Annotated in this window: 37 protein-coding genes; 13 read left to right on the plus strand and 24 right to left on the minus strand. The window is 46.3% G+C overall.

The genetic code is table 11. The features are described from left to right. The first annotated feature begins 268 nt into the window (after nucleotides 1-268). Genes IH879_00265 through IH879_00275 form a run of 3 tightly spaced genes read left to right on the plus strand, consistent with a single transcriptional unit; the run spans nucleotide 269 to nucleotide 2,434 of the window. Complete coding sequence (locus IH879_00265; protein ID MCH7673366.1) at nucleotides 269-787, plus strand: SRPBCC domain-containing protein; 519 nt, start codon at nucleotides 269-271, stop codon at nucleotides 785-787. A 21-nt stretch (nucleotides 788-808) separates the two neighbouring features. Next, complete coding sequence (locus IH879_00270; protein MCH7673367.1) at nucleotides 809-1,552, plus strand: methyltransferase domain-containing protein; 744 nt, start codon at nucleotides 809-811, stop codon at nucleotides 1,550-1,552. A 6-nt stretch (nucleotides 1,553-1,558) separates the two neighbouring features. Then, entirely contained in the window at nucleotides 1,559-2,434 is an 876-nt protein-coding gene (locus tag IH879_00275) for an alpha/beta hydrolase (protein ID MCH7673368.1), read from the plus strand. A 43-nt stretch (nucleotides 2,435-2,477) separates the two neighbouring features. On the opposite strand, the gene IH879_00280 is transcribed toward IH879_00275, so the two are convergent. From IH879_00280 to IH879_00295, 4 genes are all read right to left on the minus strand, one after another. Next, a complete protein-coding gene (locus IH879_00280; protein ID MCH7673369.1) occupies nucleotides 2,478-4,043 on the minus strand; it encodes a M20/M25/M40 family metallo-hydrolase in 1,566 nt (521 codons plus the stop codon). A gap of 369 nt (nucleotides 4,044-4,412) precedes the next feature. Then, on the minus strand, nucleotides 4,413-5,432 hold the full coding sequence (locus IH879_00285; protein MCH7673370.1) for an NAD-dependent epimerase/dehydratase family protein: 1,020 nt from the start codon (nucleotides 5,430-5,432) through the stop codon (nucleotides 4,413-4,415). Nucleotides 5,433-5,699: 267 nt separating this feature from the next. Then, nucleotides 5,700-7,142, minus strand: a complete 1,443-nt coding sequence (locus IH879_00290) for a TolC family protein (protein ID MCH7673371.1) — start codon at nucleotides 7,140-7,142, stop codon at nucleotides 5,700-5,702. Between the two features lie 383 nt (nucleotides 7,143-7,525). Next, nucleotides 7,526-7,870 carry a nuclear transport factor 2 family protein gene (locus tag IH879_00295; GenBank protein MCH7673372.1) on the minus strand — a complete coding sequence of 115 codons (345 nt, stop codon included), beginning with the start codon at nucleotides 7,868-7,870 and terminating at the stop codon, nucleotides 7,526-7,528. A gap of 164 nt (nucleotides 7,871-8,034) precedes the next feature. On the opposite strand from IH879_00295, the gene IH879_00300 reads away from it, so the two are divergent. Next, the gene (locus IH879_00300; GenBank protein ID MCH7673373.1) at nucleotides 8,035-9,351 is read left to right on the plus strand and encodes a transposase; all 1,317 of its coding nucleotides are present in this window, start codon (nucleotides 8,035-8,037) and stop codon (nucleotides 9,349-9,351) included. A 270-nt stretch (nucleotides 9,352-9,621) separates the two neighbouring features. On the opposite strand, the gene IH879_00305 is transcribed toward IH879_00300, so the two are convergent. Continuing rightward, entirely contained in the window at nucleotides 9,622-13,986 is a 4,365-nt protein-coding gene (locus tag IH879_00305) for an efflux RND transporter permease subunit (GenBank protein ID MCH7673374.1), read from the minus strand. Nucleotides 13,987-14,020: 34 nt separating this feature from the next. Here IH879_00305 and IH879_00310 point away from each other — a divergent pair, with 34 nt between their 5' ends. Beyond that, complete coding sequence (locus IH879_00310) at nucleotides 14,021-14,188, plus strand: hypothetical protein (GenBank protein ID MCH7673375.1); 168 nt, start codon at nucleotides 14,021-14,023, stop codon at nucleotides 14,186-14,188. A gap of 32 nt (nucleotides 14,189-14,220) precedes the next feature. On the opposite strand, the gene IH879_00315 is transcribed toward IH879_00310, so the two are convergent. The 18 genes from IH879_00315 to IH879_00400 all read right to left on the minus strand — a co-directional run bounded on the left by IH879_00315 (nucleotide 14,221) and on the right by IH879_00400 (nucleotide 38,990). Further along, the gene (locus IH879_00315) at nucleotides 14,221-16,038 is read right to left on the minus strand and encodes a metallophosphoesterase (GenBank protein MCH7673376.1); all 1,818 of its coding nucleotides are present in this window, start codon (nucleotides 16,036-16,038) and stop codon (nucleotides 14,221-14,223) included. A 532-nt stretch (nucleotides 16,039-16,570) separates the two neighbouring features. Beyond that, entirely contained in the window at nucleotides 16,571-18,220 is a 1,650-nt protein-coding gene (locus tag IH879_00320; protein MCH7673377.1) for an FAD-binding oxidoreductase, read from the minus strand. Between the two features lie 72 nt (nucleotides 18,221-18,292). Next, nucleotides 18,293-19,900, minus strand: a complete 1,608-nt coding sequence (locus tag IH879_00325; protein ID MCH7673378.1) for a bifunctional 3-(3-hydroxy-phenyl)propionate/3-hydroxycinnamic acid hydroxylase — start codon at nucleotides 19,898-19,900, stop codon at nucleotides 18,293-18,295. A gap of 22 nt (nucleotides 19,901-19,922) precedes the next feature. Then, nucleotides 19,923-21,494, minus strand: a complete 1,572-nt coding sequence (locus IH879_00330; protein MCH7673379.1) for a GMC family oxidoreductase — start codon at nucleotides 21,492-21,494, stop codon at nucleotides 19,923-19,925. After that, the gene (locus tag IH879_00335; GenBank protein ID MCH7673380.1) at nucleotides 21,491-24,913 is read right to left on the minus strand and encodes a GMC family oxidoreductase N-terminal domain-containing protein; all 3,423 of its coding nucleotides are present in this window, start codon (nucleotides 24,911-24,913) and stop codon (nucleotides 21,491-21,493) included. The genes IH879_00330 and IH879_00335 overlap by 4 nt, the downstream gene beginning before the upstream one ends. Before the next feature lie 11 nt (nucleotides 24,914-24,924). Next, the gene (locus IH879_00340) at nucleotides 24,925-27,549 is read right to left on the minus strand and encodes a protein kinase (GenBank protein ID MCH7673381.1); all 2,625 of its coding nucleotides are present in this window, start codon (nucleotides 27,547-27,549) and stop codon (nucleotides 24,925-24,927) included. 3 nt (nucleotides 27,550-27,552) lie between these two features. Beyond that, nucleotides 27,553-28,662 carry an ATP-binding protein gene (locus IH879_00345; protein ID MCH7673382.1) on the minus strand — a complete coding sequence of 370 codons (1,110 nt, stop codon included), beginning with the start codon at nucleotides 28,660-28,662 and terminating at the stop codon, nucleotides 27,553-27,555. Then, the gene (locus tag IH879_00350; GenBank protein MCH7673383.1) at nucleotides 28,662-29,972 is read right to left on the minus strand and encodes a transporter; all 1,311 of its coding nucleotides are present in this window, start codon (nucleotides 29,970-29,972) and stop codon (nucleotides 28,662-28,664) included. The genes IH879_00345 and IH879_00350 overlap by 1 nt, the downstream gene beginning before the upstream one ends. A 23-nt stretch (nucleotides 29,973-29,995) precedes the next feature. Continuing rightward, nucleotides 29,996-32,446: a hypothetical protein gene (locus IH879_00355; GenBank protein ID MCH7673384.1), complete on the minus strand. Its 2,451-nt coding sequence runs from the start codon at nucleotides 32,444-32,446 to the stop codon at nucleotides 29,996-29,998. Between the two features lie 301 nt (nucleotides 32,447-32,747). After that, complete coding sequence (locus IH879_00360; GenBank protein MCH7673385.1) at nucleotides 32,748-33,095, minus strand: hypothetical protein; 348 nt, start codon at nucleotides 33,093-33,095, stop codon at nucleotides 32,748-32,750. A 74-nt stretch (nucleotides 33,096-33,169) separates the two neighbouring features. Beyond that, a complete protein-coding gene (locus tag IH879_00365) occupies nucleotides 33,170-33,451 on the minus strand; it encodes a 4-phosphopantetheinyl transferase family protein (GenBank protein MCH7673386.1) in 282 nt (93 codons plus the stop codon). Beyond that, nucleotides 33,432-34,181, minus strand: coding sequence for a 1-acyl-sn-glycerol-3-phosphate acyltransferase (locus IH879_00370; protein MCH7673387.1), 750 nt, complete (start codon nucleotides 34,179-34,181; stop codon nucleotides 33,432-33,434). The genes IH879_00365 and IH879_00370 overlap by 20 nt, the downstream gene beginning before the upstream one ends. Nucleotides 34,182-34,197: 16 nt before the next feature. Continuing rightward, nucleotides 34,198-34,443 (minus strand): acyl carrier protein, encoded by a 246-nt coding sequence (locus IH879_00375; protein MCH7673388.1) that lies wholly within the window; start codon nucleotides 34,441-34,443, stop codon nucleotides 34,198-34,200. A 51-nt stretch (nucleotides 34,444-34,494) separates the two neighbouring features. After that, nucleotides 34,495-35,772 carry a beta-ketoacyl-[acyl-carrier-protein] synthase family protein gene (locus tag IH879_00380; GenBank protein ID MCH7673389.1) on the minus strand — a complete coding sequence of 426 codons (1,278 nt, stop codon included), beginning with the start codon at nucleotides 35,770-35,772 and terminating at the stop codon, nucleotides 34,495-34,497. Then, nucleotides 35,769-36,227: a beta-hydroxyacyl-ACP dehydratase gene (locus IH879_00385; protein ID MCH7673390.1), complete on the minus strand. Its 459-nt coding sequence runs from the start codon at nucleotides 36,225-36,227 to the stop codon at nucleotides 35,769-35,771. The genes IH879_00380 and IH879_00385 overlap by 4 nt, the downstream gene beginning before the upstream one ends. Nucleotides 36,228-36,324: 97 nt before the next feature. After that, nucleotides 36,325-36,918, minus strand: a complete 594-nt coding sequence (gene fabA / locus IH879_00390) for a bifunctional 3-hydroxydecanoyl-ACP dehydratase/trans-2-decenoyl-ACP isomerase (GenBank protein ID MCH7673391.1) — start codon at nucleotides 36,916-36,918, stop codon at nucleotides 36,325-36,327. Nucleotides 36,919-36,999: 81 nt separating this feature from the next. Further along, complete coding sequence (locus tag IH879_00395; protein ID MCH7673392.1) at nucleotides 37,000-37,977, minus strand: ketoacyl-ACP synthase III; 978 nt, start codon at nucleotides 37,975-37,977, stop codon at nucleotides 37,000-37,002. A gap of 68 nt (nucleotides 37,978-38,045) precedes the next feature. Beyond that, nucleotides 38,046-38,990: an SDR family oxidoreductase gene (locus IH879_00400; GenBank protein ID MCH7673393.1), complete on the minus strand. Its 945-nt coding sequence runs from the start codon at nucleotides 38,988-38,990 to the stop codon at nucleotides 38,046-38,048. A gap of 473 nt (nucleotides 38,991-39,463) precedes the next feature. Here IH879_00400 and IH879_00405 point away from each other — a divergent pair, with 473 nt between their 5' ends. After that, a complete protein-coding gene (locus tag IH879_00405) occupies nucleotides 39,464-39,940 on the plus strand; it encodes a hypothetical protein (GenBank protein MCH7673394.1) in 477 nt (158 codons plus the stop codon). 66 nt (nucleotides 39,941-40,006) lie between these two features. After that, nucleotides 40,007-41,932, plus strand: coding sequence for a protein kinase (locus IH879_00410; protein ID MCH7673395.1), 1,926 nt, complete (start codon nucleotides 40,007-40,009; stop codon nucleotides 41,930-41,932). A gap of 25 nt (nucleotides 41,933-41,957) precedes the next feature. Here the strand turns inward: IH879_00410 and IH879_00415 are convergent, their stop codons facing one another. Next, complete coding sequence (locus IH879_00415) at nucleotides 41,958-42,401, minus strand: MOSC domain-containing protein (GenBank protein MCH7673396.1); 444 nt, start codon at nucleotides 42,399-42,401, stop codon at nucleotides 41,958-41,960. Between the two features lie 475 nt (nucleotides 42,402-42,876). Here IH879_00415 and IH879_00420 point away from each other — a divergent pair, with 475 nt between their 5' ends. From IH879_00420 to IH879_00445, 6 genes are all read left to right on the plus strand, one after another. Further along, on the plus strand, nucleotides 42,877-43,785 hold the full coding sequence (locus IH879_00420; GenBank protein ID MCH7673397.1) for an ABC transporter ATP-binding protein: 909 nt from the start codon (nucleotides 42,877-42,879) through the stop codon (nucleotides 43,783-43,785). A gap of 26 nt (nucleotides 43,786-43,811) precedes the next feature. Beyond that, nucleotides 43,812-44,180, plus strand: coding sequence for an endonuclease domain-containing protein (locus IH879_00425; GenBank protein MCH7673398.1), 369 nt, complete (start codon nucleotides 43,812-43,814; stop codon nucleotides 44,178-44,180). Nucleotides 44,181-44,256: 76 nt separating this feature from the next. Next, nucleotides 44,257-47,553 carry a hypothetical protein gene (locus IH879_00430; GenBank protein MCH7673399.1) on the plus strand — a complete coding sequence of 1,099 codons (3,297 nt, stop codon included), beginning with the start codon at nucleotides 44,257-44,259 and terminating at the stop codon, nucleotides 47,551-47,553. A 90-nt stretch (nucleotides 47,554-47,643) separates the two neighbouring features. Next, on the plus strand, nucleotides 47,644-49,155 hold the full coding sequence (locus tag IH879_00435) for a TolC family protein (GenBank protein ID MCH7673400.1): 1,512 nt from the start codon (nucleotides 47,644-47,646) through the stop codon (nucleotides 49,153-49,155). Between the two features lie 112 nt (nucleotides 49,156-49,267). Continuing rightward, a complete protein-coding gene (locus tag IH879_00440) occupies nucleotides 49,268-50,326 on the plus strand; it encodes an efflux RND transporter periplasmic adaptor subunit (GenBank protein MCH7673401.1) in 1,059 nt (352 codons plus the stop codon). Nucleotides 50,327-50,586: 260 nt separating this feature from the next. After that, nucleotides 50,587-51,991 (plus strand): efflux RND transporter permease subunit (locus tag IH879_00445; GenBank protein MCH7673402.1); only part of this gene is annotated, 1,405 nt, incomplete at its 3' end.

Here is a 51,991-nt window from a genome sequence, read left to right on the forward strand (position 1 = left end):
CAGCTTCATCTGTTACTAATTCAGTTATTCTCCATTGGCAAAAAATAATTTTTCCACCAAAATACACCGCAAATCACTGAGGGTCACCGAACAAATTCTTAAAAATCTTCTTCTTTTAGAATTAGAAAAATTTTGAAAATCAAGCATTCCAGGCCTATTCTCAAGCCATACAGGTTGAATTCGGTGAATCTCGGTACCCTTCGGCGCTGCTCTCGCTGGAATGTCTTTTTTAACGGGTCATCCATATTTTAAGATAGAAAGGAGTGACATGAAAATAGCATTATATATTGGTGCCGGCTTAATTATTATTGTTCATCTTCTTGGACTATTCTCAGCAAGAGAAATATATACCGAAATAGAAATTAATGCTTCAGCGAATAGTGTCTGGGAAGTCTTAACGACGTTTGACGAATATCCGGACTGGAACCCCTTTATTCGAGAAATATCGGGAGAGCTATCAGAAGGTTCGCGATTAAGCGTCTCAATTCAGCCGGTTGGCGGTGATCCGATGGATTTTCAACCAACCTTGATTAAAGCCGATAAGAATCACGAATTAAGATGGATAGGCCGAGTTTTGCTACGTGGGATCTTTGATGGCGAACACTATCTTATAATTGAGAAGATATCAGAAGAAAAGGTAAATCTTATTCATGGAGAAAATTTTAGCGGTGTACTGGTCCCGTTACTCTGGGGCAGCATGGAATCCGGTACGAAGCAGGGATTCAAAGCCATGAATGAAGCTCTAAAGTCTAAGGTTGAGACTCCTAATCAACAGACCGCAAAATAGCCTGGTCAATTTTCAAAGAAGCTGACTTTGAAAAAAGATTTATTTTACACCGATGATCTCGCTTACATCCACGATGTTGGATTTGGCGAGTTTGCACTGAAGTCCGCCCCCGGCTTGCTGAACATTTTGCGCCAACGAAAAATATTCGCAGGTCTGGTCGTTGACCTGGGGTGCGGGAGCGGTTTATGGGCACGGGAGCTGACTCAGGCCGGGTACGATGTTTTGGGAATCGAACAGTCGGCAGCAATGATTGAAATAGCCCGAAAGAAAACACCGAAAGCCAGATTTAAAAAGGACTCTTTTTTAAAAGCGAAGCTGCCCCTCTGTGATGCAGTAACTTCACTGGGTGAATGTTTCAATTATCTTTTTGATAAGAAAAACAGTAAGAAGGAACTGACACTCCTTTTCTGCCGCGTTTATAATGCTTTGCGCCCCGGCGGCCTGTTTATTTTTGACGTTGTCGAGCCGGGACAAATAACCGGTTCTACGCCAAACATGAGACATTCACAAGGGCAGGACTGGGCTATTCTCCTGCAAGTTAATGAAGATCCTAAAATCAACACTTTGACCCGGAAAATGACTATCTTCCGCAAGGCCGGCAAACTTTACAGACGGAGTGAAGAGACGCATCGGTTGCAGCTTTACAAAGGGTCTGAAATAGCCGCAATCCTACGCCGTATTGGATTTCATGTAAGGGTTATTCGCGGCTATGGGAAGCTCCGGTTTAGAAAAGCTCATGTTGGTTTTATAGCCCGCAAGCCTTAAAACACCATGCAAAACTTAGAAGATTGGTACAGTTCAGGTGAACGGATCAACGTTGTGCCCGCACAAAAGGGAGGGAGTGAAGGCTTCAACATTTTTTGCAAGGTCGAGGGCAAAGGCCCGTGGTTGACGTTTCTGCACGGCTTTCCGACCTGCTCATGGGATTGGGCAAAACTTATCCCTGAATTAAGAAATCAGCAAAAATTACTGCTGTTCGACTTCCTCGGCTTCGGAGATTCCGACAAACCGACACGGCACAAGTACTCCATTTTCGAGCAAGCCGATATTACAGAGGTTCTCTGGCAGCATTTCAATGTCGATGAGACCATTTTGGTTGCTCACGATTATGGCGACACAGTGGCTCTCGAGCTTTTAAGCCGTCAGGAGGATGGGCAGCTTTCAACAAAAATCAGTCGAGTCGTTATGCTCAATGGCGGCATCTACGTCGATTATCAACGACCGCTTCTGATTCAAAGGTTGCTATGTAAACCTATACTGGGTTTTTTAATTTCACAAGTTCTCACCCAGAGCACCTTCAAAAAACGCTTTGCATCTATTTTCTCAAAGTCCAATCCGATCTTGGATTCAGAGCTTGAGCAGTACTGGCAGGTCGTCAGCCTGGGAGGCGGAGTAAAAATCACTCACCGAATCATCCGATATCTATCGGAGCGGCGAAAATATAAAACGCGCTGGGAAAACAGTCTGGAGAATTCAAAAACCCCGATTCGGTTCATCTGGGGGTTAGAGGATCCGGTTTCGGGGAGATCAATTTCGGAACAAATCAAGCGACGCCTTCCAGGCGCTGACTTGATGGAAATTGAAGGAGTGGGGCACTATCCGCAGTTGGAAGTACCTGATGTGGTTCGAGAAGCGATAAGCGAATAGCGCATTAATCGCTCTTCGCCGTTTCGCTCTTCGAAAAAAATGCTCAATGTCCCTGGTCGTTCGTCATTGGCGGCTCAGGCTTTGGCAGCGGCTTGCGTGGCAGCTTTGCATCCCGCATGGCGGTGTGATAAACAAACGAGGCCATGATCACCGAAGCCTGCATCAAGTCGCTTTTGAGCGCGTGATCGTAGACATCCATGTTTGTGTGGTGTGTGCGAGTACTGTAGTCGATTTGATCTTGGATGAATTGAAAGCCCGGCAATCCGACCGCGTCAAACGCAAGATGGTCTGTTCCCCCGGTATCCCTGATGGTCAAAGTAGAGGCGCCTAAATCATTAAACGGTTTTAAGAAAGTTTCAAAAACGGGGCGAATGGCATCGTTTCCCTGCAGATAGACGCCCCTGATTTTTCCGGTTCCGTTATCCAAATTAAAGTAGCCCGAGAAATTTTTATGAGCTGACTTTAACTTCATGGTTTTTCGGTCGCCAAAGTGTTTAGCAACATAACCCCGCGAGCCGTGCAGCCCTTGTTCCTCACCGCCCCAAAGTCCAACCCGGATGGTCCGGCGCGGTTTAACACCGATTGCTTTCAAAATACGGACTGCTTCCAGGGCAACCGCACACCCGGATGCATTGTCGGTTGAGCCCGTACCGGAATGCCAGGAGTCAAGGTGACCGCCAAGCATGACAACCTGATCTTTCAGCTTTTTATCGGTGCCGGCAATTTCACCGACAACGTTGTACCCCATTGAATCGTCTTCAAAGAACTCGCTTTTGACATTGATCTCAAGCTTCACCGGAATATCGTGTTCGAGCAGCCTGGCAATTCGTGAGTAGTGTTCTATTGAAACCGTGAGTGCCGGTACGGCACTCTCCTCACCCATTTTATAGGAACCCCCGCTACCAACTCGGATGGTGCCATGCTCTCTTTGGCTGCCATCCAGCACAACGGCTACTTGCTCTTTTTTGAAAAACTTACTAATCTTGTTTCTCAGCGCTCGCCGGTGACGAAACTCCGCCCGTCTCGCCGACCGAGATGGTCTGGCGCCAGGTTCCGGGGCCTCTACTAACTTTGCTAAATCCTCTTCGCTGCGACGTTTAGCATCAGCTTTAAAATGAGTTTCAGCCTCCCGACTCGGCTTCTGCATGACAATCGCACCCTTCAGCGTCCCTTTATATTTTTCAAAATCTTCCTCAGATTTGATGTCAACCAGAACCGGCTGGCCGGAAATCGTGCCGTCGGTTCCGGGTGTCCAGGCTTTCGGGTAAGCGATAAGATTGACATACTGCGGTTCAAGCATTTCGATTGAATATCGTTCGACCGCCCAGCCGCGCCCAAAGCCGCCCCAGGACTCCAATTTGGCGTTGACCAGACCCCACTCAGTCATTTTATCCACGCACCATTGGCTGGCCGCCTGGTAATTCGGGGAGTTGGTCAAGCGCGGTCCGTGAACATCTGTCAGGTAAAACATGGTTTCCATGACTTGCGAGTTCTTGAACCCTTCAGCTTTGATTTTGGAAACCATGGTCCAGTCGATTGGCTCCTGTGCGTTCGCGGTAAAAGTGACAGCGAAGAGAAGCAGTAAACAAATAACAGAGTACTTTTTCATTGTAACCTTCCAGTCTTATATGAGTTTTGTAAACGAAATGAGCGTAAATATAAAAATCAAATGGTTTAGATACAATATATTTTTAAGATTTCTTAAAAATTGGTAGTAGAGGAGAGGGCTGGCAGCCAGCGGCAACCCGAAAATGGATATAGCGGTTACGGAAGTGTCTTTCCTGCCCGCACTGGTTTTTGACGGTTGAGAAGGTTGCTGAGTCGGAAGATTATAAGAAGTGGATTGAGGGTGAGAGATAAAGATCAATTCTGATTCATTTTTTTAACGCAGAAATGAGTTGCCGGCGGTGCATGTTGACCAATGTTGGAAAAGGCAAATAAGTCTGCATGAGAACGAAGCTTCGTCAGAGTCGCACTATTAGCCGGTCTGCTCCAGTGTATTGTTATTTTCTCCCTTTTCTGCAGGTGGGCCAATCAAAAAAGAAATTGTTTTTGACAATCCCTTCCGTAATGGAGTGGGAGACCAGTTTAGTTCCTGCTGGGCTTTCTTACTTTGAGGACGTGCCTTCCATTGCATAAAATGCAATTGTCCTTTGGGGATCAAGGGCGGTTTGTTAATAATTCCAGCCAACCATTCTCCCAAATTGGAAATCATTTTTACGACAGGTAGAGGCATCACGGGAGGCACTTTTTTGTTGATACCCAGTTCTTCCAGAATAATTTGAGTCAGTTGAGGTAAGTCATAGTAAGATTCACACAAAATATACCGACTTCCTACTTCTGCTTTTTGTTCAGCAAGTACATGTCCTTCTCCAACGTCGGGAGCATAAACCACGGGATAACCTCCAGGCAAAAGGACAGGAACTTCCCGCTTATATAATTTTAAAATGAAGTCATTTGTTCCAGGAGAATCCGTAGGGCCAGGTCCGTAAAGTCCAGAGGGATGTAGAAAGAGGGCGGGCAATCCTTTTTCTAAAGCAGCGACAACTCGTTGATCCGCAAGCTGTTTGGAACGCGCATAATAGGTTCCCTTCGGTTGAGAATCAATAATGCTTTCATCATATTCCTGACCTGTCCCTGCGGCAAACACATCAATGGTGCTTGTATAGATGAATCGTTTTATCTTCTGCTCCAAAGCAACATCGATCATGTTTTGAGTTCCTTCGACATTCACACGTTGGAAAATATCAGGATCTTTCATCCATTGTTCGGGAAAACCCGCAACATGATAAACAATAGAACAACCTTTCATGGCTTTTACTAAGGAATCTTTATCGGTGATGTCCCCTTGGACCAACCTACATTCTTCCGGTAAAAGTCTTTTCCCTTTCTCAGTGGAACGAACCAAAGCTTTCACTCTTCGATTTCGCTTCAAAAGGGCATCAACAACATTATAGCCCACAAGGCCTGTAGCGCCGGTCACTAATGTTGTCTCCATAATTTACCCTACTCTTTTGATAAATTGCCTGACCAAGCTACTTTATGGATGATTTGAAAATAACGGATTGCAGTTCAGCCGTAGCGGAGTCGTCAGCAATGAAGCTGCAGGACAAAAATAACCTTGCCAATTCAGTTTATGCATAACGCGCAGGTCTCGCACACTGCTCCTGTAAATGTTGTGCCAGAATTCAAGCATTTTCGGCTCTCGTTCGAGCGACTGCTCTCGTCAGTCCATTATCAGGTAGCGTGGCAGATACCGGCCATTCTACTCTTGAGAATTAGAAGGCAGAAGTTCATCCAGAAGCGCCCGATACGCCACGATCAACCTATGGTAAGTCAGGGCATTTTGTGCATAAGTCAACTTCGCGTTCTGCTCATTGTCCTGGCTCTGAATCACAAAAGTCAGTTCGCCCCGTCCCTGGTTGTATAGCTTTAGTTCCTCCTCTGTCCTCTCTTTTGCGGATTGAATCTGTTCCTGGTTGAGTGTTAAAACTCGCTCCAATTCTGTGATTTGGATGTAAATGTTGGTCACAGCAGACTCGAGGTCCAGAGAAATTTCATGCAACTGTTCCTGAATTTGTTTTAGTTGGAGATCCGTTTTTGCAACCTGAGATTTTGCCGTACGATTCTGTAGAGGAACCCGAAATTGCAACCCGACCACCCAATCGGGTTTGTCTAATACAAATGATTTCCCCAGTGCGGTATCAATGCTTTTTGTGTTAAACTGTGCCACCAATGACAGATCGGGCTTCAGAGTCTCTTCGAAGCCCTTCCGACTATAGCCAATTTGCTGCACCCGGAAATCGATGGCTTTGATGAGCCGGGAGTTTTCCTTTACTTGTCCAGTCGCTGTCTCAAGAGACGGAAGTTCGATAACACCATAGAGATCAAACTCTGGCTCTGCGGTGTTGAGCTCGCTGGACTGCGACAATACGGCCAACTCGGCCCGTACGGCCTTCAGTTGAGACTCAACCAAAACCAGGTTCTGTTTCGAAATGCGGACAGCATCCTCTGCTCGAATGACATCTACTTGATCGACAAGGTTTGCCGCCCTCTTTCTTTCCGTCCTGGCTAGCTCTTCCTCACTGAGTTTCGAGCGCTCGGTTACTATCTTTATTTGCTCCATGAAAAAAACCCAGTCGAGAAATTTTCCAGCCAAAGTAGCCAAGAAATCTTCCTGATTTTCAAGAGCTACGACTTCTGAAAAATCTATGTCGAATTGCTTCAGCTCAAATTGGAATTTGTCCAAAAAGCCGTTCCTGTTTTTCAGCAACGGGTGGCTATAGGTCAGTGCGAATTGATTTTGATAAAACGCGTCCGGAACTTCAAAAACAGGACGGATATCCAAATACGCGCGACCCGAGGTGAATGAGACCGTCAATCGGCCACCTGTTTTCCAGAATAGTCTTTCAACCCCACCATTTATCGTCACAGCATCGGTTCTTTCGGGTCCTGCAAAGGCGATGGCAGGAGTTTCTCGCGAAAGATTCACTGAGGAAAACACGTTCCAGTCCTGCGTTCCTAAATTACTATTCTGCTCTTCTCGTTCGATTTGGGCGGTTAGTTTTTCCTTCTCAAAAATGGGATGCTTTTGCTGCAATTGATCAAGGAATGTTTCTAAGGTGATCGTCTGCGCGCCTGCTCTAGAGGCAAGGCTGATGCCCCATAGGGCCGGCAATAATAATATCAATCTCTTAAGTATCATCATACATCCTCCTATATAGTAAGAGCACGGAGAGTGAAGAGCGGCACGATTGCTTGCCCGCTCTACTCTATACGCTTTACGCCCTTTCCGGTTAACCTCCAAACACGAAACCCGCCCTAAAGAATATTCGACTATCTATCACAAGTTATACCCACAGGAAAATTTCCTTACCCGCTTTTCACCCATCTAAGTACATTGAAACTCTCATGCCACAATATAGGTTATCGTGCATTAACACACAGGGTTCAGCCTGCCCAAAGTCGACCTGCGCTTCTTCGCCTGGAGCGGTGTGAATGCGCGCACTATCCCAACGGCTAGTGAAACCGGCCCCGCTCCGTGCGGACCCGCATGTGGGGAGGCGGGGAAAGAACCGCCGCCAGCTTTTTTTAATAAAAGGAGTCACCGCAAGCGTAACCTTCGACGATCTTGCCGTCCGCAATGCGATCGATGTGCACTGCTGTGATAATCTTTCGACTATCCTGGTTTATGCAAGTGACCTGGTAATGTATAACCACTTTGTCTCCTTCCGCAATCATATCCAACTGGCTGAATTCTAGTTGGCTAAAAGCGGCGCGAAAATCTTTCATGACTTTTCTTAATCCGTCGCGATTCTTCCAGGCGTTGGCTGTAGTAAAGCCATCCGCCACGTATTCATCCAAACGTTCCACATCACCCGTGATCATTTCTTCAAAAAAACGCCGCACCAGAGATTTGTTCTGCTCTATCGACATTGCTACCTCCTTTCGTATGTCCAGCATAGACTTCTGTATGGGTTAATAACCTATTGTAAATAAAAGGCTTGAATTAGTAATTATTCCTTGCATTTCCTCCAAGATATCACTATATTTAACTTGTTTATTATCAAAGGATTACTATTCGAAATCGGAGGCATATTTTGGACAATTTTCAAACTTCACTTTTCTATAGCTTACAAACCTTCATCGAATCTTCACCGCTTTACAGAAAGTATTTTTATCTGTTTCAGGCGTTGGATTTATCTGACCTGCCAGACAGAAATTGGGGTGTCGGCTGCACCGGCTATTCTCGCAGAGCTATGCTGAGAGCACTCATCGTAAAGACTCTTGAAGGTATTGTCTCGATTCCTCGTCTGGTTGAATATCTCCAGAATCATCCGGTCATCGCTGAAATGTGCGGCTTCAACATGATGAAAAAACTGCCGGATGAAAGCCAATTTTATCGCTTCTTGAAGCACATCAATAATTCTGTATTAGAGAAAATTCATCATAAGATTAACAAAACCCTCATCGAGCAGGGTGTCATCTCCATGGATACCTTTATTCTCGATTCTAAGCCCATTATGGCTGCCAGCAAAGACAATAACTTCAAAAATCCGAACCGAAACACCACAAATAAAAAAAAGCCTAAAAGAAATCCCACCGCTACTCTGAGTTATTATTCATATCAAGAAATCAGTGGCAAAAAACACTTCATCTTCTTTTGGGGATACCGAACCCATGTCATTGTCTCAAAAGAAGGTATCCCACTCATTGAACTGACCTTGCCCAACAACCAGACCGATGCCAAAGTCGCCAAAAAGCTCATCAACAAACTCAAAAAAGTTTACGGCTTCAAGAAAAAATCTATCTTCATAGCTGATGCCGCTTATGATGAAAAGGATATGTACAATTTCATTGTCGAGCAACTCAAATGTCAAGCCTTTATCCCTATCAATCCCAGAAACACACAACCCGAAAAAACCTTCGGCACAAAAGGACTGCCTTTATGTGAGGCCAACTTAGAAATGAAATCCAATGGCAGATTCAGGGAAGCCAAAAGAGAACGCATCAAGTTTAGATGCCCGTTAAAAACCGATAAAAAATTTGCACAAAAGTATCCGCAGGGCTGTCCGGTTAACCACCCGCGTTTCTTTGAAGGAAAACAATACGGTTGTACCAAATATTTGGACATTACCAATGATGCCAGAGCAAAAATCCCCAGAGACAGCGCCTTCTTTAAAGAAACCTATAAATTACGCACCGAAGTCGAACGATACTTCTCCAGACTGGGCAATCGCGAAATTGAACAAACTACCTATTACAAAAGCAAAGCCATCAAAAACCAGATGACCCTTGCACATATGTCTCTATCACTAGTGGCTTATGCAGCGGCCATCCTCATGGAAAATCCCCATAAAATCAGATGCTTCAGGACTTTTGCACAGCAGCCGCTCGCTTTTAAAAAAGCTGCATAGACCTCATAATTATCAAAGAACATCTACTAACTTTACTCCGGGTGGAGGACTCACCCTTGACTAATCTAAGCTGATTATCTCCTGAAAATCCCAATCCTTACCCACACTGTTGTTACTCTCTATTCGCTATCTCAACCAGTTATTCGCATCTCTCAATCTAATGCTTCTCTCCCCCTATTTTGCAGAAGTCTAATGTCCAGCAATATGTGATTCTAATATTTACATACAAATTGAGCTACTCTCAACCTTAATGTCAACAGATTTTAATGTTCAAAACAGGAATTTCTTCTTCTTGGCCGCTTGCTTCTGTGCCCCATATTTTTCGAGCACAAATTCTTGAAATAAGCTTGAGAAAATCAGCGACTGTTCATCTTGCACTTTTATGTACCCTGCCTTGACTAACCTGCTTAATATATACTCTTGCGACTTATGAAGTCTCTTGCCGTGGGACAGGCACAAGAAGACTTCGCGCTGATCCTCGTCGCAAATATCCCAAATCTGCTGGAAGTGTACTTTGGCTTCGTCCAGGAACTCCTCGCGCACTTTATCAAGAATGGCCTCATCGATATTCTCACCGGAGGAGACGTATTCGAAAAGGATTGCGCAGGCGATTTGAATAAAAAATGGATAGTATCCGGCAACATCGATAATAAAAGGAGCATAAGGTTTGAGAGGGCCACCGCAAGCGCTGGAAGGCGTACTAATCAACTCTATCGCCTCGTTTTCACGGAGCTGCGACAAAGTGATATTGGAAAATATATTAAAAAAAGGCGAGTAAGAAATTTCACTGCTGTGGCAGAGATCCTGAAGATTTTTCCCTGACGAGACAATATAGGCGATGTTGAAATTGTTGGCGATCGATCTGAAAAAGGAGAAGAATTCCATGTCGAAATTTGGATTTTTGGTCACAACCTCAAATTCATCAAATATCATGATGATCTTTAAACCATTTTGATCCAGGGCGGAAACGAGTTTCTTGAAATCCTGGTAGTCCGGTTGCAAATTGGAATCCAAATCCAAATCCTTTTTGCATTCGCGCAATAATGACTTAATGATAAATTCGAGAAATTGCGGGATATCGATTTGTTGTTTTTCCTGAAAATCTATAAAGATGAATAAGTAGTCGTTGACATGTCGCAGGTATTTCGTGCGGTTCTCCGGATGATAAATGTAATGGAGGAGAGATGATTTTCCAATTCGACGTTCTCCAACGATAGAAATCGACTGCGGCCGTGATGCTCCGATGCGCGCACAAATCTTCTTGACTTCGCTCTTGCGGCCGTAGAAGTCATCAATATTCCGAATCATGACGCGATTCAAATAGGGATTCTTGAGCTCTATCGTAGGCGATTCTTCCAGGGCTCGTTCTGACACGCCTGGCTGAGACGTATCGGGAGTGTCCTGCGCAACCAGCTCTGTCTTACGTTCTGGAAAATCAAGCGCAGCTAAATCGGCGACTTCGTTTGAATCGATTTCTTCTTTGCCCTGCCTTTCATCCCTAATCAAAGAGGATTCCGGGAAAGCCTTAATCTGCTGATAACGGCCCGGCATCAGTCTGGCCTTGACACTTTTAAGCAAGCTGTCAAGATCGTATCCTACCACATACAAACAAGGCACGAGAACCAGAGTAAGTGGCGTTGAAAAAAGCAGGCCGTAACCCAACGCTAGCGCCATGGGAGACATGTAAGCATCCTGGCCTCCTAGCCCGTACACCAGGGGGACAAGGCCGGCAACTGTCGTGAGTGTTGTCATGATGATAGCGCGCAACCGGTCTGCGGTCCCTTCTGCCACGATCTTCCTGATTCCCTCGTTAGGTTTGTCCTTACGGAGTTGATTTACATGACTAACCAGCACGAGCGAATCGTTGACTACAACACCTACAAGGCCGACCGCACCCAATATGCCGAGAAAACTGAACGGTTCACCATGCAGGACAAATGCCCAAATAACCCCGATAATGCCAAATGGCACCGCCACGAGAACCATGAACGGCATGGTCATGGAGTTGAAGAGAAGAACCAGCAAGAAATAGATGCCGATGATTGCAATCCCGAATGTGAGCAAAAGGCCCGCAAGCGATTCCTGCTGTTCCTGCGCCTTGCCGCCGATGACTAGCTGCAGGCCCGGGTATTCCTTGTCCAAATTGAAATGAGCCAGGACTTGTTGAGCAGCCGCGAGAGCGGTGGTTTCCTGTTGAAAAAGGTCCGCTGAAACAGTTATTGAACGTTCACCTTCATAATGCCGAAACTCTGCCGGGCCGGGCACGATATTAAGGCGGGTTACGTCCTTCAACGGAATCAGTCGTCCCTGGCGATTCGGGACGGTAAGTCTCCTTAAATATGACAAACTCTTCCGCGCCTTTTCCTGCAGAACGACCCGAAAATTAACGTCTTCTTCGCCGTAGCGAATACTTGTGACAACCTCTCCGTCATAGGCAATACGCACGGTTTGCGCAATGTCAGCGGCCGTTAAACCCAGCCGGGCCAGTTTGTCGTAGTTGGGTTTAATATCCACCTGCTTCTTGCCTACCTTATCATCGCGCTGGACATCCTTGACGCCTGGTATGGTCTGAAGAAACGCGTAAACGGAATCCGCCAAGGTTTTTCGCAAAGCATCGTCCGAGCCAACGATGCGTACTACAACAGGCTTGCCAACGCGGGGTCCGCCCACCTCTATGCGGAAGGAGGTCGTGCGAAAAACATCCAGGTCGTCGATCTGGCGCCGCAGACCCTCTACGATCTCATCCGCTGTCCTCTCCCGCTCGGAGAAGGGGGTGAGGTTAACGTAAATAAATGCGTAGTTTTCGCTTACAATATCTACCGAATCGCCATAGCGACCGAGACGCGTTACGAATGAAGCCAGATCGACTTTAGGTAAATCGGACAGCATCTCTTCAACTTTTTTCGTCTGGTCAGAAGTAGCTTGTAAGGATGTGCCGGTCGGCAACTCCAAAGTAATAAAAAATTGCTCCGCACCTTTGGTTGGGAAAAGAACAAAATGCATCACATTTTTAGCATACCATAGTGAGCCGGCGAGGAGCACAATGGCGAGTAAAACGAGAAGGTATCGCCATCGCAGCAAATGAAACGAGATGCGCTCGAACGAATTCCGCACCGGGTCAAACCAGCTCCGGCCGGTTGAACGCCCTGATTTGGCTTTGAGTTTTTGCATTCCTGGAACCAAATGAGCCGGCAGCGCAATCACTATTTCTCCGAGCGAGATGAGTAACGCCAGACTAACCGTCAAGGGAATGACGTAGATGAATTTTCCCATCAACCCCGGCATAAAAAACATGGGCGCAAAAGCCAGGAAAGTGGTCAGAATCGTCGTTAGCACCGGGCGAAAAACTTCATTAATTCCATTAACAGCTGCGTCCAGAGGAGAGTCCCCCAGCTCCCAGCGACGATAAATATTCTCAGATATGATAATGCCATCGTCCACGATAATACCAAGGACAAGAATCATGGCGCTCAAGGTTATCCCATCCAGATAGGTGCCGAAAACGGGCAGCAGAAAGATGACGCCGAGCATAGCTACCGGGATGCCAAGCGCCACCCAAAAAGCAGTGCGAAGGTCTAGGAAAAACGCCAGCATCAGCACAACTAAGAGCAGACCGATAATGCCGTTTGAAAGCACAATATCGAACTTGCTGCGCACATATTTTGACACATCGCTGGAGTATAAGATTTCGACCTCATCGAGCAGATTTTTTCTTTCGACCTCAATAAGATCTTTGATGGCGTCAACGGTTCGGATAACGTCGGCCCCCTCACTCTTAAGCACCACAAATGAAATGACAGCTTTTCTGTCCATCCGTGACATAATTCTCTCTTCTTCAAAGTCGTCCTTGATAATGGCCAGATCTTTGACTTTTACGTTTGGGCCTTCAAATGTGCTGCGAACGATGACATTTCCCACTTCCAGTGGGTTGCTGAATTCGCTCAGCATGACGATATTTTTTTCATCGGTGTACGATTCTATCGAGCCGCCGCGAGCGCTCATCGTTCGTGCCCGGATGGCCATAATGATTTCGCGCAATGGCAGCTGATAGCGATTCATCAAAGCAGGAGAAACTTCAATTTTGATTTCGCGAGCGCGATAACCATATCGCTTTACCCGCGCCACACCCTTGATGTTTTTCAGTTTTTTCTCAAAAAGACGCGCGTGCTCGCGGAGTGCTGGATAAGGAAGGTTGCCGGAGAGTCCGACCTCAATGATGGGAAAAATGGAAGTCTTTAGCTCGGTGATCAACGGTGCTTCGGTTACTTCCGGGGGCAAGTCTGACACGCGGGCAACCGCCTCTCGGATCTCATCTACAACCTCATTCAGATCCTGCACATTGGGCTCGATAGTGACTTCCATGAATGAGCTATTCTCCATCGAGATCGATGTCACTTCCTTGACATCGGTGACACTCTTTAACTCTTCCTCAATCTTGTTGGTAACGTTGAGCTCCACTTCCTCAGCTGAGGCCCCGGGATAATAGGTGGTAATAAACAGTCGGCCGAAATCGACGGCGGGGTATTGATCACGGTTAATGAACGTTAAGGTTGCCAGTCCAAAGATGATGACGCCGCCGGTAAAAAGATTCGCCACAATATGTCGTTCAATGAAGAATCTAAAGAGGGATTCCATCTATTCGTGTTCTCCTATCCAGAAAACCGTGATCGTGCAACTGAAGGTTGGTCTGGGTGCAGGTAAAGGAGGATTCGCTCACTCCTTTGATTTCGAAGACTCAACTGTTGGTCACGTTGCAATTCTTGAATCCGTGGCCCGACTCAGTAGTCAGCCGGAAGGGTCTGGTACCAGCATTTTCGAGATGCGGGCAGACCTTTAGGAAAAATCAGAGGCATAGTAGCCAGAATTATCTCAAGTAGCTGTTTTTTTGATCACCACAGGATCTTCGATGAAATGAGTCTGGACATCCATTACGGGTTCAAACCAGGACTCCCCGGCCTCAGCTTCCTTGACGAAACGCCATTTTTTACAGACCTTTCTTACGCCTACCGGGTAAACGGTTAGATCCCCTTTCTTGTTAAAATGCAATCGCAGGAAATTTTTATAATCTGCGATGCTGAGTGAGGAAAACCCTGTATCACTATGAAAACGCAAGAGGAGGTTTGCAACCAACAGGTAGATTCCCATGACGAAGCCACCAAGCAACCCGCCGACAACAAACATTTCCGCGCCGAAGAGGAGCACGTGTGCCGGGTTACCGATCGTCATCTGCCAGATCGTAAGATTGAGATAAGCAAACAGCCAAATCAGTCCCATATTCAGCGCCACATGGGTTAAGCCATGTAGACAACCGAAACTGAATTTCAAAAAAGCTCTTTTTGCATCACAAAAAGCTACCATGCCAAAAACCAGCACCAGGAGCAATACCATGTTCAAGGGGCTAACAATGAGCACTGAATAAAAGGTGCGGATGACTTCTCCAATCTCCCCTGGTCTGGGAGTAAGCTGCATCAATTTCTGCATGAGTGACACCTCATAAATGCTACTACTGCTCTGGAATATCCATGCAGACAACAAGTAGTAACTACCGAGGAATCGTGATAAACGCCAGTTTTTGAAAGAGAACAGCAGGTTTCGGAAGGCTAACCAGCGCGAGGTTGCAGGGCTGGGGAAAATGGCGCGGCGTGAGTATTTCACTTTGAATTCGCCTTCATCTAGTTCCAGAGCATCAGGAATGCGATGGGGCGGGTGTAAAAAAGCGCCACCGCCACCGGCGATGATTTTCTGTCGTGTGCCACTTTCGTCCTGATGGCGGCAGTAGAGATGCTGATCGCCAGTCAGGTTCAGGCCAAGGATACCGCCGTGCTTGCGAATCACATTTCGTTCAAAGTAGGCTATGTTATGGTACGCGTCGGGACTCTTGGTGACGGTATAAATCCAACTTGGCTCCGCGGTACACAAAATAATTCGATCATTCCGTTTCATCTGTTTCTTTGCGATGTCTACGAAGTAGTTGAGCTGGGGCTTGTCAATGTACGCGTCGAGCTGCGTATCGACACCCCACAGCCACCAATTGTGCGGGAGTTTGATGGCAAAGTAACTACGAGATTGCTGAGTCTGCCAACCGCCGATCCAGCGTTTTTGACAGAAGAGACGTGTAAAACTGGTCAAACCGTCGTACCAATCATGGTTGCCGGGAATGGCATACAGGTGCGGTGCTTGTTCGTATATGACCCAGGGCAGAGCAGATTGATAAGGACCCACAGTGCGATCGCTGTAAGCCTCGCGCCCCGGTGTGGGATAGACTTCATCTCCACCCATGATCAGAAAGCGCCCCCTTTGCGTTTCAACTTGTTTGCCGTTGTGGTTGAAGACGAGCCGGGCCTTGGACAGCAGTTTTGCAATCGTATAGGTCGAGTTCCAGCCGTCGCCAATATCCGCAACATAGTCAAACCAAAGTTCTTTTTCTGTACTGTAATCGTGCAGATCGGGTCGGTCCAAAGATCCCTGGATTTCACGCTTATCGGCGTACGCACCAAAGATAATCGAGAGCAGAGCCCGAATGGCTGTAATAATCAATTGCATCGGGTCAAACCAGCCAACCATCGGTTTGCGCGCAAAACCCAGATCCTTCTTTTTTTGCGATTTTGGTCGTTGGCCACCCACAAACGGGCTGGGACCGACAGACGCAAAGGCTCTCTTCAATTCTGATCGGAGCGGTCGCTCCATAACATCGCCTCTTAGGTTAATTAATTATGGGCTTAAACCACTACCATTGCGATGGCTCTCTCAAAAAGGATGTCCCGTTCAGGAATTATTTAAATTACGTACCTCCCTAACGCGGACAAACCGCAAATCTCAAAAAACAAACTACAAATAAAACTCAAATACCAAATTCCAATAAAACCATAACTTTCAGTGATTTTGTTTGAAAATTTGAAAATTGGATTTTGGAAATTACTTGTTATTTGTGATTTCAAATTCTGCCAAAAAATGGCAGAAAATTACTTGTCAGTTACTAAAAGGTACCCTTGAGATCGATCAAGAGGTATGTAATGAGTAGATTGAAAAAGTTATCACATACGCTTTACAAATGCAAGTTTTATATGGCATTTTGTCCGAAATATATCGTTCTCGGAAACTTCAAAGGTGATTATCACTGAATATGCGCGTCAGCTATTGTGTTGCTCGTAGTTAGTATCCCACAGCCTTGACCAGGAGGTCAATCATGGAATCCAACAATATGAGTGCTCATGTCTTCCTATTTATGCGGTAGTCCGATCCCATATCTTCCTGGCGAGATAACGTGATGCGGATCGAGGGCCTGCTTGATTTTGTTTGCCAGCTTTTGAAATTCCGGCGTGCAGTTTAATATTTCGTCATAGTAAGCTACGGTGGTCCGGTATTGCTGATAACCTTGCTCAAGAAGAACTGTGGCCAGCTCCTTGCGTAGAGCTTGCGCTCGTTTCGCTTCATCTGCGTTGGTTTTGTCGTAGAAGATAGCTTGCAACGTTAATGCGCAACGCGGGTTAATCATGACAAATGTACAGGCAAAATCGAATCCATGTTTGTGAAAGATCTCAGTGCACAACTCCTTCAATTTATCTATTTCACTTCCAGTCAATGGCACGATGCAGGAAAACCAGACGAACCCCGTACCATCGCGCGCCGGGTCTAAATTCTCCGTGGGGGCAGGTGTCTGGGATTTGAAGTAAGCAATTCTCAAAACATATTCTCCCGGGATACCTTTGAAAATGGGATAAACTTGCGGAAGTCCCTCAATTTTTTCGAGGGAAGCACTGGTCACTGACCTGAGAATGGAGTTGATCATCGGGAAATCCTTATACCTTCTCCAGAAACGGGTTATTTTCCCGACAATCTTCAGCTTGGCATCATCCAAAAGATCGAACCGGCCGTACGGCTTCAGATGCTGTTTGAGAAGCTTAAGCTGTAACCGAACTTGCTTGCGGGTTCCATAGATGCCACCTGAGAGTAACCATGGCGATATGAGGTACTTCTCCCTGACCGAGGCCATTTCTTTTGCAGAGAGGTAGGTTTGCCCATCTGCCAACCGGTCGTAGGGATAGGGCTGCATGGCGGACAGAAAAAGTACATCATTTGTGAGGTGAACATTGCTTAGAAGGATTCGATTTAAGGACAAGCGGCGCAGTGTGTCTATCACTGCCGGCAGATATTCCTCTTTTTCCAAATCAAGCAAAAACATGACGAACTTTTCGGGCTCGGGCATTAGCCAAATCCCGGCTTTGGTTACAATACCAAAGTTGGCCTGGGCGAACAGGCCCTCAATATACGGCCCGGTGCCCCATTTGTACACATTCGCAGTTCGCGAGTTTTCGGGTCCCCCTCCCGTGCGCAAAATCTCGCCTGACGGAAGAACGACTTCCATGCCGCACAGTTGACCAAAGTGATCCCAGTAAGGTGTATAACCAACGCCACGTTCCATGGCATTGCCAACGACACTTCCTTCGGGAGTTGCATCTGTGCAGTCGGTCCAGAGTTTGATATTGTTATGATCCAGATGCTCCCGGAGTTTCTTCTGGGTAACTCCAGGCTCGATTACGGCATAGGCCAATTCCTCGTTCACCTCGACGACACGATTCATGCGATCCAGCATCAAGATCACAGCCCCGGCCTCGAGCCCCATACTTGCACCATAACTCCAGTTCTTGCCTTTGCTGAATGGCCATATTGGGAATTTGTATCGGTTGGCCAGTTTCACAATCTGTGCAACTTCTTCGGTAGTGGCCGGGAAAACTACCGCCGCCGGTATTTTTAACCATTCGCTTGTATCTGTAGAATACTTCTTGACATCTTCCGCGTCCGTAAGAACATGGCTGGTGCCGACAATTTGTCTGATCCCTTCTAAAGCTTTCTCTTCAACTCTCGCCATTTAGCTTCTCCAAAGTGAATATCCGCCCTTGTCTTCGTAGATAGTTCCATGTGGCAGGCTCGCTGAATTTAACTACGAGACCTGGCCATCCGGAAACAGAGACTGCCGGAGTTCCTGGGTAGCGCTGCTGGCAGTGTTGGCGTTGAAGACCGCAAAAACATAGCGATCTGGCCTAAGAACCACAAGATTCACCTGGAATCTATCGAACCAGGCTGCGAGCTTGCTCTCCAGGTCAGCCACGACTGCAAGGCCATCTTCAGGCCCTGGCTGTTCCGTTGCCCCGATGATCCGGACAAACCTGGTCGACAGGTTCTCCCAAAAAGCTTGCGACTCTGTAGTTATCACGCAGCGAGGATCAACCTCCAGGCCGAGAACAGCGAAGCCGTGGCCCAGCACCTCATCCAGCAGAACGCTCTCCTCATCTGTCGTGCGCACTTTTGGTTGAATGAATAGTTTGCCCCGGGCCGCACGTGATTGTTGCTGGCGGTCGCTAGCAACCAAACCACCACGAAAGCTTGCCTCTGGCCTGAATTCTCCACTTCTTACCTTGCGGCCAATGGTAGGTACAAACTTGAGAAGACGGAAGAATAGGTTGCGAATCCAGGCAACAGTTCGGCTCTCGGTTTGTAAAATACGACCGAAATTAACTGACATTCTGGTCATTCTCTGAACGTGAGGTTTTCGTTCGATTTGGTAGGACTGCAGGATCGCGGGGTCGGCATGACCACGAAGAACGAGCGCCATCTTCCAACTCAAATTACTAACATCGCGAATCCCTGAGTTCATGCCGGTGCCACCAAACGGTGGCGTGAGGTGTGCCGCATCGCCGGCCAGGAAAACCCGCCCAGCAGTCCACTTGTCTGCGATACGGGCATGGTAGATGTACACGGACTTGCGGATCAGCTCCACATCTCCTAAATCCACCCAGGGAGCTAACAGCGCTCTGACCGTTTCGAGCTGTTCCATTTGCTCCTGGGTTTCCCCAGTCTTGAGCATGAACTGCCAGCGATGATGGTTGAACGCCATCGGATAGGTAACAACCGGACGCTTCGGATCACAGATGAATTGGAGATTTGACGGATACTTAGATGGATCATCAATCTTGACATCGACAACAAGCCATTGCTGGAAGGTCTTTCCAATCAACTCCGCACCTATCTGATGACGCACAATGCTACGACCTCCATCACATCCCAGCAGGTACTTTGCTCTGACCTCGTAAACTTTATCGGTACCATGGTCTCGCACGACGACGGTAACTCCTTCGCCAGAGTCAGAAAATGACTCTGCTTCGTTTCCCAGTCGAACTTCAACACAGGGAAATCGGTCAACGCCTTCGCGCAGCGTTTTTTCGATAAATGGCTGATAGAGGAGTATGAACACATGGAACCCGTAGCCGAAATCGGTGCTACGTACTTCCAGGAATGGTTTGCCAACACCATCCAGAAACTGTAAAAGATTCTGGGGCAGCAGTTTGGGCATGAGCAGATCTGACAAATGGATCGACTGCCAAATGCGCATCGATTCATCATCGCAAGTTCCTGCACGCGGCAACCGGTAAACGGCATCATCACGTTCGAGCACCAGGGTGCGGATGCCAAGTTGGCCAAACAAGTTTGCAGCCGTCGTGCCAACGGGGCCATACCCCGCGAGGATAATGTCATAGTCCGGGGTCGTCATACTGAATGTCCTCCCTTCTTCATTATGAATCTTTGTAACTTTCAACCACGGCTTCCGCCGTCTGCTCCGAGATAGCGGAAATGGTCATGCAGGGGTGAAACCCCAGTGATGAGGGAATCATGGACCCATCAGCGACGTATAAGCCGGGGTAGCCATGTACTTCTCCCGCGGAGGAAACAACACCCTCTTCGGGTGAATCAGAGAGATTGCATCCGCCGAGTGGGTGCACGGTGAGAATTCGTTTAAAGATGGTCCAGGTGACCAGTGGGGCAAATGTTCCGCCATAAATATCGCTTACTTCCTGCATACTTGCAATCATCTTCTCCACCAACTCGTGGTTCTCACGAGCATAATTCCACGTAATATCGAGATTTCCCTTTTTCAACCGGATCTGACCGTTGGCATTATCCCGTCCAATCGCAAAAAGGTTGGTCATTCTGGCAGGATCACCAGCGTTGGGCATAGACGCTTTACCCGGTTTACTCAACAGTCCTTTCTTAAATGCCCAAATGAGAATGGACGCCATCTTATGCCACAGTATCGGCGACAGAAAACGCAGCCAACCGTGGTTGGGCTGGCCCATAGCAGCCAAAACTTTCATCACCGGTTGACTGAAGCTAGGCGCGGCCATGGTGAACTGAGGCGCCTCGTCAAAATAGCGCATCACGGAAGTGACATCCGGCCCTTTCCATGGTTCGAGGTCGATCTCACTATTCTGAATGGACCCAAGAAAATCACCATTTCCTGAGAAACCGCTGCCCAGTTTTGCACTAAGCTTGGGCAGGGTTCTGAATACATCACGACTCTGGAGTAGAATCTTGTTGGTTCCTAGAGTACCCGCTGAGAGAACCGTACGTGAGGCATCAACACTGCCCGCTTTATCGGTTCCCACGTCTTTATAATGCACGCGATAGCCCGATTGCAAAGGCTCAATATGCATGACGTTGATGCCGGTTTGGATGCGAGCGCCCAACTGCTCGGCCTTCGCAAGATAGGTTAGATCCAGCGAGTTTTTTGCTCCGTACTGACATCCAAATTCGCACTCCGCTACCATGCGGCAAGCCTCCCGGTCTGGCCCGCCAGGCTCTTGCCAACTCACTGCCTGGTCTGGATCGAAAACATCTCGATTTAGCTTCTTAGCTGCTTGTCGAAAGATGTCGCGTTTCGGCAATGAGACGTCTGCCGGCACCGGTGCGATGCCCAGCATATCTGCGACCTTATCGTAGTATGGATCAAGACTCGCGCGGTTAATTAAGCGCGGCCATTTGGGATCTTCAAACACCACAGCGTCCGGTCGGATATGGATATTGGCGTAAATCAAAGATCCACCGCCAACGCCGCTTGCAACAATGGTTCCTATGCCGGAGAAAAAGTCCAATTCATACAAGCCCCGAAAATCCGATTGTTTCGGGTAACGCCAAAACAAGCTCTTGACATCGGTGACGTCTCTGGGGAATTCGCCGGGTTTGTAGCGTTTGCCGCGCTCCAAAACCAGCACGGATTTGCCGGCCTCCGCCAAACGTAAAGCATTTATGGAACCACCGAATCCAGAACCGATGACGACTGCATCGTACTGATGTGGAGAATTATTCATGATTTTGTTTCTTCCAGTTGATTTAAGATGTGGGGATAAACATCGCGCACGGCATTCTTGCCATAAATGCAGTCGATGTGCCCATAATCCGGAATCACGAAACGCTTGTAAAGATCTGCTCCATTCTGGTCACGCAACAGGTTGTAGGTGATTTCGGTGCTCTCGGGCAAGTAGCATTCGTTTTCCTCACCCGAAATGAAAGTAATCGGTATCGCCATGCGCTCAAGATGGGGCAGATAACTATCCTCTCCTTGAAGATTGACCAGGTGCCCTTTACGAGACATAAGCGCGAGGTGTTCGAAGGAAGTAATATTGGCCACTCCAAACAACTCATGCAAGTTGTCATGTGTCAGGCGGTTTAACTGGTCGTGCTCATATAGCTGACCGTACAGGAAAGCGATGCGGTGGCAAACCGGATTGTTGCAGCGCTCTTCTTTTTGGATCGGATAAAATTTCAGAGCTTCGTTAAACAACTTGTCCGGCCACTTAGCGTCTTTGGCCGTATAAGCGTTGAGTGATTTTATCCCCATTTTAGCCAGGAAGCTAGGTGTATGTAGACCGGTCTTCATCCTTGATAGGAAGGGCAGCTTCATGTGGGTAGACACTTGCGAACAGACCGCCGCGCGGACCCCTTGCAGCCAGCCGCCAAGCATGGACATAGACCAGGTTGTCGATCCGTAGCAATGAACCACCATCTGTACACTTTTCGCAGCAGTGATCTCAAGAACGGCATCGACTGCCCTGGGGTAGTCGTACTTGGCTATCACGTCCCCGCTGAATTGTGCATGCGCAGCTGGGAGCTCAATACTGGCGCGATAATCCAGCAGCCAAACGTCATATTCATGGGCGAAGAGATACTCAACCAGATTCGTGTCGTAAGTATCCATCGAGAAAATACGACTGGACACACCCAATCCGTGTGAAAGTATGACCGGGCCTTTTGAGCCCCCCTGGTAACGAGTCAGACGAAGCGTTACCTGATCCTGGGTCTTGATATCGAAGACCTCGGGTGCAGAGGCACGCAACGGACGTTTTTTACGGGGGGCAGCATCTGGATTGAAATAATTCTGCCCGGCGAAGATACCACCGAAAGTGTCAAAAAGCCTCCCGGCAAAAAATGTCCCAAATTGCGCATTGTACTTCAAACACTGCGCCAAACTGCTGGTGTTGGTCACCTTAAGCGTTCGCATCTGCTTCATAAAATCCATCGCCCTGATCTTCAGCACACCCTTGCCGAACACCGGACCTCCTTCATTTTCGCCCTCATAGATTGTGATATAGAGCGTCGTAGTATCGCTCCAAAGATCAAAACCTGGGTCATCTCGAATCTCTTTGAACCCCTTCAGATAATAATCCTGACCCTCTTGCGAACTCAATTTCATATCATAACGCATCAGGCGAGTTTCGATCTCGTCGGGATGTTCGGTCAGGAGATTAAAAACACCCTCAGTCACCGTTAAGGCTGCTGTAGAAAGGGCAGGAGCGCTGACAGTACCTATTAGCGTTGCCTGGTGTCTCTCATCCTGAAGCATTAGTTCAAGATCATTGGAAATGACGGTGACGGTAAACTCAAAAGTCGAGCCCTCTGTCTTACCAAGTTCAGCAGCCCTTTGATAGTCTTCCTTGATTTTGGTTGAGAAATAGCCCACCATGGTCTCGGTGAACTGAATTCCCACTTTAGATGGTAGCACGGCTTTCGGTGCTCGCGATGGCAAATCGTAATTGATTCTCCAACCGTGGTCATTGGCAATTAACGCGACATTACGTTCAGCAATTGCGGAGATCGTCAAGAGAGGATTGGTCCCTAGTGACGTCGGAATAACTGAGCCATCGAGCACGTACAAGCCTCGGTGAACCTCATCACTTTCTTTTGACGCGAATACCTGACCTTTGTGATTCACCACACCGTCTGATGACTGTTCAGCCATAATACAACCGCCCAGGGGATGAACGGTGACCAAATTATGACCTAATAGTTTTGTCCATGTCGGATTTGGCACATACGTTCCCCCCAGCGCTTCTGTCGCCTTGATAAGACGCTTCTTTGCTTTTATGAAAATCTCGTCCTTACCGATCCCCGGCCAGGTAATGCGCAATCTGTCATCTTGAAGCGTCATGACTCCTCCACAACCATCATGGCACATAACAAGATAAGTTTGTGTATTATTGACCGCGCCACGGTAGGCACTTCCCAGGAAAACACTTTCCAATTCTCGTTTTTTCTCACCGAGGAAGTCTAACAACCCTTCATCGGTATCTTCACCAATGAATTTGCTGGCAGTTGAAAACAGCAGGGGTAAAATCGCCGACATTGCTCCAGGAATCGTGCCGTCTTCAATACACATGCCTTCTTTATAATCTTCACTGCTTTTGCGCGTATCGATGATGCTGGTAATACAAGGCCCAACGGGGTTATCAGCATCTGGAGTACGATTTCCCCAGCCGATGCCGTTTATCTTTTCATCATTATTATAAGCGAAAGCGATCATATCACCATTTCCACTAAAATGCTTGCCAAGCATATCCGACGCGGTTAACCCGTTTTGTTTTGAACGCAGTAAAATTTCCGTACTACCCAGCGTCCCGGCTGCCAGGATAACGATGTCTGCCCGGACGAACAAAGTGGAAGCATCGAATTTTTCCCGTCCCATGCCGGTTGCCTTGAAATGCACGACCCATTTGCCCGCTTGCTTCTCTAGGTAGCGAATATTCACTTCCGTAAAAATATCAGCACCATGGTTCCTGGCGTCGGGCAGGTAGTTCATCTGCACCGTATTCTTAGCAGTGTGGTTACAACCAGAGGTACAATCGCCACACAAAATGCAAGGAGATTGTTCCACTCCGACATGATTCAGGCCGTCCTTGTTTTCCTCGAATGTAACTGCAATGGGAGTTCGATAAAAATCCTCTTTCATATACTTTGCAGATTTTTCGTGCGCGGAGAGTTTTTTCAAAGACGGCAACTTGTCTGGATACGGTACGGGTTTCAACATTTCCCGGGCTCGCTTGAAACCGGCCGCCACGCCGTCGTTGAGGTCCTGCACCAGCGCTTTTGGCCACGCCGGATTTTGAAAGACCCGGGGGTCAGCCTCGATAGCAACATTCGCGTTAATCAAGGAGGTACCACCAAGGCCACAACCTACCAAGACATTTATGTCATCATTGGTATGGAAGTCGAAAAGATTCGTTTCAGAGCCAGAGTGGCCTTTTGGTGTATCGTACTGCGAGTTTGCAGCGGCTTCAGGTAGGGTACTGGGAAAATCGCCTGGAAAGAACTCTTTTCCTCGTTCCAATACACAGACCTGCTGCCCAGCCCTGGCAAGACGCGATGCGGCGATCCCGCCGCCATAGCCGGATCCGATCACCACAACTGTGTAATGATTCTTGATGTTTTCGATGGGTAGAGATAGACGTGACATGATATTGATCCTCAAAGATTCCAGAACAGAAATTTCTTCTTTTTCCGTGCCATTTTTGCACTATATCGCTCAAGAATGAATTCTTCGAATAGGGAAGAAAATACCAACGACTGTTTTTTATTCACTTTGGCGTAGCCCCCCTTGATTAAATTCGTCAACACATATTTTTGGGCATTAGGAACTTTTTCACGCTGGCACAGGCATAACAAAACATCGCGTTGGTCATCATCGCAGGTATCCCAAATCTGCTGGAAATGCACCCTTGCCTCGTCCAAAAACTCCTCCTTCACCCGCTCAAAAGTGGCGTCCGTGATACTTTCGTTACTTCTGACGTATTCGAACAGGACGGCACAGGCCATCTGAATAAAAAATGGATAATAGCCCGCGATATCAAAGACGAACGGTGCATAATATTCCAGGGAGTATCCTAATTCTTGAGAGGGACCCGTTATCAATTCCAGCGCCTCTTGCTGGCTAAAGTGCGATAGGGTTGTGTTGGAGAAGATATTAAAAAACGGAGAGTCAGAAATCGCGCGACTGTGGCACAGCGTCTGGAGGTTCCTCCCCGACGAAACAACATACCCAATGTTGTAATTGTTGGCGATGGAGCGGAGAAAGGAGTAGAACTCCGTGTCAAATTTTTGGTTTTGGGTGATGCTCTCAAATTCATCAAACAGCATAATGATATTTAAGCCATGCTCATCATAGGCTGTTACCACCTTCTTAAAGCCCTCATAGTCGGGTTGGACATCCAGGGCCAGTCCACCTCTGGACTCATCTAAGAGAAATGCATAAATAGATTGAAAGAATGTTGGGATGTCAATGCCACGCTTTTCCTGAAAATCGATGAAGACGAACCGGTAATCGTTGGGCCTTTGTAAATATGTCATCCGAATTTTCGGATGACATAGATAATTGAGCAGGGAGGATTTGCCGATTCTTCTCTCGCCCACAATGGAAACAGACTGGGGTCTTGACGATCCGATCCTGGAAAAAATCTTGGAAACTTCGCTTTTGCGTCCGTAGAACTCATCTATGTTTTTGATCTTGACCCGATTCATATAGGGGTTTTTGAGTCCTTTTGCGAATCCCTTCTCTTCCCCCTCCACATCCAGCGGCGGCGTCAATGTGATTGTCGGTGGCAGGTCGCTTTTTCCCCTGTCAGATGTTTTTTCCCTGATTAATTCATCCTCTTGCCATTGGAGTCGGTAGATATCGATTTTTTCGCTTTTGCCTTTCAATAGCTCATTGCAAACAAAAGCCAGGGCGAATTCAGAGTTATCCTTGACTTTCTGAAAGACACTATCTGACAATAGTATTTCGTTGGCAGTCGCCCTCTGTTCGACGCGCGCAGCGACATTGACGATATCGCCGTAGACGTCGTTTTTTTCAATCATAGCCCGGCCGAAATGCAACGCGATTCGAATGGCAATTCGATCCTCCTCCGGTTGAGCCAACGTCTGTTTACGCAGCACTTTCTGCATTGCGATGCTACAACGACAGCCATTCGCTGCTTCTGTGAAATAGGCCAAAATGGCGTCGCCACTGGTTTTGATCATGTGACCGCTGTGCTGTTCGATGAGAGGGGTCATAAGGCGAGTGTAGCGGTGCAGCATGGCACGCCCGGACACATCCCCCTTTTGCTCAAAGTAGGCCACTGAGCTAACAACGTCACTGAACATAATCGTAACGTCTTTTGTGTACTTGCTCACAATGATGTCGTCTATTTTCCGCCTCTGCGATAACAAATCTCTAATGTTGTCCACTCCAGCTTTGAAGTTCGAGGGGGATTCGAGTCCCACATTTCCTCCACTGCTTGCGCCTTCGTCCATCTCAAGACGACGCTGAATCGTGTGCAGCTCCGAGATCATTTCACGCACCGTGCCGTACCGTTCCTCTCGTTTTTTCTTCAACGCTTTTTCAATAATTTTGTACAAATCATCCGGTACGTCGGGGAGAGGCTCCGGTTCTTCGTTAATAATCGAGTAGACCACCTCGACTGGGTGATTGCCACTGAAAGCAAGCCGCCCGCTCAAAAGTTCATAAAAAACAGCTCCCAATGAAAAGATGTCCGAAGCCTGGTCAACTTCCTCCCCTCTTGCCTGCTCTGGCGACATATAATGTACCGTGCCTATTTGAGTTCCGAGTGTGGTCAGATCGCCGAGGTTCTTGAGTTTGGCCAAGCCAAAATCCACGATCTTCACCCTCACATCGCGGCCGATCATGATGTTTTCCGGCTTGATGTCTCGATGCACAATATCAGCTTCATGTGCTGTGCTGAGACCCTGGCAAACTTGCAGGATTATATCGAGGCTCTCATTCAGAGAGAATTTTTGCTTATCGATGTAATGGCGGAGGGATTCACCCTGGATATACTCCATCGATATGTAGATTCGACCTTCGAATTCGTCGATTTCGTAGACGACGACAATATTGGGATGAGTCAACGCTGCAGCCGCTCGCGCTTCCCGTTCAAAACGTGCCTTGTTCTTGTCGTTTTCGTACAACTGCTGGAACAAAAACTTGAGCGCCACTTTACGATGAAGTTTGCTATCCTCGGCAAGATAAACCTCTCCCATGCCGCCCTGACCCAATTTCTCCAGTATTTTATAATGGGATATGGTTTTTCCGATCATGATCTAAGAGTCGTTTATTGCGCTTCTACTGAAACTGCCTTGCAGCTTCCTTAGCCAGCGCGAGAACCGTCCACGCTCTGGCAACCCGGTGCCGTTTATTTCTGCAACTAACTTCTTAAATACCGGTGAATATAGCTGAGGGCGATCGCCGGTCATAACAACATAATTCCGTCTGACGAGATCATCAAGGACGTATACTTTGGCTTTGTCAATTCGCTTTGACTTCATTAGGAGTTTGAAGATTTCCTTCTGGTCGTCGTTAAACGATTGCCATAAGGATTTGAAATAGCTTTCAACTTCAGCGCAAAACCTGGCCTCCCACACCCTCAGGTCAGCCGGCTCAAGGCTGGCACGCGCCACCTTCATATCAAAAAGGATACTGCAAGCCGCTTGCAGCATAAAGGGAAAATGGCCAGCCATATTGAGGATCAGCTTGCGTTCGGAATTCACGGATAGACCGGCTCTATGAAATGGTTCCTCTATGAGCTGTATCGCTTCATCTTGTTCAAAGGGCTTCAGGGTGACATTTGTAAAAATGTTAAAGAATGGCGATTCCTCTATATCTTTGGAAACACAGAGTTTTTGTAAATCCATAAAAGATGACGTGACAAAAGCCAGATTGAAGTTATTCGCCAATGAACGCAAGAATGAAAAAAACTCGAGCGGAAAAGTTTCGTTTTGAGTAATCAGATGAAAATCATCGAAGAACAGGATGATCTTCTTGTCTTTTTGATTCAGGTTTTCGATGATGCTCTTGAACAAATCATAACTGGGTTCGGCTTCTCTGATCTCAGTTATCACTTTGGTTTTTTGAGAAATACCGTTGCATAGAGAGATGTAGAAATTTTTAAAGGAGAGGTTCCTTTCCAACCTGATGGGCATATAAAAGTAGATATAGTCATCAGGGTTCTTAAGCCACGTTCGTCTCGTCTCTTCGAGCGCCAGATACCACAAGAGGGAAGATTTCCCAATCTTTGGCTCACCAACGACTGAGATAGACTGCGGGCGGTCCGCGCCAATACGTGAGTAAATCTTCGTAAGCACATTGGTCCGTCCAAAGAAAAGATCGCGGTTTGTAACAGGGCTTTTGTAATCGTAAAGGTTTTGCATCATTAGAAACCGAGCTGAAAACCCACCGTTGCAATAAAGTCTGATCTCAGCCCACCAGCATTGAGAGGAACTATTATATTGCCAATCAAGATAAACTCTGGCTTGGGGTTAAACTTTAGACCCAGTGAAGCATTCAGGTTATGGTCATGAGAAAAACTGGGAATATTCGTCAACATCACTTCCCGCACGGCATTCCCGGCCGGTCGCTCTAAGGTGACGGACTTTCCGAATCGCAGCTCTTCAATTTCATCGCCGATTTCGAATTCGCCCAGGAAATCTACAGATAATGTCAGCCATGTTGCCAACTTTTGATCATAACCGACAAAAAGTTCGATTTCATCGGGATCGAGATCGTTGTTTCGGCGGTCGTAGGTCAAATTCAGGTGGGGTCCAAAATTCCCAATAATGGCCGAGGCGATCAGCATCGCCCGAAAACTTGAGTGGCCAGTGCCCAGGAAGTTTTCTTCATCGCCCGTTGCGGCACGATACTCAAGCAAGCCCGCGAGACCAAGCGTCTTCCCGCGAAGAAAGCTATACTTGGCACGAAGAGCGATATCACCGATGCCCGCATCATCATCATTTAGAGAAGTTGGCCTCAGCGATAGGATGGGGTCCGACGGGGTACCGCCGGGAAAACTATGGTTTGCCGTATCGTTGCTAACAAAGGTGAAGCTATTTATTCGAGCGATGGGATCAGCGTTTACACTGACATTGACGAACGGCACAGCAATGCTGATATCAAAATGATTCGTGATGCCCGCCGTCAGGTTGAACGAAACAATGGTCGCGTTCAAATCCAAATTCATGAAAAGATCAATGGTATCGAATTCATTGTCAGAGTCGCCAAGGCCGGGCGCTCCCACATCCTGGTGGGTAAAGGTAAAGCGAATGTCTTCAGTCTTGAGACCCCGGAGTTTAGAGAAGTTGAGAACACTTAGGTTGAGCCCCAGACTGAACCGGCCCTTGCCCAAGGTTTGCGCTCGTTCAGAAAAGATTGGGCCCATGCTCGTAGTCGTACTCACGGGCTGACCGGTACTAAAATCGAAGGTCAAACCAGCTTCAGTAGAACCGAGTGGAAAGGAGGCGATATTTGCAGCAATGAAGCTGGCAAATGAGTTTATGGTCGCCTCGCTCAACGCCACGTTGTCCGCCCTAAAATGGGTCCCGTGTTCCCCGGGGCCGGCGAGTTCGATCTCCAGAACTTCACCGAAGATATTACCTATTTTATCCCGTAAACTTTGGCCAACAACGGTCTGTGACGGAGCCAGCGCTACAATAAGCCACACCGCCACAACCAATCGATTTGAGTGCATTTTTCTCCTCCTTTTGTTTTCGGTTACCCACCTCGGCTGATGTTAGAGATAAGCCAAGTAGTGCTTGCTTCAGCGAGTTGAATCTGCCATGTAAAGCGATTGTCAGAATTGACGAAGCCACTATACTTCAGGCGAACATCTACAGAAGTCGTAACGCCATTTTCGCGAAAGGTAAATTTCTCGATCGACAATTGGGCTTCAATATTATCCACGGTTTTGAACACCTGAGACCATTGTGTTTCCATCTTTTTAGTGAAGTTCACATAGAGACTTTTTAACGACTGAATATCCTTATTTTCCAGAGCTTGTCCATATTGGGCAATTACAGATCGGATATTTTTTATTTGGCCTTTGCGCACGACGATACTGGCTTCATAAAATTGTTGAGCTCGTCGATAGCTCTGGACAGCCGCGGTAGCGTCCCCACTTTGCAATTGCGACTCGCCGTTCCTTTCCGCCTTTGCGGCCTGCTGATAGTCATCCAAAAATACATACTGTTCGTCAAGCTGGCCCTTTATTTTCTGGAGACTCTTCCGAAGTGCCTCGGCTTGTGTGGCAAAGTTGGCGGAAGCCGTACGTGCTTCTGCGGCGGCAGATAAGTATAGTTGCTGGGCGTGCTGAAAATCGGTACTCGCCGTCTGAAACCGCTTTTTAGAAAAGGAGCGTCTCGCTGCTCTCTCTTTTTGCCTGGCGGCGTTAAAAGACTTTTCCGCAAGCGCGGCCGCGGAAACCTTTTCTGCTGCCGTTTTGGCACTGCTCATCCTATTCCGCCAGCTTATTGCCTGGCTTTGAGCAGCGGCCGTTCGACTCCTGGCATCCTCTCCCGCTTTAACACGGGCCTGCTCGATTGCTTCCTCTTTTTCAGCGCGATCGACCGATTCTTCGAATTTTTCTTTGGCGCGCTGGAACAAATCTATTGCACTGGTATAATCAAGCTGATCAAAAACTGTAAGCCCTTGTTGTTTCAACTGCAAACCGGAGTCAAAGGATGCTTCGGCATACTTGGAAGCATTTTTCTGAACGGCTTGCTCCTCGGCGATCTCCATGGCTTCTCGCGCTTTCCCTGCCGACTCCAGATCGTTCAATTCAGCCGGAGGTTCTGCGGTCTTGATTTCGGACGGTGGTATGATAGTTTGAAACCGCTCCTTTAGCTCCGGCAGAAACCGCGTTATCAGGATACCGAACAAAGTGGCAACCACGACGACTACCGGCCATTTTCTCCGTCTCCTTTTCGTCGGGCCACGACTTGTCTGGCTTGGAATACCTTGGTCGGTACTGACTTCCACTGGCGCCCTTTTCTCTTCGGTTAGGTCAGACCCGACATCTTTGATAACGCTCCAGATCGAGTGATCACGTTTTATCCACCCTCTAAAGAGATCCATCTTGAAACTGTAGCCGTCGTCAGTCTTATTGACAAACTGACTGTGGAACAGACTTTCCAGAGTCGTGTTGATGGCTTGTACACTTGCATTAATACCGAGCTCGCGTTTTTTGCATCGTTTTTCGATCTGCTTGGCTTCTACGGAGGTATTCTCATCTTTCAGCAATTCCGCCATAAGAGAAAGAACGAGTTTCTTATTATTGGACAGGCTGTTCCAGAAGTAGATCATCTGAGGGAGAGGGTTTTCCATGATTTCATCAGCGATCACTTTCAAATCTTGCTTGTCGACGTGATTTTTTTCCTTGTCATTCAAATGATCAACAATGTTCTGACAAACCACCTGGGTATAAAATGGCTGTCCGGCAGTGAGCCGGCGGATGGCGTCAAGGGCATCATCTTCATAGCTCACATAGTCCGGAACTGGCTCCGTAATCAATCGCAGCGTATCTCGCTCAGAGAGAAAACTGACATTACGATAGAGGGACTTGGGAAGCATGATCGACCAGTATTTGCTTTCCCGGTCATCTAACCGCGTCGAGCCGGTCAAAATATAAGAGACTTTGCGTTCGCTCTCCAGGATGCCGGCCAAGAAAGGGACCAAATTTGCGCTTAGACTGCCTTCATCGATTTTCGATTCGATCAACTCGTACTCATCAATCAGAAAGAGTATCTTCTTATCCGGATTGAGCGTTTGCACATCATCGAGTAGCTTGTCGAATACTTTGTAGGGATTTTCCTTTTGGGACAGGAAATCATAGTCGTTAAGATCGATCTTGTCATCCTGCAGACATTTGACGGTTTCCTTGGCGACTTTTTCGAAAAACTCCGCGTCATTTTTTAGACCGGCCATGGTTTGCATGTCCACCAGAATGGGAAGAAAGCTCGTCCCCAATTCTCCATTTAAGATTTGAAACAAAATAGAAGTTTTTCCGCTTCGCCGTTCCCCACAGAATACGATGACAAAACTCTGATCCCCCGCCTCGAGTTTGCGTTTTACAAAATCAAAGTCGTCAGCTCGGCCATAGAACATCTCTCTGGATTTAATAGGGTTGCCGACAATGTACGGATTGGGAATGGGCTTGAATTCAGACATAGAGTGTTCTTGTAGAAGGTTCACAAAGAAGCTTAAGCCGCGAGCCCAATAATGCCCGAGCTGCTGTCTTCGCTTCGGAATGAGTACTTTGTTTAGACACCAAAGACGGGTTAGGTCCTGTCGATTAAACAAACATAATTTTTCAACTTGCCATCTCGATCACCGATGGCAAGCGGAGACCAGAAAAATATCTCAATTTAAAAGTACGAAAAGTTCAACATCATGTCAATAAAAATATAGGTTTTCTAAGGCATGGGGACTAAGTAAGTAGCACAACATTTCTTACAGAGAATCTGGGAAACTAATGAGCTTGACAGCTTATTACCTTTGCCCCCTGTTTAATACTAAAACAGAATCCTAGCCACAACCCATGGTGAGACAGGCTGATATCAATTTCAGTCTGTTTATTATCCAATAATAGAAAAGGCGGTTGCGGCCTACGTGCTTTAGAAGGACGAATAATTTGCAGCCGCGATGGCGCAACTTTTAGTTCTTTTGCTACTAATTTCTTGCAATGAAAGCGTACCAGAGCCGATTCCGCATGATGGATTGAAACGAGTTCTTCTTTTGTAAAATGTTCCGACCAACTGTTCGGATTTTGCCAATCCTTTAACTCAGAATGCGTTACCTGATGCACCTTTTCGCTCAATAAATAGTTTGGCAGCTCACTGGTATTTGCATGCGCGCCAACGGCATGAATGTAATTTATATTGGTAGCTAATTCTATTTGAAATTGCCGCGCATCATAAACAACTTCAAATTTAGACTTTGATTTCGAAATTTTTTGTATGAAAAGACCGGAGGCCTGGTTATTTTTGAAATGATTTTGTAGGCAGTTTCTTTGGCTGCCCAGAACATCCAGAGGGTTAAATCAGGATTTTCTGAGAGCGAAATAGCGGATTTTTCTTCACGGCTGAAAACTCTTTCAACAAAGCGGGCACTATAAAATTTACCTGTGATGCCCGCTTCGTTTAAATCAACAATATCATTGCCTAACAGTAGCAAAATAAGCCTGTTCCATGAGTCCAAGCTTGCTTATTATTTGGATGGCGACATCCCTTGTAGCGCGTAAACCAGAGTACCTGCTCCGGGGTCTTATGAGTTCCATATCGACATAGAAACGTGCGCCTCGAGGCGGAATGCTGCTGTATTCTTCTTGATTATGGCCACGTAAATACACACACAAGACATTGCAATCTGTAAACTTATTTACTAATCTACCAACACCGTAAGTGAGACTACCCAAATCAATTCTACCGGTTCTACTTCTACTGCCTTCGGGAAAGACAGTTATTGTATGGCCTTTTTTGAGAAGGTAGATTACTTTATCGAGAGATTTTTTTACGGCGCTTCTGCTACCACCTCGATCAATTGGAACACAACTACCGAGATAGCATAAAATCCGTAAAATAAAATTTTGATGGATGTTAGCCCGCTCTGGTAAATTCCATGAGAAAATTTTAAAAGAGCGCATATAGGAAAATATTGAAGCCAGACTCCAGTTCAAGATAACCGAATCTATTTTTGTAAGGTGATTTGAACACACAATTATTGGACCTTCCACGCTTCGCTTAAGTTGTTTATAATGTCTACGAATTTCACGCAATTGTTGAACTTTATATCTGCAAACGAAACGCATGAAAGCAATGTAAAACGTACCCCAAAACGGAAAGGTGATCCAGCCAACAAGGTACTGAATTTTCAAAGCAAACTTTTCTTTGAACTTCAAGTCCATAACACAAACTCACTACTCATATTTTAGCCAAAATCAAATTCACACCATCTCCAACAGTGGTTACGTTGTCTGCATCATCATCGTCAACTTCAATGTCAAATACATCTTCAAAATCAAGTACAATGTCTACCAGTCTGGCAGAATTTATTTTTAACTCATCTAAAATTGACGTCTCCATTGAAATGTTTTCCATTTTAATTTCAGCTTTACTATATTTGCTCAAAATATCGACGATTTTTTTAAAGACTTCATCTTTAGTCATTTTTAAAATCTCCTTAAGGATGTTTAAATATCTTTTTGTTTTTTTTATTGTTTACGCTTGCCATTTTTTGAACAAAACACAGGCATTAACATCGCCAAAGCCGAAGCTGGCCTTTGCCTGAATTTTCAGTTCCGGCGTTTCTCTGGTTTGCTGGACGATGCTGTCGGAATATGGCAATAATTCTGCATGCAAATCTTCACAATTAACCGACCCATGAACAAAGCCTTTGTACACCTGAAGTACACATGCTATGGATTCCAAACCACCTGCCGCGCCCAGGCAATGGCCGAGCAGCGATTTGGTAGCATTTATAAGTGGGAAATTCCGTTCAGCTCTGCCCAATGCTTTTGCCCAGTTTTTAATTTCATGCGGATCGGCAAATGTGGCTGTTAAATGCCCGTTGATAGCGTCTACCTGGCTGCCTTCGATCCCGGCATCAATCAGGGCATTCTGAACACATCGCTGAACACCGACTGGGTTTGGAGCAGTCATACTGCCGCCCATTCTGTGGCCGCCACAATTGATAGCTCCACCAATGATTTCAGCATAAATTTCTGCGCCGCGTTCCAGGGCGCTGTCCAAACTTTCAATCATTAAAATTCCGGCGCCGGCGCCTGGAATAAACCCAGCGGCACTTGCACTCATGGGACGGGATGCTTTAACAGGTTCTTCGTTGCGCGTCCGGGTTAAGACCCGCATAGCATCAAACCCGGCCCAGATATAGGGTGAAGCGCCTTCCGCTCCACCTGCTAACATGCGTCGAGCCCGACCATGCCGGATTCTGTACATCGCATCGAGAATGGCCTCCGTACCGGTACTGCAGGCACAGCTATTGGTTGTTACTTGATTTCCCAATCCCAGCAGGCCGCCTATTTTTGCGGAGACGCCGCTTGCCATCACTTGTTCAACAGCGGTGCTGCCAAGGCGTCGACTTTTACCAGCATCTGTTAAGGGAATAAGTTTGTCACCTATTGTATCCATCCCCCCAATTCCGGTACCGATGATGGCGCCGGCATCCCAATCCACTTGCTCCGAATCATCTTCAGGCACCTCAAGACCAGCATCTTGCCAAGCGTCGATTGCTGAAATTGCTGCATACTTAATGCTTGAATTCATTGCCAGTAGTTGTTCCTCGGTGAAATAACGCGAACAAATATCATCAAGTTTCTGCGGAACCCCTGCTACTTGGCAGCCAAATTTTAATTCTTCAAGCTCTGGGATAAACCTGATACCGGATTCACCTTTTTTCAATGCTGTTTCAAACGCTTCAATACCGTGACCGTTCGGCGCAATAACTCCAAGCCCTGTAACGACAACTCTATTTTTCATCTTTGTCTGACCCCCATTCCCGCGATTGTGCCGCTGCAAACGACCTTGCCATTGTTCAAAGTAATTTCAGCCTCAACCTTGAGTTTTAAACGGCGAAAATATATCTGCTTAGCGCGAATTACAACTCTATCTCCCGGCCGTACCAGACCGGTGAATTCAACTTCGGCTTCTGTGAAGAAAGTAAGAGTTTTTTGAATTTCGTCGCGCGTCATTTGTTTAGAAGCCAAATAAATTCCATACGCCACAACCCCGGTTTGCGCCATTGTTTCAAGTAGGATCACCCCCGGTGTGACGGGATTGCCTGGGAAATGGCCGGCGTAAAATGTCTCGTCCGGTTTGAACTTATACGACGAAACAATGCCGTCGTCACTTAATTCAATTATATCGTCGATGAACCGGAATGGTGGCTGCTGTGGCACTAATTCCAATATATCTTCTTTGGTAAAATGATTCATGACTATTTAATTCATCATAGAAATTGAATTTCTTAATTGAAAACTTTGAAAGATACAAATTCTAATAAAAATATCAAATGATTTATTAAAATAAACGCTAAGATTTTCTTCTCATAATTCCGCCTAAAGAGTTTTTTGATTTATATGGATAATCTGTATAAGCGATTCCGGTAAAAATACCAACTTTTGCATCTTTAATAGAATAAATGTGTTCATCATCTACAAAGACGTTGCCGCTACCTATCACAAGCGACGTGTGCCCTCCCTGCAGAACTGTGTATCTTCTAACATTAATTTCAAAGCGCACCCGTGAATTATGCGGCCGGATCTGGCCGTCAAAATTAACTTCCTTGCACCCCAGAGCGCGGCCATTACCTTCGCTGCCACAACAGACACAATAAAACCCCAGCAATTGCCAAACCGCATCCATCCCCAGGCAACCTGGCTGCACCGGATCGCCGTTGAAGTGGCACTGAAAAAACCACTCATCGAGATGAACATCTTTTTCTGCGATCATGCTACCCTTGTTCCCACGCTTCTCTATTTCAAGCACGCGGTCAACCATTAAAAAAGGCGGGGCCGGCAACCTGGAGAATTCTGCCGGAGAATCTTCAACCAATTTGCCATAAGCAAATGCGATCAGCTCTTCTTTTGTAAAATGAGTTCTTTCGAGGAATTCTTTATATTTCATTTTGAAGAAATGCTTTTGTTAAAAAATAGTAGTCCTCAATGCTGGTTTCAAGATACTGGATTTTTGTTGAAACCTCAAACATCATAAAAATTCAATCGCCATGCTTGCCCAGGTCAATCCTGCGCCAACAACAATTAGGGCAAGCCTGTCTCCTTCTTTGAATTTATGCCAGTTTTGACTCAGGACGGTTGGCGCACCGGCCGCACCGGTATTGCCAAATTCATCCACATTAAAAAAGTGTTTGTTCTGAGGGATTTCGCATCTACTGCATACGGATTGCAGCATACACAAATTTGCCTGGTGTCCAATAAAATGAGGGCGTGCTTCCCGATATATTTCACCAATTTCCCTATAACATTTCGCTGTGCGTTTTATGGCAAATGTCTGAACAGTTACGCCATCCTGTTTAAAATAACCCATCCTGGGAATGGTCACTTTGTCCCATCCTTGAGGACTTGAAGTCATACTGTGAAAATCAACTTTAGCTTTTGCAGGCACTTTTGTAGAAACCACGGCAGCACTCGTCCCATCTCCCCACAAAACAGCCGTATTGCGATCGGTGTAATCGATTGAGCGTGTATTATTTTCCGGGGAAATCAATAAAATAAATTCCGGTGTTGCTTCCGGATTCATCATCGAAAGAAAATGTATTTGAGAACCGAAACTTGAACATGCAGAATTCAGATCAAAAGCATTGACTTCGATACCCAATTCCGCGGCAATCGTACAGGCCTCGGCAGGCGTAAGCGTTTCCGGAGAGCATCCGCCAGCGATAACCAGGCCGATCTGTTCTTTTTCAAGGCCGGCATTTTTAAGAGCCCTTTCACCAGCCAACTTTCCTGTAATTGCATTGCTGTAATCCGACGCTTCACTCGCTGCACGTGGATCGCGATTTCGGGTTTCTTTTATATAATCAAGCGACAGAACTGTGCGCCGGGTGCGAATGCCGACCCGCTCCATGATCCACTCATTGCTAGTTGCGATATCCAACTCTTCTAAAAATTTATTGTCTATCACATTGTCTGGGTGAAAATGCCCGAGTCCATGTATGTAAATCATAATTATTGTCCTTTTTGCAGCTAAATAACAAAAAATTGAGATTCAAAACAAAGGCTCTTAACTAAAAATCATCCACTAATATGCTCTCCACCGTCTACCCGAATGATATTGCCGTTGGCCCAGGCTGCTTCGTCCAAACACATCAGGTAAATGAAATTTGCCACGTCTTCAGGAGTGGTCATCCTATTAAAAGGATTGCACAGTTTCGCGGTTGCTTTCAGGTGAGTATTACCAGGGATTAAACGTAAAGCAGGAGTGTCTGTCACCCCTGCCTGAATAATATTGGCGCGTATGCCATAAGGCGCATATTCAACTGCAATAGAGCGGGCAATCGACTCCAGCACAACTTTGGCGGCGGAAACAGCAGCGTAGCCTCGCCAGGCAATTTCATTGCCCTCACTAGTAAGTCCCAGTACTCGCGCGTCCGCAGCAAACATCTTGCGCTTAAAAACTTCTTGTACCCAGGTTACCAAGCTGCTGCCCATGCTGTAAATTGTAAGCGCAAAGTCCTCATCCTTTAAAAGCTCCTCGTTATTGTACTTTGCGGGTGAAGCCACACCAAGCAGGTTTTCTTCGCCCTGGTCAAAGAGTCTATCAAAAGTTGATTGCAGAGAATCTTTCGAGACGCCCAGCTCCTGACTCAGTTTATTTAAGGATTGTTCATGTTTTTTGTGTTTTTCAGGATGCTCTTGAGAGAGGAGTTTCAGATTTCCATAAGCAATTGAGTGTAAAAGCATCCGAACCCGGCCGTCTGCGCCAAGGCTAGCTTGCAAACCATCCAAAGTTTCCTGAACGCCTTCCGGAGATAGCGCGTTGACATTGTATGTCAAAACTTGTACACCCGTATCTCGAATTTCCTGGTATTCCAGTTCGAGACGTTTCATCGCGCCTCTGCGATCGCGGTGCACAATACAAATGTTCATGCCATGCAGGCTTAACTTTTTAGCTGTCGCTAATCCGAATCCACTTGAACCACCTAAAATGAGCGCCCAATAGTCGGGGTCAAACCTCATCAAATCTATCCTTTATCAAATGAAAGTAAATTGAACCGTAAATAAATTCTGTCAAGTCCAGATTTTTGTGTAAATTCCAACTTACGCAAAAAGTTTTTGTTCATAGGCAGTTACGGGAAAATTGACAGCGAAGAGAAGCAGTAAACCAATAACGACGTTTCTTTTTCATTGTGACCTTCCTCTTTAAGTTGAGAATCGGAATGAGCATGAATATAAAAACTAAATGGTTTGGATACAAATATTATTTTTAAGATTTCTTAGAATTTTTCTAATCTGTCATAATAGTTTCACAAATTTTGCGACTCTGTTTTACAAATTCACACAAGTTTTTTTGAACCGCTGAAGTGTTCACTCAGGAGCATCTCCTAATAAAAACTTGTTTGTCAATTTCATTATTCATTTTCATTTTTGACTTTTCTTTTTATATTTAAGTATAAAGTTTGGTATTTTTAACTTCAACCAAGAGGGATTCCATGCTTGATAGACTTTATTTTTTCATACTGATTTTTTCAGTGATATTTTTTCAGAATAGCGGACACCGGGCATTTGCCCAAACACCAGAGAATTGTGAGCAAGAGCTTCGGCAAGCGACAGACCTATTTCGTTCGGCAAAATACGACTCAGCACTTTCTTTGCTCAATCTTTGTTTGCTGCAAAGGCAGCCGGTGCAGTTAGAAAAAGCCGAAGCTTATAAACTTTTGGGCAAAGTTAAAGTTGCTTTGGACGACGCCACTGGTGCAAAAGCGGCTTTCCTTGAAATGTTGTCATTGCAGCCCTTCATGGAGCTTGACTCAAAGCAAGAAACACCTGAGACCGTCAAGATTTTCAATGAAGTAAGGATTGAATTTTTGACTGCCAACCCAACGACGAAAGGCTCAAAAAACTGGCCCTGGATCGCCGTTTCAGGAGCTGTGGTTTTTACAGTTGCAGCCTTGCTCTTTTTAAAATAGCAGCGAAGACCTTGCAGGTTTCAAAAACCTGCAAGGTCTATACTTTTAACGAATAAATCTAAAAAAATGACCGCAAAAAATCCCTTCATAGCCGGAAACTGGGTGCGGGGGAAAAACTTTTTCGGCCGGCAAAAACTCATCAGCGAAATTCTGGAAGGCCGCCGGCATTATCTCTGGGTTGCGGGAACACGCAGAGTTGGCAAGACCTCTTTGTTGAAGCAACTCGAGTACTTGATCCTGCAAGGTGAGTCTTCGGACAAATATGTCTCTCTTTTTTGGGATATGCAGGGGAGTCGTGACCTGAACGGCTTAAAAGAGTCATTGTTGGAAAGCGTTGAGGACGCGGAGCCGCAATTTTCTCAGCTTGGCGTCGATGTCAGCCGGCTTGAGGAACAAGATTTATTTGGTATTCTGAGAACGCTGAAGCGGGCAGTCAAGGATGCTAATTCAAACTTAATGCTTCTCTGCGACGAAGTTGAGGAGCTCATCAATATCGAAAAAAACAATCCGGAGATTCTGCCAAAATTACGACGGTTCTTTCAGCGTGGTGACAATATTTATACAGTCCTTACTTCAACCAGGCGCTTGGGGATTCTTGAACAAACATCCATTCCGGACACGTCTCCCTTTTTGCACGGGTTCGTGCCGCCAATTTATTTGCCTCGTTTTGAACATGAAGATTCAGCTGCCTTAATCGGTCAGTGGAATTTTTCCGGGGACATTGTCGAAGAAATCATCGAAAAAACCGCTCATCACCCCTATCTGATTCAACTGCTTTGTACTCGCTTGATCGATTCAAACGATATCAGGAAAGTGATTGCCGAAATCAGCCAGGACGATATGATAAGCCACTTTTTCTCAGTGGATTTTCGAACACTGGAAAGCAGCGAAAAGGAAATACTCCTGTGTTTGCTTCAAAATAAAAAATTAACTTTAGGCAAGCTGCAAAGTCTTTGCGGCGAGTCGTCCGAAAAGCTTATTACGCAACTTTACCAACTCATGCAGCTCGGGTTTATAAAACAAACAGACCGCTATTACAGCATTTCAAATTACTTCTTTGGGCAGTGGCTTGAAAGAGAAAAGCAAAAACTTTATTCAGATTCAACTTTGAAACGAGCTGAAACACTTCCTGATTCTGATCCATCACTCACACCTGCCGCGGGATTGCCGGAAATCGGAGATAGTTTGGCTCAGCATAAAATTTTAGGAAAGCTGGGTTCCGGAGGCATGGGCGTCGTCTTTAAAGGCCGCGATCTGAAACTCAACCGGCTCGTGGCCCTAAAAATTCTGTCACCGGATTTAATGAATGACTTAGAATTAAGGCAGAGATTCATTATTGAAGCTCAGGCGGCGTCGGCGATGAACCATCAAAACATTTGTACAATTTATCAAACCGGTGAGGATGCGGGACTCAGCTTTATTTCGATGGAATATATCGACGGGCATAATTTGCGGGACTGGAGTCAAATCCATCGGGACATTCCGGGCAAATTGAATATCGCAATTCAAACCGGTAAAGGCTTTATTCACGCTCATTCTAAAGGTATCGTCCACCGGGATATTAAACCGGAGAATATCATGGTTACAAAAGAGGGGGTCGCAAAAATCACCGACTTCGGATTGGCCAAGACTCTCACGCCGGTCGACCCACACTTGACCAAATCCGGGACCACCCTGGGAACGCTGAGCTACATGTCGCCTGAACAAGCCAGCGGTTTAGACACGGATCATCGCGCGGACATCTTTTCTTTTGGAATCGTGCTTTATGAGTTATTTTCCGGGCAGCTGCCATTCTCAGGAAAATTTGAGCTCAGTGTTTTGTATTCCATTTTAAACGAAGATCCCGTGCCGATTTGTAAAGTCAATTCCGAGCTGCCTGAGGCGTTGGATAAAATTATATGGAAAGCGTTGCAGAAGGACAAAGCGAAACGGTATGAATCGATGAGTGAGTTGGTGGGTGAGTTGGAGCTGCTTTTGGAGAAAGGCCGCTGACTTTTTTGATTGCTGTGAATGATTTTTACTTATCCAGCCACTGAAGGGCATCTCCCACACAAATCTCTCCATCATCCAAAACCTCCGCATAAGCGCCGCCGCCCCAGTTATCCCACATCACATTTTTTAAACCCGGGCACGCCTCATCCATGCGCTCGCACGGCTTGGTTTCACCGGCGATTCGCAGCCGACAGGTACCGACTTGCAGAACTCGCCCTCGCGAATTAACAAGTGGCAGGCCGCTTACCAATAAATTAGCCCGCCGGGCCGAAGGTTCGACTGAGGCGCTAAGCTTTTCCATGTGACGCTGCCATACTTCCTCCTCGATAAGCGTGACCTGGCGTTTGCCGCCCTGGTTGGCATTATCTGCCAGACCTCTTCCGGCGACAAGAGAGGCGCAATTTTTTTTGTCCATTGGACCGAGCTTAAAACGCTTGATCCAGATGGCTTCGAGTTTGCCTTGACTCATAAAATGAATAAAAGAGAATGAATTTTGAAATGCAAGTAGATTGTAAATAAATTACTAATAAGTCAACTTAGTCAACTTTTTAAAAACACATTATGGAATTTGAACTTAAAAAACAAATTTTTATCAGCATCAAGTCCTTAATTCGCACGAGTTTCAAACAAAGGAACAAATTTGCATTCTTTTAAATTAATTCATGAATTCTTGAAACATTCTTGTCTAAACCTGTGGAAAGTTTTAAATTCGTAAACTTTGTATTGCAAAGTACTCTTTAATTTCGTATATTCTGAGTCAAAAAGTGAAAAAGATTCGTATTTTTTAATCAAGAACCTCTAATGCAAGGTTGTCTAGGAATAAAGAGGAGCCTCTCGTATTTTCTGAAAGGTTTGCATACCGTTTGGCGAATCCTTATATTTTTTGCAACATTTCTTTAACTAATCCTGTCTTTCTCTTAGCAATTAAAAAGCTCATTCCCTTTATGCAAATAGATATCCGCAATCTTTATAAAACCTATCCGGGTGGGGTCACTGCTCTGCAAGATGTCACCCTGGATATTTCTATAGGAATGTTTGGGCTGCTGGGCCCAAACGGGGCCGGCAAAAGTACCCTGATGAAGGTTCTAGCAACCCTTGAGAGTCCGACCTCCGGCGATGTTTTTATAAATGGTAAAAATATTCACGACCAACGGAAACAGGTTCGGCAATCACTCGGCTATTTACCGCAGGAATTTGGGGTTTATCCCCAACTCACCGGTGCGGAATTTTTAACTTACGTGGCAAAACTGCACAATCTTTCGGGTAAGAACTTAAGGAAAAGTGTAGAGGAGGCGTTAGTGAATGTCAGGCTTTACGAAGTTCGTGACCGGAAAGCAAAGACCTACTCCGGCGGCATGCTGCGGCGTTTAGGAATCGCACAAGCATTAATTAGCGATCCGAAGATTCTCATTGTTGACGAACCCACCGTAGGTCTTGATCCGGAGGAACGGATTCGCTTTCGGAACCTCCTTACTGAAATCAGCCACAATAAAATAATCATTCTCAGCACACATATCGTGGCGGATATTTCAAGCACTTGTAATGATTTGGCTTTGCTTTCGCATGGAAAAGTAGTCTTCCGTGGTTTGCCGCAGGAGATCATTTCCAAAGCCTCCGGCAAAGTCTGGCAAGTTGAGTGCGAAGAAAGCGACTTTAAGAAGATTGCCGACCGCATGCAGATTATTTCATCGATATCCAGGGAGCGGCATTTGCGGTTGCGCGTCGTCGGAGATTCGGTTGCCGGATTTGACATGAAGCCAGTGCCGCCAAATCTCGAAGATGCTTATATGTATTTTATGGAGACTGAGGCGGGTGAACATGTGGAGGAAGAGGTTGAGGAGGTGGAAAATTGAGTAAAGTTTTTTAGATAGGATAGCGAATGACGCAGCATTTTAATCGTATCACGGAAAAAGCCAGACGAAAACAGCTACGAAATAATCCAACTGAGGCGGAGCAAAAACTTTGGCAATATTTGAAAGAGAAACAAGTTTCCGGTGTTAAATTTAGAAGACAGTACAGTGTTGATGCTTATATTCTTGATTTTTATTCTCCAAGCCTGAAGTTAGCTATTGAAGTTGACGGACCCTCACACCTTACTTCCCGAGGAATTGAGCATGATGAAAATAGAACGACACATATTGAAGGGTTCGGTATCCGGATTTTGAGATTCACGAATGATGATGTTTACGAAAATATTGAAGGCGTAATTTTTAGAATCAATGAAGTAGTTCAAGAAATAGGAATTTAGGAGAAATATCGGACCTCCCCCTTGCGCCCTCCTTATTTAAGGAGGGCGCAAGGGGGAGGTTGATCGTTAATCGCATATGCTAACTTCAATCAAATACATTCTCACCATTGCTGAAGTCGAACGGAAGATGCTCTACCGCAAGGCCAAGTTTTGGGTGCTCGGCGGCGGCGGCTTGATCGGTATCGTCTTTTTCATGGTGATGCTGACTGTCTTCTCCATTGTCGGAGAAGGCATCCCGGGCGAGTTTTTGCTTGAGGGAACGGATGCTTATCTGGCCCTTTACTTTTTCAGCTATGCTCAGGCGATAGTCATCGCTTTTGTTGCCGGAGATTTTCGCAAGTCGGAAGAAAAAGCCCGTCTCGATCAAGTCATGCTCTCGCGGCCCATGACCACGGCAAATTGGGTGCTGGGCAAATATTTTGGCGTCGTCAGCGGCGTTTTGTATCTCAATTTATTCTTGATCATCATCGCCGTGATTGGCCGAACGCTCAAAGTTATTTTTACCGGCACCAGTTTCAATATCTTACCTTTTCTTGAATACTTTGCTATTGCAACCCTGCCCTCCATTCTATTTATGACGGCGTTGGTTTTCTTTATCGTCAGTGTGTTTCGGGCGCAGTCGGTGGCCATGATTGTTTCTTTGGGTTACTGGGTTTCGATCCTGGCATATTTTCGCCACAATTTTTTGGGACTCTTTGACTATGGGGCTTTTTTCGCGCCGATTTTTTCCAGCGATTTTATCGGTTTTGGAAATATTGAAGGGGTGCTTTTGCAGCGTCTGTTCTTTGTCCTGCTGGCGTTTTCTCTCATCGGGTTTTCAATACTGCTCTATCCGCGACTCTGGCAATCTCGTTTTTCAAAATATTTGTCAACAGCTTGTGCCGTGCTTTTTCTGTTTGCCGCCGGAGGTGTCGGCTATTTAATTTTCGAAAAACAGCAAACCACTCTGGCAACCCGCAATGCCGATTTTGACTTTCATAAAAGCTGGATTTCAAAACCGATTTGCAAAGTCAAACATTATGATTTGGACATCCGGTTTGGGAATGAGGAAACGCCGCTTGATGTTTCTGCAAAATTGTTTTTGACGAACCCTAATGACGAGGCGCTGCAGGAAGTCATTTTTGCGCTTAATGGCCAACTTACGGTTTCGCAGGTCAGCAAATTAAATGGTGACCCCATTCCATTTAAACACGAACAGCATCTATTGATCTTGGATTTGGCAAACTCTCCTCTTATGCCCAATTCTATAGATTCCATTCAAATTTCATATTCAGGGCAAATCGATGCAGATGGTTTCATGTTGGATCGTTTACCCAAAAGCAAAGGCCGAATTGACAAAAGCGACGGTCCCTGGGTTCAGCCCAATGAGTCGGCCTGGCTCAGTGAGGATTTTGCAGTCCTGCCGGCGCAATGCGGCTGGTATCCCCTTCCGGGCGCCGCTGCCGGTTATGATTTTTCAGCGCCGCGACCGCTAAATTTTGCCACTGCAGACATTCGGGTCAAAACCGCACAAGGTCTAAGTGTGATTTCTCAGGGCCGGAAAACCGAGGAGAAAATCGATGAGGATACAAAGCTCAGCCGCTTTTCAATAACCAAAGCGGTACCCGGGTTGTCACTGAACATTGGCGATTATAAACGACTGACTCACAAATTTAAACAGACCGAAGTTGAGTTGTACGTTCATCAAAAACACTTGCTGGATTACGACCTTTTTGCTGACGTCGCCGACACGTGTTATGAAGTCGTCGAAAGCATCCTCGATATTTTTGAACAGGTGAGCGGTCTGCCGTATCCTTACGATAAACTGGCGATTGTCGAGGTGCCGCTGCAAATGCAGGTTTACACATCACGATTCGGGTTGAACAACGTGATGCTGCAGCCGGAGATTATTATGCTTGGCGAGGTCATAGTTGCCCAGAATCGTTTCAAGAAAGAAATTGAGGACGAAACCAAAGATGCGCGCAAAGATGGCCGCGACGATTCCCCGCAGCGTATCAAAAGAGAGGTTTTTATTGAAATTGTACTGGACACATTTTTTTCAGACGACTGGCGCAGGTCCGGGAGTCTGAGCTCTCCCTTAAAAAATTATTTGCATTTCCAGGTAGATATCACCAATCCGGTTTTATCAAGAGCTCTCGAGCTGCAACTCTATGAAGAGAGTGAGCGCCGGGTCAACGACTTGTTCTATCCCGACCGCTGGGATGCGGCGCTCAGCAGTAACGATCGCATGCGCCAGAATGAGGGGGGGTGGAGAAACCGCCATCGCTACGGGATTGAGGTTGATTCTTTAATTACAACACTCACGAAGACTCCGCTAACGGAGATTCTTCCTGTGGAGGATGGCAAGTTATATAGCCTCTGTGTGGACTTCAAAGCGCCGCCTATTTTGCAAATGTTGAGTAAGCGGGTTGGTGAGAAGAATTACACCAGAGCCTTAAGCAGCTTAGTTGAGAAGTATCGCTATAAACAAGTAGATACTGCTGATTTCCTAAAAGTCATCCAATCGGAGTCGAATGAAAACATCGAGGATTTTTTTGATGAGTGGTTCAATCAGGCAACGTTTCCGGGATATCGCCTGACGCAGGCCACGGCTGAGAAACTTGATACGGGAAAATTGAACATTATTTACCAGGTCAGCGTGCGGGTGCAAAACGGTGAGAAAGGTGATGGCTTTGTCCGGATTGTATGCAAAACAAAAAACGATAAGATCTGGCGCAATCTGCGATTGGGGAGTTACGAGGAAAAAGTGATCCAATTTCCCGTAAACGAGGAACCGAGACAGATCGAAGTGATTCCTTATTTTTCCCGCAACCGCGGCCAGATTGTGAAACAGATTTCAATTTCAAACCGTATCAAGCGCCAAACGCCGGTCGATACATCGTTTACGGTAACTTCAATCAACGACTCTTTAGTGTTTGTTATCGATGATCAGGACGACGGATTTTTTACGCCCATCTCAGCAGAGGCGAAGTACTTGCGCCCTCCTTCCAGAGGTTCAAGTTGGTGGGAGAATACCAACCGCTACGCCTTCGGTAAGTATTATTTTGGCTGGCGCATAAAGAGCGCCGGCGACGGTTCTTATCCGGCGAGGTGGGAAGCGGCGGTGCCAAAGGACGGTGACTATGAGCTGAGTTTCTATTTTCGCGCCGAAAAAAGTTGGTATGCACGCTACAAGAGTCAGACTTATTATTTGAACGTAACCAGCTCAGAAGGGACTTTTCCTATAGAAATTCAACCGCATGAGACAGCAGACGGCTGGGTACATCTGGGTAGATTCAATTTCAAAAAAGATAAACCCGCGATTGTTCAATTAGAAGATGAAGGCAGCGGCTATTTGATCGCAGATGCGATTCGGTGGGAGTTTGTTGAGTAGTTCGAAGAGCGTAGAGCGAGAAGCGATGAGCGCTCTACGCTTCTCGCTCCTCGTTTGTAAAAGGTTTTTTAATTTAAATATGAGAACAAAATGATTAAAATATTTTCTTTTGCTTTCTTGCTTTGTTTGATTTTCTCGGCTGTCTCATTCAGCCAAATCCCAAAAATTCTTAACCTTGAAGAGAGCATCAACATTGCTTTAAACCAAAGCTTTGATGCCGCCCGGATCGAGCAATCGCTTATTAATGCGCAAATGAGTCTGCAAGCTGCCCAATCAAGCTTGAAAAGTAACAGCGAACTTTTTTTGAACAGTTTTCCCAATTTTCAAGATAATGAAAGGCGAACCGCGCAAACCGGCGGCACCTTTAGTTTCGATAGGCAACGGTTTTTGGAATTTCAAGCGGATTGGTTTATAAACCAGCCGATTCGGTTTACGGATGGCGTTTTCTCTCTGGTTGGGTCTTTTCAGAGATTCCAACAATTCGGCACCTTTGAACGAGTTGGCTTCGATCAAAACGGCATGCCGCTCTTAACCAGCGTCGAAGATCCAACAGATTACGCGCCACAACTGAGACTGCAATTCCGGCAGCCCCTCTTTACCCTAAATCGATTAAACACAAATTTCACTAAGTCCGAGTTAAATTTGGAGCGCACGCAATATTCGTATACCCGCAATCAGCTTGATTTGATTTTCAATGTCACTTCAAATTTTTACAATTTATTTAAAGCTCAGCAGCAATTGGAAATAGACCAAAAGCAAGTTGCGCAATCTCAGGAAGCCTTTCGAATTGCGAATCTAAAACAGCAGGCAGGACTTTTGCCCGAGGTTGAGGTTTTGCGACTCGAAATTGATTTGGCGAACGCACGAAATAGAGCATCGACAAGTGAAGCAACAATGAAATCGACTGAAGATTTTTTTAAAGTTCTCATTGGCTTGCCGATTGAAGACAGAATCGAAACCACCACACAACTTTCCTATGACCCGATAGAGGTTACTTTAGAGAAAGCGCTGTCCGAGGCCTTGAGCCGGCGCACAGAGTTGCGAACTGACGAAATCGACATCGAACTCAGCGCGATTAATGTCAAGGAAGTGGATTCTGCGCGGGAAATTAAAGGCCAATTAAATATGAGCTACGGCATTTTCAATCGCGATGAAGAATTTTCAAATGCGTTCAAAAACTTTAGTCAGGATCGGAGTGTGGTTTTGGGTCTGACCATTCCGCTATGGGATTGGAGTAAAAACAGATATGAAGTGGAATCGGCAAAAGCCTCGCTTGAGAACAATCGCCTTGCCCAAAAGAATCGTATTGAAACGATCAAACAGGAAATTCGAAAGGGTGTACGCGATCTGCAATCCGCCCAGCAGCGCGTGGATATCACCAAACGCAGTGAAGTGCTGGCCGAAAAAAGCTATCGAATCAGCTTGCTGAAATTTGAAAACGGCGACTTAAGCTCACAGGACCTGGCTCTTGAGCAAAACCGTCAGACTGAAGCTCTCACCAATTCTCTAAACGCAATCATTGATTATAAAAACGCACTGTCCGATTTGCGCCGAAAGACGCTGTGGGATTTTGAGAAAAATGCGCCGGTTGAAATAGAGTAAAGTGTTTAAGTTTTAAAGTGTTTAATGTGTTACAATTTTAACACCCGAATACTTGAACACTTGAACACTTGAACACTTGAACACACAAACACTTAAAACCATGGGAGTTAGGATGAAAAACTTTAAACAAAATATCAAATTTTTATTAGCTGTTGTATCCTTCTTAGGGCTTGCCTGCAACGGCGGAGACGACAAATCCGCGGCGGATTTAACCGTGCCCGTTGTCGTCGAAAAAATCAAACGCGGGCCCATTGCGAAGTTTATTTCAACGACCGGCACCCTTCGCAGCATTAAGGAGGAGGCCGTGATTGCGGAAGTACAAGGAGTTTTAAATCTTGCCAAAACCAACGGTACAGTTTTGCATGCCGGGACAAAAGTCGAAAAAGATCGTCTGCTGGCAGAAATAGACAATCAAGAATATGTTTTGGAGGTCAGAGTTGAGTCCCAAAAGTTGGCGATGCAGAATGCCGACCGCGAGTTGAAAAAACAGGAAGCTTTATTCAAAGAGGGAGGCGTGACTGAAAAAGAATTAGAGGTGGCCCGTAAATCCGCCCTCGATGCTCGCTTGAATTATGAAGCCGCCGAACTCAAAGCAGACAAACTCAAACTCCGGGCGCCGATTTCGGGTTTTATCACCAACCTGCAAGCCAATTTTGACGGCATTCAAGTTCAGCGCGGATTTCAGCTTTGCAAGATCATGGATTACACCACGACTTTTGTGCAAGTTAATCTGCCGAATTCCGATCTAGGTCAAATTCAAGCCGGCCAGAAAGTCAATGTCACAAATTATGCCCTGGAAGGAGAGGCTTTTGAGGGGTGGATTACCGCAGTCGGTCCAACGATTAACGCTCAAACCCGCACTTTTACGGCGACCGTGCAGATTGAAAATCCAAAGCTGCGCCTGCGCCCGGGGATGTTTGTTAAAGCCGACATCATCATCGATGATCACCCGGATGCGGTCATCATCCCGAAAAGCGCCTTGCAAACCCGCGAAGGTTTACCGATAACTTTTGTTGTCGAAGGCGTGAGCGCCCATCTGCGTGAAGTCGTTACCGGTATCGAGACCAAAGAAGAAATCGAAATTCTCGAGGGGCTCGCGGAAGGGGAGCGGCTGGTGGTGAAGGGTCACGAAATGCTGCGGGATAAATCTAAGGTGCGGGTAACCAAATAAGAATTTCAACACAAAGAGCACAAAAACTATAACCACGGATTCGCACGGCTAAAATACGGATTTTAGAGTGGAGCTTTAAAATTTTACTTTTTTTTACTTACACATTTCTACAAACTCAAATGGCGTATCATGATTTTTTTTTAAACGTATTTTATCCGAGTCAATCAGTGTAAATCTGTGGCTGAATAAAATATTTGGCTACAGCCGAAGGCAGCACCGGGCTTCTTTGTGTCCTTTCTGTTTAGTTATGAGAGTAAAAAATGAATCTACCTAAATTCTCGGTCCGCTATCCGGTTACAGTTGCCATGCTCATGCTCACCATCGGCATTCTTGGCTTCATCTCTTTCAATCGCCTGGGTACAGACTTACTGCCCTCTATATACAATCCGCGTATCGTAGTGGAGCTGAAGTCAGGCGAACGTTCACCGCAGGATATGGAGCAGCGGTTTGCCCGCAATCTCGAAGGCGCTCTCGGCACGGTAAGCAACGTGGTTGAAGTCCGGTCAGTGTGCAGCATTGGGCGTATTTTAGTCACCGCCACGTTTAGCTGGGGCACGGATATGGACTTTGCCCTTCTCGATATTCAAAAGAAGGTCGCAAGTTTCGAGTCCGATCCGGAGGTGAGTAGTCTGACAGTTGCCCGCTACGACCCGCAGGAGGAGCCGATTCTGACTTACGCGCTGACTTCAAACACGCAAGACGGTCATGACTCGGATGAAATCCGCCGGGTTGCCGAAAACCTTGTGAAGCGCAATCTCGAACGTCTCGAAGGTGTGGCCCGGGTGCGAGTTTACGGCGGCATCAAACTGGAAGTCCGGGTTGAGCTAAACGAGTATCTTTTGCAGGCTTATAATTTAACGCCCGGCGATATCAGTAACAAAATCAAACAGTCAAACGCCAATGCTTCCGGTGGAAAATTAGTTCAGCAGAATAAAGCCTACATCATTAAAGGAATCGGTCAGTTTGCGGATATCGGCGAAGTTCAAAGAACCGTCGTTGGTTACAAACAGAGCACAAACGGCAGTGCCGGGGACTCGACGGCAGCGGGGCAGCAGCAATTCGGAAATGTTTATACGCCGGACAAAGTGCCGATTTTCTTATCCGACGTTGCAAGAGTGGCGTACGCGCCTGAGGAACGCACCGACATCGTACTTTTGAACGGCCGGGAAAGTGTCGGACTTTATATTTATAAAGAATCCAAAGATAACACGGTCCGGGTTGCACAACAAGTTCAGGAAGAAATTACTCGAATGGGAAACGAGTTGGCCAATCTCGATTTCTCACTTATTTATAGTCAAGCCTCTTTTATTGAAAGTGCGGTGGGCGAGGTAAAAACCACTGCCGTGATTGGTATTATTCTGGCCGTGTTGATTTTGTATGCTTTCCTGCGAAATCTTGGCGCAACCGTGATTGTAGGTCTGGCAATTCCGATTTCCGTTCTGGCCACTTTCAGCCTGATGTATTTCCAAAACATAACCCTGAATATCATGACCCTGGGCGGACTGGCCCTGGGAGCAGGCATGCTGGTCGATAACGCCATTGTGGTTATCGAAAATATTTTTCGCAGGCGGCAATTGGGCGAAGCTGCTGACGAAGCTGCGGTGAAAGGTGCGTCCGAAGTTGGCGTCGCAATTGTGGCTTCAACTTTGACCACGATTATCGTCT

It is taken from the genome of candidate division KSB1 bacterium (genome assembly GCA_022562085.1).
GTDB lineage: Bacteria > Zhuqueibacterota > Zhuqueibacteria > Oceanimicrobiales > Oceanimicrobiaceae > Oceanimicrobium.

What these genes read in the sequence shown, in the direction of transcription:
- IH879_00265 (MCH7673366.1), top strand. Translation starts at nt 269, where the DNA reads ATGAAAATAGCATTATATATTGGTGCCGGCTTAATTATTATTGTTCAT.
- IH879_00275 (MCH7673368.1), top strand. Translation starts at nt 1,559, where the DNA reads ATGCAAAACTTAGAAGATTGGTACAGTTCAGGTGAACGGATCAACGTT.
- IH879_00280 (MCH7673369.1), bottom strand. Translation starts at nt 4,043, where the DNA reads ATGAAAAAGTACTCTGTTATTTGTTTACTGCTTCTCTTCGCTGTCACT.
- IH879_00285 (MCH7673370.1), bottom strand. Translation starts at nt 5,432, where the DNA reads ATGGAGACAACATTAGTGACCGGCGCTACAGGCCTTGTGGGCTATAAT.
- IH879_00290 (MCH7673371.1), bottom strand. Translation starts at nt 7,142, where the DNA reads ATGATGATACTTAAGAGATTGATATTATTATTGCCGGCCCTATGGGGC.
- IH879_00295 (MCH7673372.1), bottom strand. Translation starts at nt 7,870, where the DNA reads ATGTCGATAGAGCAGAACAAATCTCTGGTGCGGCGTTTTTTTGAAGAA.
- IH879_00305 (MCH7673374.1), bottom strand. Translation starts at nt 13,986, where the DNA reads ATGGAATCCCTCTTTAGATTCTTCATTGAACGACATATTGTGGCGAAT.
- IH879_00315 (MCH7673376.1), bottom strand. Translation starts at nt 16,038, where the DNA reads ATGGAGCGACCGCTCCGATCAGAATTGAAGAGAGCCTTTGCGTCTGTC.
- IH879_00320 (MCH7673377.1), bottom strand. Translation starts at nt 18,220, where the DNA reads ATGGCGAGAGTTGAAGAGAAAGCTTTAGAAGGGATCAGACAAATTGTC.
- IH879_00325 (MCH7673378.1), bottom strand. Translation starts at nt 19,900, where the DNA reads ATGACGACCCCGGACTATGACATTATCCTCGCGGGGTATGGCCCCGTT.
- IH879_00330 (MCH7673379.1), bottom strand. Translation starts at nt 21,494, where the DNA reads ATGAATAATTCTCCACATCAGTACGATGCAGTCGTCATCGGTTCTGGA.
- IH879_00335 (MCH7673380.1), bottom strand. Translation starts at nt 24,913, where the DNA reads ATGTCACGTCTATCTCTACCCATCGAAAACATCAAGAATCATTACACA.
- IH879_00340 (MCH7673381.1), bottom strand. Translation starts at nt 27,549, where the DNA reads ATGATCGGAAAAACCATATCCCATTATAAAATACTGGAGAAATTGGGT.
- IH879_00345 (MCH7673382.1), bottom strand. Translation starts at nt 28,662, where the DNA reads ATGATGCAAAACCTTTACGATTACAAAAGCCCTGTTACAAACCGCGAT.
- IH879_00350 (MCH7673383.1), bottom strand. Translation starts at nt 29,972, where the DNA reads ATGCACTCAAATCGATTGGTTGTGGCGGTGTGGCTTATTGTAGCGCTG.
- IH879_00355 (MCH7673384.1), bottom strand. Translation starts at nt 32,446, where the DNA reads ATGTCTGAATTCAAGCCCATTCCCAATCCGTACATTGTCGGCAACCCT.
- IH879_00370 (MCH7673387.1), bottom strand. Translation starts at nt 34,181, where the DNA reads ATGGACTTGAAGTTCAAAGAAAAGTTTGCTTTGAAAATTCAGTACCTT.
- IH879_00375 (MCH7673388.1), bottom strand. Translation starts at nt 34,443, where the DNA reads ATGACTAAAGATGAAGTCTTTAAAAAAATCGTCGATATTTTGAGCAAA.
- IH879_00380 (MCH7673389.1), bottom strand. Translation starts at nt 35,772, where the DNA reads ATGAAAAATAGAGTTGTCGTTACAGGGCTTGGAGTTATTGCGCCGAAC.
- IH879_00385 (MCH7673390.1), bottom strand. Translation starts at nt 36,227, where the DNA reads ATGAATCATTTTACCAAAGAAGATATATTGGAATTAGTGCCACAGCAG.
- fabA (MCH7673391.1), bottom strand. Translation starts at nt 36,918, where the DNA reads ATGAAATATAAAGAATTCCTCGAAAGAACTCATTTTACAAAAGAAGAG.
- IH879_00395 (MCH7673392.1), bottom strand. Translation starts at nt 37,977, where the DNA reads ATGATTTACATACATGGACTCGGGCATTTTCACCCAGACAATGTGATA.
- IH879_00400 (MCH7673393.1), bottom strand. Translation starts at nt 38,990, where the DNA reads ATGAGGTTTGACCCCGACTATTGGGCGCTCATTTTAGGTGGTTCAAGT.
- IH879_00405 (MCH7673394.1), top strand. Translation starts at nt 39,464, where the DNA reads ATGCTTGATAGACTTTATTTTTTCATACTGATTTTTTCAGTGATATTT.
- IH879_00410 (MCH7673395.1), top strand. Translation starts at nt 40,007, where the DNA reads ATGACCGCAAAAAATCCCTTCATAGCCGGAAACTGGGTGCGGGGGAAA.
- IH879_00415 (MCH7673396.1), bottom strand. Translation starts at nt 42,401, where the DNA reads ATGAGTCAAGGCAAACTCGAAGCCATCTGGATCAAGCGTTTTAAGCTC.
- IH879_00420 (MCH7673397.1), top strand. Translation starts at nt 42,877, where the DNA reads ATGCAAATAGATATCCGCAATCTTTATAAAACCTATCCGGGTGGGGTC.
- IH879_00425 (MCH7673398.1), top strand. Translation starts at nt 43,812, where the DNA reads ATGACGCAGCATTTTAATCGTATCACGGAAAAAGCCAGACGAAAACAG.
- IH879_00430 (MCH7673399.1), top strand. Translation starts at nt 44,257, where the DNA reads ATGCTAACTTCAATCAAATACATTCTCACCATTGCTGAAGTCGAACGG.
- IH879_00435 (MCH7673400.1), top strand. Translation starts at nt 47,644, where the DNA reads ATGATTAAAATATTTTCTTTTGCTTTCTTGCTTTGTTTGATTTTCTCG.
- IH879_00440 (MCH7673401.1), top strand. Translation starts at nt 49,268, where the DNA reads ATGAAAAACTTTAAACAAAATATCAAATTTTTATTAGCTGTTGTATCC.